The sequence below is a fragment of the Pseudomonas sp. MIACH genome (genome assembly GCF_001269925.1).
GTDB lineage: Bacteria > Pseudomonadota > Gammaproteobacteria > Pseudomonadales > Pseudomonadaceae > Aquipseudomonas.
Genome location: NZ_LHVO01000013.1, coordinates 56,804 through 103,591, shown reverse-complemented (window position 1 = coordinate 103,591; position 46,788 = coordinate 56,804). Strand labels below are relative to the sequence as shown.

General features: G+C 60.1%; 45 protein-coding genes and 2 pseudogenes (1 of these 47 running past the window's edge). 32 read left to right on the top strand and 15 right to left on the bottom strand.

Features of this window, described 5'->3' with window-relative positions; translation table 11 throughout:
- The first annotated feature begins 739 nt into the window (after positions 1 to 739).
- On the top strand, positions 740 to 1,627 hold the full coding sequence (rhtA, locus tag AD670_RS04740) for a threonine/homoserine exporter RhtA (protein ID WP_053128745.1): 888 nt from the start codon (positions 740 to 742) through the stop codon (positions 1,625 to 1,627).
- Positions 1,628 to 1,792: 165 nt separating this feature from the next.
- On the top strand, positions 1,793 to 2,074 hold the full coding sequence (locus tag AD670_RS04735; RefSeq protein ID WP_053128743.1) for a hypothetical protein: 282 nt from the start codon (positions 1,793 to 1,795) through the stop codon (positions 2,072 to 2,074).
- Positions 2,075 to 2,184: 110 nt separating this feature from the next.
- Here the strand turns inward: AD670_RS04735 and AD670_RS04730 are convergent, their stop codons facing one another.
- The 3 genes from AD670_RS04730 to AD670_RS04720 all read right to left on the bottom strand — a co-directional run bounded on the left by AD670_RS04730 (position 2,185) and on the right by AD670_RS04720 (position 5,697).
- Positions 2,185 to 3,993 (bottom strand): aminopeptidase P family protein, encoded by a 1,809-nt coding sequence (locus AD670_RS04730; RefSeq protein WP_053128741.1) that lies wholly within the window; start codon positions 3,991 to 3,993, stop codon positions 2,185 to 2,187.
- A 39-nt stretch (positions 3,994 to 4,032) separates the two neighbouring features.
- Positions 4,033 to 5,193: a cysteine desulfurase family protein gene (locus AD670_RS04725; protein WP_053128739.1), complete on the bottom strand. Its 1,161-nt coding sequence runs from the start codon at positions 5,191 to 5,193 to the stop codon at positions 4,033 to 4,035.
- A gap of 234 nt (positions 5,194 to 5,427) precedes the next feature.
- Positions 5,428 to 5,697 (bottom strand): hypothetical protein, encoded by a 270-nt coding sequence (locus tag AD670_RS04720; RefSeq protein ID WP_053128737.1) that lies wholly within the window; start codon positions 5,695 to 5,697, stop codon positions 5,428 to 5,430.
- Positions 5,698 to 6,096: 399 nt separating this feature from the next.
- Here AD670_RS04720 and msuE point away from each other — a divergent pair, with 399 nt between their 5' ends.
- From msuE to AD670_RS04700, 4 genes are read left to right on the top strand one after another with little or no spacing between them, the layout of a single operon-like run.
- Positions 6,097 to 6,660: an FMN reductase gene (gene msuE, locus AD670_RS04715; RefSeq protein WP_053128735.1), complete on the top strand. Its 564-nt coding sequence runs from the start codon at positions 6,097 to 6,099 to the stop codon at positions 6,658 to 6,660.
- A 9-nt stretch (positions 6,661 to 6,669) separates the two neighbouring features.
- Complete coding sequence (gene ssuD, locus AD670_RS04710; RefSeq protein WP_053128733.1) at positions 6,670 to 7,809, top strand: FMNH2-dependent alkanesulfonate monooxygenase; 1,140 nt, start codon at positions 6,670 to 6,672, stop codon at positions 7,807 to 7,809.
- Between the two features lie 55 nt (positions 7,810 to 7,864).
- The gene (locus AD670_RS04705; RefSeq protein ID WP_053128732.1) at positions 7,865 to 9,052 is read left to right on the top strand and encodes an acyl-CoA dehydrogenase family protein; all 1,188 of its coding nucleotides are present in this window, start codon (positions 7,865 to 7,867) and stop codon (positions 9,050 to 9,052) included.
- Between the two features lie 12 nt (positions 9,053 to 9,064).
- Positions 9,065 to 10,168, top strand: a complete 1,104-nt coding sequence (locus AD670_RS04700; protein ID WP_053128731.1) for a sigma-54-dependent Fis family transcriptional regulator — start codon at positions 9,065 to 9,067, stop codon at positions 10,166 to 10,168.
- Here the strand turns inward: AD670_RS04700 and AD670_RS04695 are convergent.
- Positions 10,157 to 10,522 (bottom strand): antibiotic biosynthesis monooxygenase, encoded by a 366-nt coding sequence (locus AD670_RS04695; protein ID WP_053128729.1) that lies wholly within the window; start codon positions 10,520 to 10,522, stop codon positions 10,157 to 10,159. The genes AD670_RS04700 and AD670_RS04695 overlap by 12 nt on opposite strands.
- 99 nt (positions 10,523 to 10,621) lie before the next feature.
- On the opposite strand from AD670_RS04695, the gene soxR reads away from it, so the two are divergent.
- The 10 genes from soxR (at position 10,622) to AD670_RS04645 (ending at position 17,947) form a co-directional block, all read left to right on the top strand.
- The gene (gene soxR / locus AD670_RS04690; protein WP_053128727.1) at positions 10,622 to 11,062 is read left to right on the top strand and encodes a redox-sensitive transcriptional activator SoxR; all 441 of its coding nucleotides are present in this window, start codon (positions 10,622 to 10,624) and stop codon (positions 11,060 to 11,062) included.
- An 87-nt stretch (positions 11,063 to 11,149) separates the two neighbouring features.
- The gene (locus AD670_RS04685; protein ID WP_053128725.1) at positions 11,150 to 11,608 is read left to right on the top strand and encodes a VOC family protein; all 459 of its coding nucleotides are present in this window, start codon (positions 11,150 to 11,152) and stop codon (positions 11,606 to 11,608) included.
- Positions 11,609 to 11,829: 221 nt separating this feature from the next.
- Complete coding sequence (locus tag AD670_RS04680; protein ID WP_053128723.1) at positions 11,830 to 13,032, top strand: PepSY domain-containing protein; 1,203 nt, start codon at positions 11,830 to 11,832, stop codon at positions 13,030 to 13,032.
- Complete coding sequence (locus tag AD670_RS04675; protein WP_053128722.1) at positions 13,029 to 13,568, top strand: hypothetical protein; 540 nt, start codon at positions 13,029 to 13,031, stop codon at positions 13,566 to 13,568. The genes AD670_RS04680 and AD670_RS04675 overlap by 4 nt, the downstream gene beginning before the upstream one ends.
- Complete coding sequence (locus AD670_RS04670; protein ID WP_053128721.1) at positions 13,565 to 13,888, top strand: hypothetical protein; 324 nt, start codon at positions 13,565 to 13,567, stop codon at positions 13,886 to 13,888. The genes AD670_RS04675 and AD670_RS04670 overlap by 4 nt, the downstream gene beginning before the upstream one ends.
- Positions 13,885 to 14,445, top strand: coding sequence for a DUF6162 family protein (locus tag AD670_RS04665; RefSeq protein WP_053128720.1), 561 nt, complete (start codon positions 13,885 to 13,887; stop codon positions 14,443 to 14,445). The genes AD670_RS04670 and AD670_RS04665 overlap by 4 nt, the downstream gene beginning before the upstream one ends.
- A gap of 19 nt (positions 14,446 to 14,464) precedes the next feature.
- Positions 14,465 to 15,385: a metal ABC transporter substrate-binding protein gene (locus tag AD670_RS04660; protein WP_053128719.1), complete on the top strand. Its 921-nt coding sequence runs from the start codon at positions 14,465 to 14,467 to the stop codon at positions 15,383 to 15,385.
- Complete coding sequence (locus AD670_RS04655; protein ID WP_053128718.1) at positions 15,382 to 16,128, top strand: metal ABC transporter ATP-binding protein; 747 nt, start codon at positions 15,382 to 15,384, stop codon at positions 16,126 to 16,128. Before AD670_RS04660 ends, AD670_RS04655 begins: the two co-directional genes overlap by 4 nt.
- The gene (locus AD670_RS04650) at positions 16,125 to 17,024 is read left to right on the top strand and encodes a metal ABC transporter permease (protein ID WP_053128716.1); all 900 of its coding nucleotides are present in this window, start codon (positions 16,125 to 16,127) and stop codon (positions 17,022 to 17,024) included. Before AD670_RS04655 ends, AD670_RS04650 begins: the two co-directional genes overlap by 4 nt.
- Positions 17,024 to 17,947 (top strand): metal ABC transporter solute-binding protein, Zn/Mn family, encoded by a 924-nt coding sequence (locus tag AD670_RS04645; RefSeq protein ID WP_053128714.1) that lies wholly within the window; start codon positions 17,024 to 17,026, stop codon positions 17,945 to 17,947. The genes AD670_RS04650 and AD670_RS04645 overlap by 1 nt, the downstream gene beginning before the upstream one ends.
- On the opposite strand, the pseudogene AD670_RS31865 reads toward AD670_RS04645, so the two are convergent.
- Together AD670_RS31865 and AD670_RS04640 are read right to left on the bottom strand one after the other, a co-directional pair.
- Positions 17,940 to 18,059 (bottom strand): annotated as a pseudogene (locus tag AD670_RS31865) (outer membrane lipoprotein carrier protein LolA); the annotation flags it as partial. The gene AD670_RS04645 and the pseudogene AD670_RS31865 sit on opposite strands and share 8 nt — an antisense overlap.
- Complete coding sequence (locus AD670_RS04640) at positions 18,056 to 18,769, bottom strand: UTRA domain-containing protein (protein WP_053128712.1); 714 nt, start codon at positions 18,767 to 18,769, stop codon at positions 18,056 to 18,058. The gene AD670_RS04640 and the pseudogene AD670_RS31865, both read right to left, overlap by 4 nt.
- A 347-nt stretch (positions 18,770 to 19,116) precedes the next feature.
- On the opposite strand from AD670_RS04640, the gene AD670_RS04635 reads away from it, so the two are divergent.
- The 6 genes from AD670_RS04635 (at position 19,117) to AD670_RS04610 (ending at position 24,488) form a co-directional block, all read left to right on the top strand.
- Positions 19,117 to 20,193, top strand: coding sequence for an ABC transporter substrate-binding protein (locus tag AD670_RS04635; protein WP_053128710.1), 1,077 nt, complete (start codon positions 19,117 to 19,119; stop codon positions 20,191 to 20,193).
- A 189-nt stretch (positions 20,194 to 20,382) separates the two neighbouring features.
- Complete coding sequence (locus AD670_RS04630) at positions 20,383 to 21,189, top strand: alkaline phosphatase family protein (protein ID WP_053128708.1); 807 nt, start codon at positions 20,383 to 20,385, stop codon at positions 21,187 to 21,189.
- A gap of 5 nt (positions 21,190 to 21,194) precedes the next feature.
- The gene (locus AD670_RS04625; RefSeq protein WP_172681444.1) at positions 21,195 to 22,031 is read left to right on the top strand and encodes an ABC transporter permease subunit; all 837 of its coding nucleotides are present in this window, start codon (positions 21,195 to 21,197) and stop codon (positions 22,029 to 22,031) included.
- Positions 22,018 to 22,818, top strand: coding sequence for an ABC transporter permease (locus AD670_RS04620; RefSeq protein ID WP_053128704.1), 801 nt, complete (start codon positions 22,018 to 22,020; stop codon positions 22,816 to 22,818). The genes AD670_RS04625 and AD670_RS04620 overlap by 14 nt, the downstream gene beginning before the upstream one ends.
- Positions 22,815 to 23,804, top strand: a complete 990-nt coding sequence (locus tag AD670_RS04615; protein WP_053128702.1) for an ABC transporter ATP-binding protein — start codon at positions 22,815 to 22,817, stop codon at positions 23,802 to 23,804. The genes AD670_RS04620 and AD670_RS04615 overlap by 4 nt, the downstream gene beginning before the upstream one ends.
- Positions 23,805 to 23,834: 30 nt before the next feature.
- Complete coding sequence (locus tag AD670_RS04610) at positions 23,835 to 24,488, top strand: HAD family phosphatase (protein WP_053128700.1); 654 nt, start codon at positions 23,835 to 23,837, stop codon at positions 24,486 to 24,488.
- An 81-nt stretch (positions 24,489 to 24,569) separates the two neighbouring features.
- On the opposite strand, the gene AD670_RS04605 is transcribed toward AD670_RS04610, so the two are convergent.
- The gene (locus tag AD670_RS04605) at positions 24,570 to 25,532 is read right to left on the bottom strand and encodes a zinc-binding dehydrogenase (RefSeq protein ID WP_053128698.1); all 963 of its coding nucleotides are present in this window, start codon (positions 25,530 to 25,532) and stop codon (positions 24,570 to 24,572) included.
- A gap of 138 nt (positions 25,533 to 25,670) precedes the next feature.
- Here AD670_RS04605 and AD670_RS04600 point away from each other — a divergent pair, with 138 nt between their 5' ends.
- Positions 25,671 to 27,752 (top strand): carboxy terminal-processing peptidase, encoded by a 2,082-nt coding sequence (locus tag AD670_RS04600; RefSeq protein WP_172681443.1) that lies wholly within the window; start codon positions 25,671 to 25,673, stop codon positions 27,750 to 27,752.
- Positions 27,753 to 27,870: 118 nt separating this feature from the next.
- Positions 27,871 to 29,640: a bifunctional diguanylate cyclase/phosphodiesterase gene (locus tag AD670_RS04595; protein ID WP_053128750.1), complete on the top strand. Its 1,770-nt coding sequence runs from the start codon at positions 27,871 to 27,873 to the stop codon at positions 29,638 to 29,640.
- Here AD670_RS04595 and AD670_RS04590 read toward each other — a convergent pair.
- The 4 genes from AD670_RS04590 to AD670_RS04575 form a co-directional block, all read right to left on the bottom strand.
- A complete protein-coding gene (locus AD670_RS04590) occupies positions 29,637 to 30,008 on the bottom strand; it encodes a hypothetical protein (protein WP_005786715.1) in 372 nt (123 codons plus the stop codon). The genes AD670_RS04595 and AD670_RS04590 overlap by 4 nt on opposite strands.
- Positions 30,005 to 30,343, bottom strand: coding sequence for a helix-turn-helix transcriptional regulator (locus tag AD670_RS04585; protein ID WP_053128694.1), 339 nt, complete (start codon positions 30,341 to 30,343; stop codon positions 30,005 to 30,007). The genes AD670_RS04590 and AD670_RS04585 overlap by 4 nt, the downstream gene beginning before the upstream one ends.
- Before the next feature lie 96 nt (positions 30,344 to 30,439).
- The gene (locus tag AD670_RS04580) at positions 30,440 to 30,895 is read right to left on the bottom strand and encodes a YkvA family protein (RefSeq protein WP_053128692.1); all 456 of its coding nucleotides are present in this window, start codon (positions 30,893 to 30,895) and stop codon (positions 30,440 to 30,442) included.
- Positions 30,896 to 31,237: 342 nt separating this feature from the next.
- Positions 31,238 to 31,969, bottom strand: a complete 732-nt coding sequence (locus AD670_RS04575) for an FKBP-type peptidyl-prolyl cis-trans isomerase (protein ID WP_053128690.1) — start codon at positions 31,967 to 31,969, stop codon at positions 31,238 to 31,240.
- A gap of 258 nt (positions 31,970 to 32,227) precedes the next feature.
- Here AD670_RS04575 and AD670_RS04570 point away from each other — a divergent pair, with 258 nt between their 5' ends.
- Together AD670_RS04570 and AD670_RS04565 are read left to right on the top strand one after the other, a co-directional pair.
- Positions 32,228 to 34,036 carry a di-heme-cytochrome C peroxidase gene (locus AD670_RS04570; protein ID WP_053128689.1) on the top strand — a complete coding sequence of 603 codons (1,809 nt, stop codon included), beginning with the start codon at positions 32,228 to 32,230 and terminating at the stop codon, positions 34,034 to 34,036.
- On the top strand, positions 34,033 to 35,199 hold the full coding sequence (locus AD670_RS04565) for a catalase family protein (RefSeq protein WP_053128687.1): 1,167 nt from the start codon (positions 34,033 to 34,035) through the stop codon (positions 35,197 to 35,199). The genes AD670_RS04570 and AD670_RS04565 overlap by 4 nt, the downstream gene beginning before the upstream one ends.
- A gap of 266 nt (positions 35,200 to 35,465) precedes the next feature.
- On the opposite strand, the gene AD670_RS04560 is transcribed toward AD670_RS04565, so the two are convergent.
- The 3 genes from AD670_RS04560 to AD670_RS04550 all read right to left on the bottom strand — a co-directional run bounded on the left by AD670_RS04560 (position 35,466) and on the right by AD670_RS04550 (position 39,264).
- The gene (locus AD670_RS04560; protein WP_053128686.1) at positions 35,466 to 36,833 is read right to left on the bottom strand and encodes a glutamine synthetase family protein; all 1,368 of its coding nucleotides are present in this window, start codon (positions 36,831 to 36,833) and stop codon (positions 35,466 to 35,468) included.
- A gap of 69 nt (positions 36,834 to 36,902) precedes the next feature.
- Complete coding sequence (locus tag AD670_RS04555; RefSeq protein WP_053128685.1) at positions 36,903 to 38,303, bottom strand: aspartate aminotransferase family protein; 1,401 nt, start codon at positions 38,301 to 38,303, stop codon at positions 36,903 to 36,905.
- A 169-nt stretch (positions 38,304 to 38,472) separates the two neighbouring features.
- Complete coding sequence (locus tag AD670_RS04550; RefSeq protein ID WP_053128683.1) at positions 38,473 to 39,264, bottom strand: SDR family NAD(P)-dependent oxidoreductase; 792 nt, start codon at positions 39,262 to 39,264, stop codon at positions 38,473 to 38,475.
- Positions 39,265 to 39,361: 97 nt separating this feature from the next.
- Between AD670_RS04550 and AD670_RS04545 the strand changes: the two genes are divergently transcribed.
- Positions 39,362 to 40,267, top strand: a complete 906-nt coding sequence (locus tag AD670_RS04545; RefSeq protein WP_053128681.1) for a LysR family transcriptional regulator — start codon at positions 39,362 to 39,364, stop codon at positions 40,265 to 40,267.
- Positions 40,268 to 40,289: 22 nt separating this feature from the next.
- Here the strand turns inward: AD670_RS04545 and AD670_RS04540 are convergent, their stop codons facing one another.
- Positions 40,290 to 41,180, bottom strand: coding sequence for a LysR family transcriptional regulator (locus AD670_RS04540; protein WP_027605835.1), 891 nt, complete (start codon positions 41,178 to 41,180; stop codon positions 40,290 to 40,292).
- Between the two features lie 165 nt (positions 41,181 to 41,345).
- Between AD670_RS04540 and AD670_RS04535 the strand changes: the two genes are divergently transcribed.
- The 5 genes and pseudogenes from AD670_RS04535 to AD670_RS32210 form a co-directional block, all read left to right on the top strand.
- Positions 41,346 to 42,428: a 4-oxalomesaconate tautomerase gene (locus tag AD670_RS04535; RefSeq protein ID WP_053128679.1), complete on the top strand. Its 1,083-nt coding sequence runs from the start codon at positions 41,346 to 41,348 to the stop codon at positions 42,426 to 42,428.
- Between the two features lie 43 nt (positions 42,429 to 42,471).
- The gene (locus tag AD670_RS04530; RefSeq protein ID WP_053128678.1) at positions 42,472 to 43,785 is read left to right on the top strand and encodes a dicarboxylate/amino acid:cation symporter; all 1,314 of its coding nucleotides are present in this window, start codon (positions 42,472 to 42,474) and stop codon (positions 43,783 to 43,785) included.
- 136 nt (positions 43,786 to 43,921) lie between these two features.
- Positions 43,922 to 45,226 (top strand): CitMHS family transporter, encoded by a 1,305-nt coding sequence (locus tag AD670_RS04525; protein ID WP_032885984.1) that lies wholly within the window; start codon positions 43,922 to 43,924, stop codon positions 45,224 to 45,226.
- Positions 45,227 to 45,317: 91 nt separating this feature from the next.
- Entirely contained in the window at positions 45,318 to 46,571 is a 1,254-nt protein-coding gene (locus AD670_RS04520) for an OprD family porin (RefSeq protein WP_053128677.1), read from the top strand.
- Between the two features lie 59 nt (positions 46,572 to 46,630).
- Positions 46,631 to 46,788 (top strand): annotated as a pseudogene (locus tag AD670_RS32210) (cache domain-containing protein); its annotated part runs 655 nt beyond the window's last position; the annotation flags it as partial.

The following is a 46,788-nucleotide window of genomic DNA, read 5'->3' as shown; positions in this document are numbered from 1 at the left end:
CCGCCAGCGTTCAATCTGAGCCATGATCAAACTCTTCAGTTCAAACATCTTTGGGTTTTTAAGAAACCCTAAACTTGGCTCAGCAATCGTTGGTTATTCTTTGATTTCTCGCGGAGTAACTTGTGATGCTGATAATCTTGTTGACTATCAGTCTRACTCCACAAGCACCCACACGAATTGCTTGATTCAGTTGTTAAAGAGCGGTTGGTTAAGATCTTTCGTCTCAACCGAGGCGCGCATTCTACAGCAGCCTCATTTGCTGTCAAGTGATTATTTTCAGAAGCTTTCGAAGATTTCTTCAACAACTTCAACCACTTGCGCTTCCGATCTCTCGTTAGCGGGAGGCGAATTCTACAGCGTTACACGCTGCTGTCAACACCTCTTTTTCTCCGCTTTCGACCGAGAAGATCGAATCGTTAATAGTGCCAAATAACACGACGCTATCAACTCCTTCTGGGCTTCGATGAACTGAAGCAAACCGCTGTCTAATCCCGCATAACTCTTTGTTTACCAAGGAGTTTTACGTTTCGACTGCGCCGGAAGTGGGGCGAATTATAGGCTCTCAGAATCTGCCGTCAACTAATAATTTGGTTTTTCTATCAAACCGCCTATCAACCTTCAACTTCCTCTATATATAGTCAGCCCCCAGACAAAGTTGAGCAATATATTGCTCAACCCGAATCAGTTAAGCATCATAGCGGCCCCTGCTTCTCAAATATGACCTCGGACGAACACCCCAATGACCACCTCCTCCCGCAGTTTGGCCTCGGCATTGTTTCCGGTCGGCCTACTGTTGATCGCTATGGCCTCCATCCAGTCCGGAGCCTCACTGGCCAAGAGCATGTTCCCGATTGTCGGAGCACAAGGCACCACAACCCTGCGCCTGATCTTTGCCAGCGTGATCATGCTGCTTATATTGCGACCATGGCGTGCCAGGCTGACCGCAAAATCCCTGCGCACAGTGGTGGTCTACGGGATGGCTCTGGGCGGCATGAACTTCCTCTTCTATATGTCCTTGCGCAGCGTCCCCCTGGGCATAGCCGTAGCGCTCGAATTCACCGGACCGCTCGCCGTAGCAATCTACGCCTCTCGCCGAGCGGTAGACTTCTTGTGGATAGCCCTCGCGATCGTCGGCCTGCTCCTGTTGATTCCCATGGGTGAGGCCAGCAGTGGAATCGACCTCGTCGGCGCGGCCTATGCGTTAGGCGCGGGGGTCTGCTGGGCACTCTACATTCTGTTCGGACAGAAAGCAGGTAACGACAACGGCGTCCAGACCGCCGCGCTCGGCGTAATGATCGCGGCCCTGTTTGTCGCGCCCATCGGTATCGTACATGCCGGCACCGCCTTACTGACCCCAGCGTTGATTCCCATCGCCATTGGCGTCGCCATTCTGTCCACCGCCCTGCCCTACACGCTGGAGATGGTTGCACTGACACGCCTCCCCGCACGCACCTTCGGCACGCTTATGAGCATCGAGCCTGCATTCGGTGCGCTGTCGGGACTTTTCTTCTTGCAGGAACACCTTTCCCTACCGCAATGGCTGGCCATAAGTTGCATTATCCTAGCCTCGGTAGGCGCGACGCTGACCATGCGCAATGACGCAAAGCCGCTGGTTCCAGCGGATTGAATCATCTTTGAAGGTTGCTCTGGTATTTGCCGCGTATTTAGGCCATGTTTAAAACTGCAAACGAATGTCATCCATGGAGTTTTTCGACAAGGACAGCGCGAACGCTACACTCGAGAGCGAGTAGAGCCGACTTCAAGCATTGCGAAGTGGCTATTAAGGATGGGAATGAAGCGAATCTTGATACTGTTAATGGTCGTGGCCATTGCTGGCTGTGCCGCGACTACCAAGACAGAGGTAAAACGGGGCAAAAAAGGGCTGCATATCAACTGTTCCGGCCTGTCGTCTTCCTGGGACCAGTGCTACACCAGTGCGACCAACTCTTGCGGGGCCAAGGGCTACCGGGTTATCGCCAAGTCCGGTGACAACTCCGAGGAGCCTGGGGACTACCCCTTCGGCATCAACCCTGCCGGCTACACCAGCCGCAGCATGATCGTCATCTGTAAGTAATATCCCCCGAGCAGTCACCAGCGACTGCTCATATACACAACCCCATCCCTTGGCGGTGCTGCAACTCAACTATTGCAGCTCCCAACCCGGTCCACGACGACTGCAACCGATCAGATAGCCGCCGTACGCACCTGCAACCATTCCAGCGCGGCACCGCTGAGCAACGGGCTCAAGCGTTCACGCACCTGGGCGTGATAGGCATTGAACCACTCACGCTCATACGCAGTGAGCAGCGACGGCTCCAGGCAACGGGTGTCGATCGGGCATAAGGTCAAGGTTTCAAACGCGAGGAACTCACCAAACTCGGTCTTGCCTGCTTCGCGGTTCAATACCAGGTTCTCGATACGCACGCCCCAGCGTCCCGGACGATAGGTACCCGGCTCAATGGAGGTGATCATCCCCGGCTGCATCGCGGTTTGTGGCGCAGTGGCAGCCTGGTAGGCGATCACCTGCGGGCCTTCATGCACATTGAGGAAATAACCCACGCCGTGCCCGGTACCGTGGCCGTAGTCCACGCCTTCGGCCCAGATCGGCGCGCGGGCAATGGCGTCCAGCAGCGGCGATAGAATGCCTTTGGGGAAATGAGCGCGGGACAGTGCAATAACGCCCTTCAGTACACGGGTGCAGTCACGTTTCTGTTCATCGCTCGGCGTACCGATAGGTACCATCCGGGTGATATCCGTGGTACCGCCCAGGTACTGCCCACCCGAATCGATCAGCAGCAAGCCATCGCCTTCGATCACCGCATGCTCTTCTTCGGTGGCGTGGTAATGCGGCATCGCCCCATTGGCATTGAATGCTGCGATGGTATTGAAACTCAGCGACACATAATCAGGACGACGGCTGCGCGCAGCAGTCAGGTGTTCATCGATAGTCAGCTCCGTGATGCGCTCACGACCCAGCGCACTGTCCAGCCAGGCAAAGAACTCGCACAAGGCCGCGCCGTCCTGCTCCATGGCCCGGCGGATATGTTCCGCGTCCGCCAGGCTCTTGCGGGATTTGGCCAATGTGGTCGGGTTCAGGCCTTCGATCAGCTTGACGCCGGCATCCAGGTTTTCCAGCAAGCCGGCGGTAACGCGGGCGGGGTCAACTTGCAAGCTGGCCCCCGATGGAACTGCCCGCAGGGCGTCCGCCACGTCGCTGTAGTCGCGCAACGTCACCCCCTCCTGTGCAAGCACCGCGCGCAACTCTGCATCAACTTTACTCAGCGCCACAAACAACGTGGCCTGTTGTTGATTGATCAACGCAAACGAAACAAACACCGGATTAAACGAAACATCGCCGCCGCGCAGGTTGAACAGCCAGGCGATGTCATCCAGGGTCGCAATGAAGTGCCAATCAGCGCCCTTCTCTTTCAGACTGGCGCGCAGTGCGGCGAGCTTATCGCCACGGCTGACGGTCGCTTGCGGTGGCAGATGCTGATAAATCGGCTGGTTCGGCAGGCTCGGACGGTCTTTCCAAACCGCATCGAGTACGTCGATATCGGTACGCAGGCGCGCACCGCGCTCTGCCAGCTTGGCGCCCAGGGTACGCGCCGAAGCGACCGCCATCACCGCGCCGTCCACCGCTACCACGCCGCCTTCCGGCGTCTGCTCGGCCAGCCACTCCAGCGGCCCGGGCTGACCCGGTTGCAGCTTGACCAACTCAATGCCACTGCCCTTGAGCTCCTTGGTCGCCTGTTCCCAGTAACGGCTATCGGCCCAGACACCGGCGAAATCCGCAGTGACAATCAGCGTGCCTACCGAACCATGGAACCCCGACAACCATTGGCGCCCCTGCCAGTAACCCGGCAAGTATTCGGACAAATGCGGGTCAGCCGACGGCACCAGCAGGGCGTGAATACCCTCGCGGCTCATCAGTTCGCGGGTGTGCGCCAGGCGCTGGGGCACCGTTCCATGGGTCAAGGGCTGCGTACTCATTGTGTCTCCTGCTAACCACTAATAATTGTTATGAAAAAATCAGACGGCCCAGAACGCCGGGGCGCTGGCCAGTGCAGCCTTAATCAATTGCACGGCCTGGTCGATGTCCTGCTCGGTGGTAAACCGGCCCAGGCTCAAACGTATGGTGCGACCAGCAGAACGTGCGTCATGGCCCAACGCAAGCAACACGTGGGAAGGCGCATTGCTGGCGGAGTTGCACGCCGAGGTCGCCGAAAAAGCGATGCCCGCACTCAACGCCGCAGCGTCAAACTCACCTTCGTTGAACGTAAGGCTGAGGGTGTGAGGAATACGCTGTTCAGCGCTGCCATTGAGGCGCACGCCACCGACCGCATCCAACTGGTCCAGCAGGCGCTGGCGCAAGGCCACGATCACAGCCTTCTCCTGCGCAAAAGACGCCGCCGCTAGGGCGAAAGCCGCACCCATGCCCGCAATCTGATGGGTGGCCAGCGTCCCGGAGCGCAATCCACCCTCGTGACCGCCGCCATGAATTTGTGCCAACACTTTCTGTTGCGCTCGGGGGCCGACATACAGCGCACCAATGCCCTTGGGGCCATACAGCTTGTGCGCGGAAAACGACATCAAATCCACCGGCCACTGTGCCAGGTCGATCGCCACCTTGCCCGCCCCTTGCGCCGCGTCGACATGCAACAACGCGCCATGCTCACGTACCCGCGCGCCGATGGCCGGGATGTCATTCAGGGTGCCCAATTCGTTATTCACCAACATCAGCGAGACCAGAAAGGTGTCTTCGCGCAACGCCTCACTGACCGCGTCGGCGCTGATCAACCCGTCGGCATCCGGCACCAGGTAGGTCACGGCCACACCGGCTTCCTGCAACTGCCGCGCGGTGTCCAGCGTGGCCTTGTGTTCGATCTGGCTGGTGATGATATGCCCGCCCGCCACGCCCCGCGCTTGGGCAACGCCCTTGATGGCGAGGTTGTTGGATTCAGTGGCGCCGGAGGTCCAGACGATCTGTCCAGGCTGTGCGCCAACCAACTCGGCCACCTGGCCACGCGCCCGTTCAACCGTTTGCCGGGCCGCCTGGCCGAACGCGTGGGAACTGGACGCGGGATTACCGAAATTGGCGTTGAAGCCCAGACACTCGACCATCACCTGGATGACGCGCTCGTCCACCGGAGTGGTGGCAGCGTAGTCGAAATACAGCGGACGTTTATTCATGACAGTTAAGACTCGCAGAGCAGGTTCCCGAGAGCAGCGTCTCAGGGGCATCGGCCGGAACAGAGGTCGTCAGGTTTACCGGATCGAATGCCATTAAAGAAGAACAACTTTAAGTAAATGTGCGTAGGAACGCTCCTGAAATTCAGCTTAACAGGCTGAAGTCATGCCATGGAAAACAAAAAGCCCGAGGTTCCTTTGAGGGAAGCCTCGGGCTTTTTGCTGCGCAGTGCCGACTCAACTGGGACGACCATGCAAAACCACGTTGCGCTCGGCGTTCATTTCGCCCTGGCGATCAAACCCGAAGGACTTGTGTGGCTGACCCGTCAGGGCCGCGCGCTGCTGTTGATATTCATCAAACGACAAGCCGCGACGGCTCAGCGCTTCCAGGGCCAATTGCTTGCTCTCTTCGGCCGTGTAGGGACGCAGTTCTGGCGAAGGACTGCCCGCACAGCCGGCGAGTACGGAGCTGACAATCAATAAGCAAACAGCGAGAAATCGGTTCATGGCGGTGGCCCTGGGAAGATGGTTTCGAGTCAATGAACACAGGCTACTCCCGGCCTTGAGCAGTGAAAAATCATCGTCCGTGATAGTCGCTATCAACCGCCAAGGCACCCTCGATAGCGAGGCACGCATATTTCTTTATGATCTATAAATATGGAAATACGTTCATTTACGGAATAACCATAACCCTCTATAACTGGCTTACACCGAACCCGCACTGTTCGCCACGCAACTGTTTGCCAGGCAACAGCCATTCAACAAATCACCAGTCAGACAACAGCAGCATTTTTCAGCAGTGAACCTGCAACCCACGCCAATCAAGGCCTGCACCCGTTGGTACAGCTCTTGCTCAACACGTTGCACTCCACTTGCTATGAACCACTGTTGATAAAGGAACTGTTCATGACCCGTCCCCTGAATGTCGTTGCCCTCTCCGGCGGAACCTGGCGCCCGTCCCGTACCCTCGTGCTGACTCAAGCCGTACTGGCTGAATTGGCGACATTGCTGCCGATCCAGACCACCCTGATCGAGCTGGGCGACATTGCGCGGCCCCTGGGCGGCGCCCTGTCCCGCGATGAATTGCCCGCCGAGGTCGAAGCCCAACTGGTGGCCATCGAACAGGCCGACCTGCTGATCGTCGCCGCACCGGTCTATCGCGGTTCCTACCCAGGCCTGCTCAAGCACCTGTTCGACCTGGTCCGCCTCAACGCCCTGATCGATACACCGGTGCTGCTCGCAGCCACCGGTGGCAGCGAACGCCACGCACTGGTCCTCGATCACCAGCTACGACCGCTGTTCAGCTTCTTCCAAGCCCTGACCCTACCGATCGGCGTGTACGCCACCGAGGCCGACTTCACCGACTACCAAATAACCAGTGAGCCCCTGAAGGGCCGGATACGCCTTGCGGCAGAACGCGCAGCGCCGTTGTTTGCAGCGCACTCCCCCTCTCTGCTGAAAATCGCTTAAGGATTGGTCATGGATGTTTTCTGGTTTCTGCCAACACATGGTGACGGTCATTACCTGGGTACCACCCAAGGTGCGCGGCCGGTCACCCTCAATTATCTGAAGCAAGTCGCGCAGGCGGCTGACAGCCTGGGTTACCACGGCGTGCTGATTCCCACCGGCCGCTCGTGCGAAGACTCCTGGGTCATCGCCTCGGCACTGGTTCCGCTGACAGAACGCCTGCGCTACTTGGTGGCGATTCGTCCAGGCATCATCTCGCCCACCGTCTCCGCCCGCATGGCAGCCACCCTGGATCGCCTGTCCAACGGCCGCTTGCTGATCAACGTGGTCACCGGCGGTGACCCCGACGAAAACCGCGGCGACGGCAGCTTCCTCGACCACAGCGAACGCTACGAAGTCACCGACGAATTCCTACAAATCTGGCGCCGCGTGTTGCAGGGCGAATCAGTCGATTTCGAAGGCAAACACCTGCGCGTACAGAACGCCAAGGCCCTTTACCCACCGGTACAAAAGCCTTATCCACCGCTGTATTTCGGCGGTTCCTCGGATGCCGCCCACGACCTCGCCGCCGAACAGGTGGATGTGTACCTGACCTGGGGCGAACCACCCGCCGCTGTCGCCGAAAAACTCGCAGATGTGCGTGAACGCGCTGCCCGCCACGGGCGCACGGTGAAGTTCGGCATTCGTCTGCACGTGATCGTGCGCGAGACCGAAGAAGACGCGTGGAAAGCCGCCGACAAGCTGATCGAGCACATCAGCGACGAAACCATCGCCGCCGCGCAAAAATCCTTCTCGCGCTTTGATTCCGAAGGCCAGCGCCGCATGGCGGCCTTGCACGACGGGCGCCGCGACAACCTGGAAATCGCCCCCAACCTGTGGGCCGGTGTCGGCCTGGTACGCGGCGGTGCCGGTACCGCGCTGGTGGGCAACCCGCAGCAAGTGGCCGAACGCATCAAGGAGTACGCCGACCTGGGCATCGAGAGCTTCATCTTTTCCGGCTACCCACACCTGGAAGAAGCCTATCGCTTTGCCGAGTTGGTGTTCCCGCTGCTGCCGGAGCCCTATGCCAGCCTGGCCGGACGCGGCATCACCAACCTCACTGGCCCGTTCGGCGAAATGATTGCCAACGATGTTCTGCCAGCCAAGGCCTGATCGGCGCAGCGGCGGGAGCGGCGTTGGTCGCTCCCGCTTATAAAGAGGAAAACCCGTGACAGCCAAACCCCACAGCGTCCTGCCATCACCGTTGCAGACCGCCAGACTGCTGGCCGCCGAATTCGCCCTCACTGCCGTCGAGCGCGACGAGCGCGGTGGCACCCCCAAGACCGAACGTGACGCCCTGCGCCAAAGCGGCCTGCTGGCCCTGAGCATTCCCACTCAATACGGCGGCCTCGGCGCCCCCTGGAGTGACACCCTGGCCATCGTGCGCGAGTTCGCCAAGGTCGACAGCTCCATTGCGCACGTCTTCGGCTTCCATCACCTGATGCTCGCCACCGTGCGCCTGTTTTCTCGACCAGACCAATGGCAACCGTGGTTCGAACAGACCGCGCGCAAAAACTGGTTCTGGGGCAACGCCCTCAACCCATTGGACACACGCACGGTAGTCAAGGACTTCGGCGGCTGGCGCGAGTTCTCCGGCAAAAAGAGCTTCTGCTCCGGCGCCAGCGACTCGGAAATGCTGATCGCCTCCGCAGTGGATGAAAGCGCCGGCGGCAAGCTGCTGATCGCCGCTATCCCCAGCGGGCGCAGTGGCATCACCCTGCACAACGACTGGAACAATATCGGCCAACGCCAGACCGACAGCGGCAGCGCCAGCTTCGAACGGGTGCGCGTCGAGGAGTCGGAATTGCTGCTCGACCCGGGCCCGCTGAGCACGCCTTTTGCCTGCCTGCGCCCGCTGATCGCCCAGTTGACCTTCACCCATATGTTCCTCGGCATCGCCGAAGGTGCCTTCGAAGAAGCGCGCAACTACACGCTCACCGAAACCCGCTCCTGGCACAAATCCTCGGCCGTAGACGTGCGCCAGGACCCTTACGTGCTGCATCACTACGGCGAATTCTGGGTAGCCCTGGAGGGTGTGCGCCTGTTGGTGGAACGCGCTGCCGAGCTGCTCGACCAGGCCTGGGCAAAAGGCCCCAACCTCAGCGAACACGAACGCGGCCAACTGGCGATTGCCATCGCCACCGCCAAGGTCGCCGCCACCCGCCAAGGCCTGGACCTGTGCAGCCGCCTGTTTGAAGTCACCGGCGCGCGCTCCACCCACGCCTCCCTGCGCCTGGATCGACACTGGCGCAACCTGCGCACACAAACCCTGCACGACCCGGTGGATTACAAGCTCCACGAACTGGGGGACTGGGCGTTGAACCAATCCCTGCCGATTCCGACGTTCTACTCATAAAAAGAGGTGCCCATGCAGCTTCTAACCTTACCGCCCTCGCCCGCCCTTGCGACGTCGATCCGCGCCACGGCCCAGGTCTTCGAAGACCCGAAATCCAAGGCGCTGCTCGACCACATCCAGCAAGTGGCGCCCAGCGAAGCCAGCGTTCTGATCATCGGCGAGACCGGAACCGGTAAAGAGCTGGTGGCGCGCCACATCCACAACCTCAGTGCGCGGCGCAACCGGCCGTTCGTGGCGGTGAACTGCGGGGCGTTCTCCGAATCCCTGGTGGAAGCCGAGCTGTTCGGGCATGAAAAAGGCGCGTTTACCGGCGCCCTCAGCGCCAAGGCTGGCTGGTTCGAAGAGGCCGATGGAGGCACCTTGTTCCTCGATGAAATCGGCGATTTGCCGATGCCCATCCAGGTCAAACTGCTGCGCGTCCTACAGGAGCGCGAAGTGGTGCGCCTGGGTTCGCGTAAGAGCATTCCGATCGATGTGCGCGTACTGGCCGCCACCAACGTGCAACTGGAAAAGGCTATCAACGCCGGGCATTTCCGCGAAGACCTCTACTACCGCCTCGACGTGGTCAGCCTGGAACTCAGCCCGCTGCGCGAGCGCCCCGGCGATATCCTGCCGCTGACCCGACACTTTATCGAAGCCTACAGCCAGCGCCTCGGCTACGGCCCGATCACCATCAGCCGCGAGGCCGAGCAGAAACTCAAAAGCTACAGTTGGCCGGGCAATATCCGCGAGCTGGAAAACGTGATTCACCACACCCTGCTGATCTGCCGTAACGGCGTGATCGAACGCGACGACCTGCGCCTCTCGAACATGCGCATCGAGCGCCAGGACGACAGCCAGCACGGCACCGACAACAGTGCCGAGGCCTTGCTGGAGCGCGCGTTTCAAAAGCTGTTCGAAGAACAGGCCGGCGCCCTGCACGAAAAGGTCGAAGACGCGCTATTGCGCGCCGCTTACCGCTTCAGCCATTACAACCAGGTGCACACCGCCAACCTGCTGGGCCTGAGCCGCAACGTCACGCGCACACGCCTGATCAAGATCGGCGAGTTGGCGGTGAACAAGCGCCGCCCTGGGGAAAATGTGCAGGGGGAACGGATGCTGCACCTATCCATTTAGCCGGCAGTGCAACGCATTGTCATGGCTGCGCTCGAAACTGCGCAGCACCTGGAACGAACCAAAGGTCACGGCCGTGGCCTGGTGCGCGCGGATCAGCGTCCAGAAATCTTCCTCGCCGTGCTCAAAGCACTGGAACGCCGCCTCGCCGTCCTCGCGGGAGCGCCATTGCAGGTAATTGAGTACCCGCCGCCCATCCTCGCTGACTTGCACACTCGCATTGATAAAGCCGCCATGGCCCTGGGCCAGGCGCTCGCTTTGGGTGGACAAGGCCGCCACCAGCGCCACTTGCTGCTGGGGTTCGATGTGAAATTCGATCAGTTGCGTGAAGCTGAGATTCTTCTCTGATACCTGCATGAACACTCCCTCTTATCTGTAGGCAGAATCTTGCGACTAGATGCCACGCAGGGTAAAACCTCTAGTTAAGTCAAGGTCAAGCACTTAATCGGAGTTTTCATGGTTACCAAGGAACTCACCGTCGGCCAACTGGCTGCCCGCAGCGGCGTGGCCGTCACGGCCCTGCACTTCTACGAAACCAAGGGGTTGATCAAGAGTCATCGCAATGCCGGCAATCAGCGGCGCTATCCACGGGATGTGCTGCGGCGGGTGGTGGTGATCAAGATCGCCCAGCGCCTGGGGATTCCGTTGGCGACGATTGGCGAGGCATTGCAGACACTGCCGAATGGACGCACGCCCAACGCTCAAGACTGGGAGCGCTTGTCCGCGCTGTGGCGCGAAGACCTGGATGAGCGCATCAATAAACTGATGCTGCTGCGCGACAAGCTCAATGGCTGCATTGGTTGCGGGTGCCTGTCGATGGACGCGTGCCCGCTGCGCAACCAGGATGACCAACTCGGTGAACGCGGGCCGGGCGCTCAGTTGCTGGAGCCCAGTTGAACATCCCCTCGTCGGTCCCGACAGGCCCCTTGATAGGCGTGACCTATAGTGAAAAGGCCGCGCCTCCCCCCAATCAAGGAGAACGATATGAGCGTTAAACCCATTCCCGAGGGATATCACAGCGTCACGCCTTATCTGGGCATCGACAAAGCCTCTGAGGCTATCGAGTTTTACCAAAAAGCCTTCGGCGCCACCCAGATCATGCGCCTGGACATGCCTGATGGCAGGGTCGGCCATGCCGAACTGCGTATTGGTGACTCAGCGATCATGCTGGCCACGCCCTGCGATGAAATGTCCCTGAGCAATCCGGCTGAAAGCACGAGTGTCGCCTTGCATCTGTATGTCAACGACGTAGACGCGCAGTTCAAACAAGCCGTTGCAGCCGGCGCCAGCGTGGTATCCGAACCCGAGGACCGCTTCTATGGCGACCGCTCAGGGAGTGTGAAAGATCCTTACGGTCATCTCTGGTACCTCGCCACCCGCAAGGAAGACCTCAGCGAAGAACAGATCCGCCAACGCGCCATGGCAATGTTCCAGCAAGGCTGAGCATCGGGGCCGGTTCGCCGGCTCCTACCCGATTCAATGAATCCCCCCACGCCGTAAAAACACGCTGAATTTGAACCTGAAACATTTTCTTTCATATTCGCCTTGGGGATTTCTCATTCTCATCCGTCTTAATTCAGATACAGCCCGTCGCGTAAGCAAAAGCTACGACTGGCCTTTTTCCGGGCCTCCCTCGCCCCACTCTGATCAAGACCCTCATTCACATGTCGAAGAAGTCACGCTCCAAACTCTGGTTTCTCGTACATAGCTGGCTGGCCTTGCCCATCTGGTTCTTTGTACTGATCGTCTGCGTCACCGGCACCCTGGCGGTGGTCAGCCAGGAAATCGTCTGGCTGGCCAACCCGGATATACGCGCAAGCAAACCGTCGGACGATGCCGAGCTGCTGAGCTACGACCAGGTGATCAGCGCGATCAAGCGCGCCGAGCCCCAGGTGATCGTGCAATCGCTGAACCGCCCGGATGAATCGCACTTCGCCCTGAGTGTCGACCTCAGCTACCCCGACGGCCGCTCGGTCGAGGTCTACGTCAACCCCTACACCGGCGCGATCCAGGGCATCAGCCCGTCGTTCGACTTCCGCCAGTTCACCCGCGCCCTCCACGGCTGGTGGCTGGTGCCGTTCACCAATGGCTTCAGCTGGGGCTGGTACCTGGTGTCACTGCTCGGCCTACCGTTACTGGCTTCGCTGGTCACCGGGCTGGTGGTGTACAAGAAATTCTGGAAGGGCTTTCTCAGGCCGACCCTGCGTGTCCGCCATGGCGCGCGAATCTTCTGGGGCGACTTCCACCGCCTGAGCGGCATCTGGTCGATCTGGTTTATCGCGGTGATCTCCATTACGGGCACCTGGTTCCTGATCCAGGCGATCCTGTTTGACAACCAGATTTCAATTTCCAGCGAGCCCATCGTGCCGGTGATCGCCCGCGAAAAAGTCCCGACGTCGGCGCCCGGCGTACCGGCGCCGATGATTCCCGTGGACGAAGCGATCGCAATCGCGACCCAGCGTATTCCGGGGCTCGAGGCAAGTTTCGTGAGCCTGCCCCTCAACGCCTACAGCCACCTGCAGATCGGCGGCCGAGGCTGGTATCCGTTGATGTACCAGACCGCACAAATCAACCCGTATGACGGTGAAGTCGCCTCGGCTCACCTGCTGTCCGACCGCACCAAGCTGGAATTTGTCACCGAATCCATGCGCCCTCTGCACACCGGCGACTTCGGTGGCATATGGATCAAGCTCATCTGGGCATTCTTTGGCCTGGTGCTGAGCATGATGGTCCTGAGCGGCCTGCTGATCTGGACCAAGCGCACCGCCCTCGCCACCCTTAACGCCCTCAAGCGCGAAGCCAAGGTGCAACGTGCGCCGGCGTCCATCCCAGCCATGCAGGCTGAAACCTCGGAGGCCAACCGATGAGCAAGGTCACTGCCGCTGCACCGCCTTCGCCGCTGCGGGCCTTCTGGCTGAAATGGCGCTTCCATATCAACGTACTGCTGTTGCTGGTGCCCCTGGGCTTCATGCCCAAGTACTTTTCCGAGGCCGCCCTGTTTCGCGGCGACACCGGTATCGGTGAGCGCGTGGCGGGTGATGTGCAGGTAGGGCCCTGGAGCCTCAAGCTGGCCGAGTTCCGCAACGAAGGCCCACGCCCGAACCCGGCCGGCCCGATGAAGTTCTTCAATGCCGCGCTGTGCGAAACCTGTACCGAGCAGGTCAAGGCCACTTACCTGCGCATCGGCAAACCACGCAGCCTGCGCGCCGCCGGGGTGATTTTCTTCGGCACCCCGTACCGCATGGGCGCCGGTCTGCCGATACCGGAACGCACGCCTGTCGACGCCGAACTGTGGGTCACCATGGAAGGCTGGGACGGCACCGTGCACCAGGGTTCCATCCCGCTGAGCCAGGCCTCGCCTGCCACCATTGCCTGGTTGAACAAGCAAGGAGTTAAACCATGACCTTCAAGCGCCTGTCCCGCGCCGCACTGTTGTTGTGCGCCGGTTTCTGTACCACCGCCTTTGCCCACAACCCGATGTGTGAATGCAAGGAAATCCCCGGCGAGCAGATCCAGTGCAAAGGCGGTTTCTCCGATGGCAGCGGCGCCCCCGGCGTGACCCTGGATGTGATCGGCTACGACGAAACCATCCTGGTGCCCGGCAAGCTCGGCCAGGACTCGACCCTGACCTTCAAGAAGCCCGCGTCCGAGTTCTACGTGCTGTTTGATGCAGGGCCCGGTCACGTCGTGGAAATCGACCAAGCGGATATCCAGCCTCAATGAGTACCACACAGGTTGTACGCCCCGCCGGTGCCGGCCACGAAACCCTCTACGTCCTGCTGCTGTGCCTGATCATCCTGGCGGTGGCGGGAACCGTGGTGGCGCTGCACGGTGAAACCCAGGAAGTCGAGGCGGTGCCCAGTCATCAACTGGACGCCCGCCGTGACCTGAGCGCCGCCGAACAAGGCATCTACGCCGACCTGCGGGTCACGCTGGATGAAATCCACCTGCTGCAACAAGAGCAAAGCGCCCTGCCTGGCCCCGAGCAACTGGCCGAAGAAGGCTTCGCGCCGTTTGCCCAGGACGCCAGTTCGGTCAGCCGTGGCAACCATCGCTGGCAGTTGCTGGCGAATTCGGCCTACCTGGGACTGAGCCAGACGCCGGCCACCAGCGGTTCACTGCTGATGCGCGTACAGGGCAGCGAGCCGGATATCTGGCTCAACCGCAGCAAAGACCTGGCCGCCCCCTCCGACCTCACTGACCAGGCGCTGATCGCAGCCGGCTGGCAGCAGGTGGTCGCGCAATTCGATGCCGGCGTTACCCGCCAGCACCGTCACTGAACGAGAAGACCGATTGCCCATGTCTATTTCATCCCCCCTGTTGCGCGTGTTTCTGGTTGGCCTGTTCAGCCTGATACTCGCTCCCCTCGCCCATGCCGAAGCGGCCAAACGCCTGCGTATCGGCATCACCCTGCACCCGTATTACAGCTACGTGGCCAATATCGTCGGCGACAAGGCCGAAGTGGTGCCACTGATCCCGGCCGGCTTCAACCCCCACGCCTACGAGCCACGCGCCGAAGACATCAAGCGCATCGGCACCCTGGATGTGATCGTGCTCAATGGCGTCGGCCATGACGACTTCGCCGACCGCATGATCGCCACCAGCGAGCGCCCGGACATCCCGGTGATCGAAGCCAACGCCAACGTGCCGCTGCTGGCGGCCACCGGCAATGCCGCGCGCGGTGCCGGCAAGGTGGTCAACCCGCATACGTTCCTGTCGATCAGTGCGTCGATTGCCCAGGTCAACAACATCGCCCGCGAACTGGGCAAGCTCGACCCGGACAACGCCAAGACCTACACCCAGAACGCACGCGCCTACGGCAAACGCCTGCGGCAGATGCGCGCCGATGCCCTGGCCAAGTTGACCGGCGCGCCCAACCCGGACCTGCGCGTCGCCACCGTGCACGCGGCCTACGATTACCTGCTGCGCGAGTTCGGCCTGGAAGTCACCGCCGTGGTCGAGCCGGCCCACGGGATCGAGCCGAGCCCGAGCCAGTTGAAGAAGACCATCGACGAACTGCGCGCCCTGGACGTGAAGGTGATCTTCTCGGAGATGGATTTCCCGTCGACTTATGTCGACACCATCCAGCGCGAATCCGGGGTCAAGCTGTACCCGCTGTCGCATATTTCCTACGGCGAATACAGCGCTGAAAAATACGAAGTGGAAATGACCGGCAACCTCAACACCGTGGTGCGGGCGATTCAGGAGTCAGGGGCATGACGGCGGCGGAACACTTGAAGGTCGCCAGCGTCGGCCCGACCCTCGATTTCGACAAGGTGTCCCTGACCCTGGGCCGCACCGTGATCCTCGACGGCGTAAGTTTCCAGGTGCAGCCGGGCAGCATCCATGCGCTGGTGGGCCCGAATGGCGGCGGCAAAAGTTCGCTGATCAAGACCCTGCTGGGGCAAACGCCGCACCAGGGCCGGTTAAGCCTGGAGTGGCCGAGCACACCTGGCACCATCGGCTATGTGCCCCAGGCGCTGGAGTTCGACCGTGGCTTGCCGATGACCGTGGATGATTTCATGGCTGCCATGTGCCAGCGGCGCCCGGCGTTTCTGGGCTTGTCCAAACATTACGCCGCCGCGATTGGCGAGGCGCTGGAACGGGTCGGCATGCAGGACAAACGCACGCGGCGCATGGGCGCGCTGTCCGGCGGTGAGCGCCAGCGGGTGTTGTTGGCCCAAGGACTGATCCCGGCGCCGCAGTTGCTGGTGCTGGATGAACCGATGTCGGCCCTCGATGAGGCCGGTATCCAGGTGTTCGAACGCCTGCTCAATGACTGGCGCCTCGCCGGGATCACCGTGCTGTGGATCGAGCACGACCTGGAAGCCGTGGGCCGCCTGGCCGACCGCGTCACCGGCCTGAACCGCCGCCTGCTGTTCGACGCCACGCCGAAAGAGGCGCTGACCCCGGACCGCCTGCTGACCCTGTTCTCTACCCACCCTCGGAGCCCGGCGCCATGAGTTATGAAGCGTTTCGCCTGATGGTCCAAGGTTGGGCTTCTTCCGGTTATCTGCCGGAAGCGCTGGCCTATGGTTTTGTGGTCAACGCCCTGCTTGCCGGCCTGCTGATCGGCCCGGTACTGGGCGGGCTGGGCACGCTGGTGGTGGTCAAGCGCTTTGCGTTTTTCTCCGAAGCGGTCGGCCATGCCGCGCTGACCGGCGTGGCCGTGGGCATTCTGCTGGGTGAGCCCTACACCGGGCCCTATGGCAGCCTGTTTGGCTACTGCCTGTTGTTCGGCATCCTGCTCAACTACCTGCGCAACCGCACCGGCCTGGCGCCAGACACCTTGATCGGCGTGTTCCTGTCGGTATCCCTGGCATTGGGTGCGAGCCTGCTGCTGATCCTGGCGGGCAAGATCAACGTGCATATCCTCGAAAACGTGTTGTTCGGCTCCGTGCTGACGGTCAACGGCAACGACCTGCTGGTACTGGCGATTGTCGGCGCTCTGGTGATGGCCCTGGCGCTGCCGCTGTACAACCGCATCATGCTCGCCAGCTTCAACCCGCAATTGGCGGCGGTGCGTGGCGTAGCGGTGAAGACCCTGGACTACCTGTTCGTGATCCTGGTGACGCTGATCACCGTGGCCGCAGTCAAGGTCATCGGCGCCATCCTGGTGGGTGCGCTGCTGGTGATTCCGGCGGCGGCGGCACGCTTGCTGAGCCAATCGCTCAAAGGCTTCTTCTGGATCTCGGTGGTGATCGCCACCGTCAGCACCCTGTGCGGGATCCTGTTGCCGATCATCTTCGACCTGCCCATCCCCTCCGGTGCCGCGATCATCCTGATGGCCGGTATCGCCTTCGCCCTTGCCGCCATCGCGCGCGGCACCGTGCCCAGCCTTAAAGGGAACCTTGGATAATGCGCTCCGTTCTTCAGCCTCTGGCCCTGGCCATCGCTTGCTTGATCACCACGCCGCTGATGGCGGCCGACGTGGGCAAACCGGCTGCTCACGCGGCCAAACCGGTCAAAGTCCTGGCCTCCCTGCCGATCACCTACGGCTTGGCCGAGGTGTTACTCAAGGGCTCCGATGTGCAGCTTGAGCGCGCGGCCCCCGCCAACCTACCGGGCTCGCGACAGGTGTCGTACTTCACCGGCCGTGGCGCGCCGGCACTGAACACACTGGCCCAGGACGCCGACGCCGCCATCGGCCTGCGCTCGCTGTGGGCCGATGACCCGCTCTACCCCGTGGCCCGGCGCAGCAATATCCGCATTGTCGAAATCGACGCAGCACGCCCGGTGGATGGCGGCTTGCCGGGGATTGCCGTGCAACCTGGCGTGGCTGACGGTTTGAACAGTCAGCCGTGGCAATCGAGCAACAACCTGGGGCGCATGGCCGATGTCCTGGCCGCCGACCTGAGCCGGCTGGCACCGGGCGCCAAGGCGAAGATCGACGCCAACCTGGCTGCCCTCAAGCAACGCCTGCTCAAGCTCAGCGCCGACAGCGAGGCGCGACTGGCCAAGGCGGACAACCTGAGCGTGGTCAGTTTGAGCGATCACTTTGCGTATCTGATCAGCAGTTTGAATCTGGAACTGCTCAGCACCGATGCCCGGCCCGACGCCGATTGGACGCCTGAGGCATTACAGAAACTCAGTGCCGAGCTGAAGGACAACGATGTTGCCGTGGTGCTGCATCATCGCCAGCCGAGTGACGCGGTGAAGGCCGCTATCACGGCGGGCGGTTCAACGTTGCTGGTGCTGAACGTAGACGGCGCGGACCCGGTATCGGAGTTGGAAACCAATGTGGACCAGGTGATCAAGGCACTCACGGTGCACTCACTGTAGGAGCGAGCTTGCTCGCGAAAAACTTGAGGGCGTTGCGGGGAGCCCGGTCTCCCGCGTCATCGTTGACATCTTTCGCGAGCAAGCTCGCTCCTACAGGAAGCCCCCTGATCACACCACATCGACGCCGACATGAATCGCATCATGCCGCCAGAACTCCAGGTCGCAGTCGATCAAGCGCTGGTGCTGGTCATAATTGACCCGGGCGATCCGCAAGCCCGGGCTGCCCACCGACACGCGCAATGCCGCCGCCGCTTCCACCGGCAATGAGGTCGGCACGATCTCGAAGCGCACCCGCCCGTAGTGCAAGTCGTACTTGCGCGCATACAACTCGGTCATCGACTGATTCAGGTCGCACTCAAGAATCCCCGGGAAATACTGCGGGTTCAGGTAGTGCTCCACATACAACACCAGCCGCCCGTCAATCCGCCGACCCCGGCAGATCTGGATCACGCTGGACAACGCCGGCAACTGCAACCACGCACACACTGCGGCCGAGGCCGGCTGCAGCCGCGCACTGATTACTTCGGTGGATGCCACCCGCCCCTGGTCGTTGACCATGGCGTGAAAGTGGCTGCGCTGCATCAGGTTGTAGGCCAGCCGAGGCGGCGAGACAAACCAGCCACGACGCTCCTCACGATAAATCTGCCCTTGGGCCTCCAGTTGTAACAAGGCTTCCCGCACCGTAATTCGAGTGGTACCAAACAACTCGCTGAGCTTGCGCTCGGCGGGCAGCTTGCTTGCAGGCGGCAACAGGCCGTGGTCGATCTGCTCTTGCAGCGCCAGGCCGATGGATGTCACCGCCTTGATTGCCTCATCACGCATCAACGTTACCTATCTGGACTAGACCAGCACTGTTCAGGTGCACAAACCGCTGTGTAAATAGGCTTGCGCGACTGCTTGCCAGCCTAGGCACTCCTGATGACCGACAGATGACAGCCCGTGTCGAGTCCCTGCACCACTCCCTGCAATACACCGGCCAAGTCCAGTCTCTACGGGCACTTGGGCATGGTCTACGCTAAGTCTGCGCTGAGCGACATCGAGGCGTTAAAAACGACATCGACATGAAACTGTCATCCATCGCGTCTAGATTGGCTCAGGTATTGCTCTGACCTAGACCAACAACACCGCAGAAAAAACCGCCGCGTTGAAAACGCCCAAAGGAGCTTCGGATGAAACAGCTTTTCCTGGCATCACTGTTAGGCTCGACCATTGCCATGTGCACCGCCGCCATGGCCGCTGATACCGATTTGAAAACTCTGGAAGCCGCCGCGAAAGCGGAAGGCGCCGTCAACAGCGTCGGCATGCCCGATGACTGGGCCAACTGGAAAGGCACCTGGGAAGACCTGGCCAAGACCTACGGCCTCAAGCACATGGACACCGACATGAGCTCGGCCCAGGAAATCGCCAAGTTCAAAGCCGAAAAAGACAACGCCAGCGCAGACATCGGCGACGTCGGGGCCGCCTTCGGCCCGATCGCGGTGAAGCAGGAAGTCACCCAGCCGTATAAACCGTCGACCTGGGCTTCGGTGCCGGATTGGGCAAAAGACAAGGACGGTCACTGGGCCCTGGCCTACACCGGCACCATCGCGTTTATCGTCAACAAGAAGCTGCTGCACGGTTCCGAAGTCCCTACCAGTTGGGCTGACCTGCAAACCGGCAAATACAAAGTTTCGGTGGGTGACGTGAGCACTGCGGCCCAGGCCTCCAACGCCGTACTCGCCGCTGCCATCGCCAATAAAGGCGATGAAAAGAACATCGCCCCCGGCCTGCAATTCTTCACCAAGATCGCCCAGCAAGGTCGTCTCGGCCTGTCCAACCCGACCATCGCCACCATGGAAAAAGGCGAAGTCGAAGTGGGGATCGTCTGGGACTTCAACGGCCTGAGCTACAAAGCCAAGATGGCCAACCCGGATGACTACGTGGTGCTGATCCCATCGGATGGCTCGGTGAAATCCGGCTACACCACCATCATCAACAAATACGCCAAGCACCCGAACGCCGCCAAGCTGACCCGCGAATACATCTTCAGCGACGCCGGCCAACTCAACCTGGCGCGTGGCAATGCACGTCCGATCCGCGCTGAAACCGACCTGAAACTGCCGGCTGATATCGCCAAGAACCTGATCCCGGGCGAGCAATACACCAAGGCCAACCCGCAGCCGATCAAGGATGCCGATGCCTGGGAAGCGACTTCCAAGAAGCTGCCACAGTTGTGGAACGAGCAGGTCATCGTAGAGATGAAGTAAGGGTTTATCCCACATTGGAGCTCCAGTGGAGATCCAATGTGGGAGGGGGCTTGCCCCCGATGACGGTGGATCAGCTAACAAATCCGTTGAATGACACACCGCTATCGGGGGCAAGCCCCCTCCCACATTTTTGACCCCGTTCCTCCAGAGGAATTGAGCCAAGTCAATCATTGCGGAGCGTCGCCCCCCATGAAGCACCCAGTCATCCTTGTCGTGCTCGACGGCCTGAACTTCGAGGTTGCCCGACACGCCATGGGGCACTTGCAGGCTTATGTTGGCGCAGGACGCGCCGCCCTCTACAAACTGGAATGTGAACTGCCCGCCCTGTCCCGCCCGCTGTATGAATGCATCCTCACCGGTGTGCCACCGATCCACAGCGGTATCGTGCACAACCAGGTCTCACGTCTGTCCAACCAGCGCAGCATTTTCCATTACGCCACCGACGCAGGTCTTACCACGGCGGCGGCGGCTTACCATTGGGTCAGCGAGTTGTATAACCGCACGCCCTTTCTCGCCGCCCGGGATCGTCATACCGACGAAAAGGCGCTGGCGATCCAGCACGGGCATTTCTACTGGAATGACCACTACCCGGATTCCCACCTGTTCGCCGACGCCGAAAGCCTGCGGCTCAAGCACGCGCCGGACTTTATGGTGGTGCACCCGATGAACATCGACGACGCCGGCCACAAGCACGGCCTCGACACGCCGCAGTACCGCAACAGTGCACGCTCGGCCGACATCATCCTGGCCGACTACCTGCAAACCTGGCTCGATGCCGGTTACCAGGTGCTGGTAACCGCCGACCACGGCATGAACAACGACCGCTCCCACAACGGCCTGCTGCCGGAAGAACGCGAAGTGCCGCTGTTCGTCCTCGGCGATGCCTTCAGCCTGGACGCCAAAGCCGCACCGAAACAAACCGAGCTGTGCGGCACGGTCTGCGAACTGCTGGGCGTGCCCCACGACAAACCTGTATGCCGGGAGCTGTTGAAGTGAATGCCATGACTCGCGGCAAATGGCTGGCCTTGCTATGCCTGGTGCCCTTCGCGCTGTTCTTTATCGTATTCGAGATCGCCCCGCTGGTCTGGGTGCTGATCAATAGCCTGCAAACCGAAGACAGCGGCTGGGGGCTGGACAACTTCACGCGTATCTTCAGTTCGAAGTTCTACCTGCAAGCCATCCAGTTCAGCCTGGAGATCAGTTTCTACTCCAGCATCTTCGGCATCATCATCGCTACGCTGGGCAGCTACTCGCTGCGCCGGGTGGATTCGCCGCTGCGCAACTTCGTCACCGCCTTCGCCAACATGACCAGCAACTTTGCCGGCGTGCCCCTGGCCTTCGCGTTCATCATCCTGCTGGGGTTCAACGGCAGCATCACCATCATGCTCAAGCAGGCCGGGATCATTCAGGACTTCAACCTGTATTCCAAGACCGGCTTGATCATCCTCTATACCTACTTCCAGATTCCCCTCGGCGTGCTGCTGCTCTACCCAGCCTTCGACGCACTGCGTGAAGACTGGCGTGAGTCAGCCGCCCTGCTCGGCGCCAATGGCTGGCAGTTCTGGCGGCATATCGGCCTGCCGGTACTCACGCCGGCGCTGCTCGGCACGTTCGTGATTCTGCTGGCCAACGCCCTGGGTGCCTACGCGACGGTCTACGCCTTGACCACCGGTAACTTCAACGTGCTGCCAATCCGCATCGCCGGCCTGGTCTCGGGGGATGTATCCCTCGACCCGAACATGGCCAGCGCCCTGGCCGTGGTGCTGGTGGCGCTGATGACCCTGGTCACCGTGGTCCATCAACTGCTGCTCAAGAGGAGCTACCATGTCTCGCGCTGAAGCCGGCCCGGCCTCCCTCTACCACCGCGTGGTGGTGTACCTGTTGTTCGCGATCCTGGTGCTGCCGCTGATCGGCACCTTTGTCTACTCCATTGCCAGCAGTTGGTCGGCGACCATCCTGCCCGCCGGTTTCACCGTGAAGTGGTACGTGCAGCTGTGGAGCGACCCACGCTTCCTGATGGCCTTCGGGCAGTCATTGCTGGTGTGCGTGGGCGCGTTGATCCTGTCGGTGGTGTTGATCCTGCCGCTGCTGTTCGTGGTGCATTACCACTTTCCCAAGCTCGACGCCTTGATGAACATCCTGATCCTGCTGCCCTTCGCGGTGCCGCCGGTGGTGTCGTCGGTGGGCCTGCTGCAACTGTACGGCTCCGGGCCGTTTGCGATGGTGGGCACGCCGTGGATCCTGATCGGCTGCTACTTCACCGTGGCGCTGCCGTTCATGTACCGCGCGATCACCAACAACCTGCAAGCCATCAACCTGCGCGACCTGATGGACGCCTCGCAACTGCTCGGCGCCAGCACCTGGCAAGCCGCGATCTTCGTGGTGCTGCCCAACCTGCGCAAAGGTTTGATGGTGGCGCTGCTGCTGTCGTTCTCGTTCCTGTTCGGTGAATTCGTGTTCGCCAATATCCTCGTGGGTACCCGCTACGAGACCCTGCAGGTGTACCTGAACAACATGCGCAACAGCAGCGGCCACTTCACCAGTGCCGTCGTGATTTCCTATTTCTTCTTTGTGCTGGTGCTGACCTGGGCCGCCAATATCTTGAACAAGGACAAAAGCCAATGAGCTTCGTCAGCGTCCAACACCTGCAAAAAGGCTACGCCGGCACACCGGTGTTCAGTGATATCAACTGCGAAGTCGCCAAGGGCGAGTTCGTCACCCTGCTCGGCCCCTCCGGTTGCGGCAAGTCCACCCTGCTGCGCTGCATCGCCGGCCTGACCTCGGTGGACAGCGGAAAAATCCTGCTGGACGGCCAGGACATCGTTCCGCTGAGCCCACAGAAACGCAACATCGGCATGGTGTTCCAGAGCTACGCGCTGTTCCCCAACATGACCGTGGAACAGAACGTCGCCTTCGGCCTGCGCATGCAAAAGGTCAACGCCGATGACAGCCACAAGCGCGTGCAGGAAGTGCTGCAACTGGTGGAACTCAAGGACCTGGCCAGCCGCTACCCGCACCAGATGTCCGGCGGCCAGTGCCAGCGTGTGGCCCTGGCCCGCTCACTGGTCACCCGCCCACGCCTGTTGCTGCTGGATGAGCCGCTGTCGGCGCTGGATGCACGGATTCGCAAGCACCTGCGCGAACAGATCCGCCAGATCCAGCGCGAACTGGGCCTGACCACGATCTTCGTGACCCACGACCAGGAAGAGGCCCTGACCATGTCGGACCGCATCTTCCTGATGAACCAGGGCAAGATCGTGCAAAGCGGCGATGCCGAGACCCTCTACACCGCACCGGTGGATGTATTCGCTGCCGGTTTCATCGGCAACTACAACCTGCTGGATGCCGACAAGGCCAGCCAACTGCTGCAACGCCCGATCAGCGGGCGCATCGCGATTCGCCCGGAGGCCATCGAACTGAGCCGCAGTGGCGAACTCGACGCGCTGGTGCGCAGCCACAGCCTGCTGGGCAACGTGATCCGCTACCGCATCGAAGCCCGTGGCGTGGAATTGGTGGTGGACGTGCTCAACCGCTCGGCGGACGATCTGCACCCGGACGGCCAGCGCCTGGCACTTTCCATCGACCCCAGTGCGCTGTGTGAAGTAGCCTGAGCAGCAGTAAATTTTGAGAGAGCGTGACGGATGGCATTGGTAATTTTTGATTTGGACGACACCCTGATCCATGGCGACTGCGCCACCCTCTGGAGTGAACAGATGGGTCGCCTGGGCTGGGTCGACCCGGAGTCGTTCATGCGCAGGAACAACGAGCTGATGGACGCCTACAGCCGGGGCGAGCTGGCCATGGAGGACTTCATGGACTTCAGCCTGGAACCGATGATCGGCCGCACCCCGGAGGAAATCGATCACCTGGTGGAACCGTGGGTCGAGGACGTGATTGAGCCACTGATCTACAGCGACGCCACCAAGACCATCGCCCGCCATCGGGCGAATGGCGACCGGATCCTGGTGATTTCCGCCTCGGGTACTCACCTGGTGAAACCGATTGCGGCGCGTATCGGCATTGATGAGGTGCTGGGGATTGAACTGGAAGTGAGTCATGGCGTGTACAGCGGCCATACCGTGGGTGTACTGACCTATCGCGAAGGCAAGATCACACGCTTGCTGGAATGGTTGGAGCAGGAAGGCGAAACGCTGGACGGTGCGTACTTCTATTCGGATTCGCGCAATGACTTGCCGTTGCTGTTGAAGGTCGATCACCCACAGGTGGTGAATCCGGATCCGGTATTGCGCGAGCATGCCGAGAAGGCCGGCTGGCCGATCCACCACTGGGTCTGACACCGCCTATCCCGACTTGAAATCCAATCAACTGTGGGAGGGGCGGTGCGACTCCCACATTGACCCAATTCCAATCCGGGATCAGGTCAGGCTTTCGTCAATGACCAATACCAGCTTCCCGGCGATCTGATTGGTCGCCAGTTCCGCAAACGCCGCCTCGGCATCCTTGATCGGAAACGTCTTGGCCAATTGCGGGCTCAGACGCCCTTCGGCGAACAACGGCCATACATGCTGGCTCAGGTCGCTGAACAGGTCTGCCTTGAACTGATCGTTACGGCTGCGCAGGGTCGAGCCCAACAACTGAATACGCTTGCCCAGCACCTGGGCCAGGTCCAGTTGCGCCTCGCGGCCGCCCATCAAGCCAATCAGCACCCAGCGACCGTCCAGCGCCAGCAGCTTGAGGTCCAGCGCAGCATAATCGCCGCCGACCGGGTCGAGGATCACATCGAATGGCCCGAAATCCCGCAGGCCTTCGATACCGTCGGTACGTACTACGCCGCCCTGGGCACCCAGGTCTTCACAGTAGGCCAGGCGCTGCGCCGAGCCGACGCTGACCCAGCAAGGGCTGCCAAATGCCTTGCACAGCTGGATTGCCGCCGAGCCAACGCCACTGGCGCCGGCGTGCAGCAAGACTTTTTCACCCGGCTTGAGGCCCGCCAACTGGAACAGGTTGAGCCACGCCGTGCTGTACACCTCCGGCAACGCCGCCGCTTCGAGCAGCGACACACCTTCCGGTACCGGCAACACATGCCGTGCATCCACCACCACTTCTTCGGCCATGCCGCCGCCAGCCAGCAGCGCACAGACGCGATCGCCCACTTGCCAGGACGCGCCTGGGCCCACTTCGCTGATCACCCCGGAACACTCCAGGCCGAGCACAGCACTGGCGCCAGGCGGTGGAGGATAGAGCCCGGCACGCTGTAATAAATCGGCGCGATTTAGGCCCGCAGCCGCCACGCGAATGCGAACTTGGCCTACATCACATGTAGGACTTGGTTCGTCCAACCACTCCACATGACCTTCAACGCCTTGCAATGCTTTCACAGTGCCTCCATAGTGAGTCTGGACTGAGCCCGTAGCAGTAGCGCCGGGCTTTTTGCATTATGCGACCGGCCCCTATGGAACCGGCAACTTCAAAGACGGCCTAATATGCGTTATCAATTGCCCCCGCGTCGAATCAGCATGAAGCATCTGTTCCCCAGCACCGCCCTCGCTCTTTTCATTGGTATCGGCTTCGCGTCGATGTCGACCAATACGCTCGCAGCCAACAGCTGGGACAACCTTCAGCCGGACCGCGATGAGGTGATTGCCAGCCTTAACGTCGTCGAGTTGCTCAAGCGTCATCACTACAGCAAGCCGCCGCTGGACGACGCGCGCTCGGTGATCATCTACGACAGCTATCTCAAGCTGCTGGATCCGTCGCGCAGCTACTTCCTGGCCAGCGATATCGCTGAGTTCGACAAGTGGAAGACGCAGTTCGACGACTTCCTCAAGAGCGGCGACCTGCAGCCCGGCTTCACCATTTACAAGCGTTACCTGGACCGCGTCAAAGCGCGTCTGGACTTCGCCTTGGGTGAATTGGACAAAGGCGTCGACAAGCTCGACTTCACCCAGAAGGAAACCCTTCTGGTGGACCGCAAGGACGCGCCTTGGCTGACCAGCACCGCGGCCCTCGACGACCTGTGGCGCAAACGCGTCAAGGACGAAGTGCTGCGCTTGAAGATCGCCGGCAAAGAGCCCAAGGCTATCCAGGAGCTGTTGACCAAGCGCTACAAGAATCAGTTGGCACGTCTGGACCAGACCCGTGCCGAAGATATCTTCCAGGCCTACATCAACACCTTCGCGATGTCCTACGATCCGCACACCAATTATCTGTCGCCAGATAACGCGGAAAACTTCGATATCAACATGAGTCTGTCGTTGGAAGGCATCGGTGCCGTCCTGCAAAGCGACAATGACCAAGTGAAGATCGTGCGTCTGGTGCCGGCCGGTCCGGCAGACAAGACCAAACAGGTTGCGCCTGCCGACAAGATCATCGGTGTGGCCCAGGCCGACAAAGAGATGGTCGATGTAGTCGGCTGGCGCTTGGACGAAGTGGTCAAGCTGATCCGTGGGCCGAAAGGCAGCGTGGTGCGCCTGGAAGTGATTCCGCACACCAATGCACCGAACGACCAGACCAGCAAGATCGTGTCCATCACCCGTGAAGCGGTGAAGCTCGAAGACCAGGCTGTGCAGAAGAAAGTCCTCAACCTCAAGCAGGATGGCAAGGACTACAAGCTGGGCGTGATTGAAATCCCGGCCTTCTACCTGGACTTCAAGGCCTTCCGTGCCGGCGACCCGGACTACAAGTCCACCACCCGTGACGTGAAGAAAATCCTTACCGAGCTGCAGAAGGAAAAAGTTGACGGCGTGGTCATCGACCTGCGCAACAACGGCGGCGGTTCCCTGCAGGAAGCCACCGAGCTGACCAGCCTGTTTATCGACAAGGGTCCGACCGTGCTGGTACGCAATGCTGACGGCCGTGTCGACGTGCTCGAGGACGAGAACCCAGGTGCCTTCTACAAAGGCCCGATGGCGTTGCTGGTCAACCGCCTCTCAGCCTCGGCTTCGGAGATTTTCGCCGGCGCCATGCAGGACTACCACCGCGCGCTGATTATCGGCGGCCAGACCTTCGGCAAAGGCACCGTGCAGACCATCCAGCCACTGAACCATGGCGAGCTCAAGCTGACGCTGGCGAAGTTCTACCGGGTTTCCGGGCAGAGCACCCAGCACCAGGGCGTACTGCCGGACATCGATTTCCCGTCGGTTATCGACACCAAGGAAATCGGCGAAAGCGCCCTGCCGGAAGCCATGCCGTGGGACACCATCCGTCCTGCGATCAAGCCGGCCTCGGACCCGTTCAAGCCGTTCCTGGCGCAGTTGAAGGCTGACCACGATACCCGTTCCGCCAAGGATGCCGAGTTCGTATTCATCCGCGACAAGCTGGCCCTGGCCAAGAAGTTGATGGAAGAAAAAACCGTCAGCCTCAATGAAGTGGACCGTCGTGCGCAGCACAGCGACATCGAAAACAAGCAACTCGTACTGGAAAACATCCGCCGCAAGGCCAAGGGTGAAGATCCACTCAAGGAGCTGAAGAAAGAAGACGAAGATGCGCTGCCGACCGAGGCGGATAAAACCAAGCCGGAAGACGACGCTTACCTGGCCGAGACAGGCAGGATCCTGCTGGACTACCTGAAAATCACCAAACAGGTGGCCAAGCAGTAAATGATGGCGATTTAATGTGATCGCTCCTCGGAGTGTCATCATATAGACATCATTCTGTCGTGAAATGAAGGACCGTTGGCGTAACGCCTGCGGTCCTTTTTTTTCGATCGAGATCGCCATGACTATGACCGAACAGCTGAACGCATTGGGCTCTATCCTGGCTCAAGGCAGTTTGCACAGTCTGTTCCAACCGATCATCTGTCTGTCAGAACGGCGCATCCTCGGCTACGAAGCCCTCAGCCGCGGCCCCTCCAACAGCCCGCTGCACTCCCCCATCGCCCTGTTTTCCGTGGCCCGCCATGCCGGGCGCCTCAGCGAACTGGAAATGGCCTGTCGCGAAAGCGCCTGCCGACGCTTCAGCGAGCAAAAGCTGCCGGGAAAGCTGTTCCTGAATGTCTCGCCGGAATCCTTGATGGAGACCGCGCATCAACCGGGCCGCACCCTGCAATTGCTGCGCGACTTCGGGATCCCGCCGAGCCAGGTGGTGATCGAACTCACCGAGCAGACCCCCACCGACGATTTCGACCTGCTGCAAACCGCCCTGCACCATTACCGCAACATGGGCTTTTCGATTGCCCTGGATGACTTGGGCGCCGGCTATTCCAGCCTGCGCCTGTGGTCGGAACTGCGCCCGGATTACGTGAAGATCGACCGGCACTTTATCGACGGTATTCATCAGGACGCACTCAAGCGCGAGTTTGTCGGTTCTATCCTGCAAATCGCCAGGGCCTCACGGGCCCAGGTGATTGCCGAGGGCATCGAATTGCCGGAAGAGCTGGCGGTATTGACCGAAATGGGCGTCGACCTGGTCCAGGGTTACCTGCTCTGCCGTCCGCAGGAACAGCCACCACGGGAAGCGCGCCAAATGCTGCCCAAGCCCGACCAGGCCAATGTGGCCCTCAGCGAAGAAGCCGGCGACCTCAGCGCCTTGCTCAACGAGCAACCGGCGGTCGATCAGGACACCGCCACCGCCCAAGTGCTGGAGGCGTTCCGTCGCCAGGCCAACCTCAACTCCCTGGCGGTGCTGGACGGGCGCGGCCACCCGGTGGGTATCGTGCACCGGCATTCTCTGTCGGATGCGCTGCTCAAACCGTTTGCCACCGACCTGTTTGCACGCAAGCCCATCAGCCGGCTGATGAGTACGGATTTTCTGGCGGTGGAGTTGAGCCAGTCGCTGCAACAGGTCAGCCGCCTGCTGACCAGCCGCGCGCGGCAACGCATCGAAGAAGACTTCATCATCACCCTCAATGGCGACTACTTGGGCCTGGGCCGGGTGATCGATGTGCTCAAGTTGATCACCGAACTGAAAATCCAGCAGGCGCGCTATGCCAACCCGCTGACCCTGCTGCCCGGCAACGTGCCGATCCAGCAGTGCCTGACGCGGCTGCTGCAGCAACAGCGGGAGTCAGTGATCTGCTACGTGGATATCGACAGCTTCAAGCCGTTCAACGATATCTACGGCTACGGACGTGGGGATGAGGTGTTGCTGTGCCTGGCGCAGTGCCTGAACGACCGGGTCGACCCCAGTCGCGACTTCGTCGGGCATATCGGTGGCGATGACTTTTTGCTGGTGTTGGGGCCACAGGATTGGCGCAAGCGGCTCAACCAGTTGCTGGACGATTTCCACACTCAGTGCCGGCGCTTCTACCGCGCCGAGCACCTCGACGCTGGCTGCTTTGTGGCACTGAACCGCCAGGGCGTACGCCAGGAGTTTGCGTTGCTGTCATTGTCGATTGGGGTGGTGCATTTGTATCCACAGGCCTGTGGACAACTCGATGCCAGCCAACTGGCGGAATTGGCCTCGCAGGCCAAGCACCATGCCAAGGACATGGCGGGCTACAGCATCCATGTGATCGACAGCATGGACATGTTGCCCCAGACGCTTTAAGCCTCGGCAGACTCCGGATACTCGTATTCGAACACCCGCACCACTTCCGAGGCATGCCAGGAGGCGGCGGCCACACCATCGGACGGCCCGCTGAAACGCCCCAGGCGCTCCACGCATTCAAAAAACCCGGTACGCGGCAGGCGACTGGCGCCCTGGCTGATCACCAGGGAGCTGCGCAACGGTTGTTCGGCCTTGGCGTCCAGCGCCGCCAGGTGCTCCAGGGCAGCGGCCAGGGTTTGCATCGCCGGCGTCGGAAATTGCAGGCGCTCCAGCAGCGCTCGGTAAGTCAGCAGATGGCGCTGGCGGCGCGCCTGGTCCAGTTCATTAAGTAACCCATCCCAGTGTTGACGACTGATACGTAGGCTCAAGATTCATCCCTCCAACCTGCAACGCCCAATTCCCAGGCCAGGCTGCGGCGGATCGCGGCATCCGGCTGGCGTTCACCACTTTCGATCAATCCTAGATACGAGGGGCTGATGCCCACGGTGCGGGCCAACGCCTCAATCGCCAGGCCCTTGGCTTCACGCAAGCCGCGCAGGTCTGCGAGCGGGCGCAAATCCTGGTCAGGCGCGGCTTGGGCAGTAGGAGAAGGCGTCGGTGAAGGCTGTTGCTGACCGGCGGCTTTTAGCAGCGCCTGGTACTGATCCCATGGCAACACCGCGTACTCGGGCTCGCCATTGCGTGAAATTATCTGAATATCCATGACCGCCCCGTAGGATAACTGCACTTACTTAGTAAGCTCTTTCCTTAGGAGTGTAATCCTAACAGCCACAAAGGTCGCAGGGGGATAGCCGCGTCATCAGTTTTTTTGCGGGTTTTCCTTGGACAGCAAGGCCGGGGTCGCAGGCAAACGCTCAACCACCGCGAGTTTTTCCGGGCGCTGCGCGTCACGCCAGGCGCGAAAGGCGCTCAGTTCGCCCTCCAGGGTCTTCATGACCCACGCCAGTACGGCGATGTCGTCCAGCATGCCGAACATCGGGATAAAGTCCGGGATCGCGTCAATCGGGCTAAGGAAGTACATCAGTCCCGCCACGACAGAGATCAGCGCCTTGGGGCTGATCGCCCGGTACTCGCCACGCCAGTAGGCCAGGCACAGGGATTGAAGCAACTTGAGATCATCCTTGAGCTTGCCCAGGCGGTTGCCCTGGCTGGAGCCCTTGGCAGCGACAGCGAACAGCAAGGTCGGCAACCGTCCACGGCCCAGCAAGCGTGCAGCCATGGGCAGGAAACGGGTGAAATTGAACGGTGGTTTCATCTGTCACTCCAGTTCCATCAAACAGAAAGGTTATCCACACAAATTGTGGATAACCTTGTGAACAGAGCCTGTTTTACCGGCTGAAAGCCACGGTTTACAAGGCTTTCAGTCAGATCGGGCGTTTTTTGCGCACATCAAAAAAACCCAAGATTTCATTGACTTGGCGCTTGCGTAAGGCTACCCGTCAGCGGGTCTTATATCAGACTGTGACAAGCTGCCGACGTTCGCTTGGATGTACACAGGCGCGACGGTGGGACCTGCCGCCACCCACCGTTGGATCCGCGCAAGTCGCAGAAACAACAACGCCCCGTCTAGACGGGGCGTTGTGTGCTCAAGCGCCGATTACTTCTTGGCGGCAGGTGCGTCAGGGGCTTCAGCCTTGGCTGGGTCCTTGATGGCCAGCAGTTCCAGGTCGAATACCAGCACGGAGTTGGCTGGGATTGCCGGGCTCGGGCTCTGTGCGCCGTAGGCCAGGTCGGACGGGATGTAAAGCTCGACCTTCTCGCCAACGTGCATCAGTTGCAGGCCTTCGACCCAACCTGGAATCACGCCGCTGACCGGCAGGTCAATCGGGCTGCCGCGATCCACGGAGCTGTCAAAGGTGGTGCCATTGGTGAGCTTGCCGGTGTAGTGAACAGTCACCACGTCAGTCGGCTTAGGCTGTGGGCCGTCGGCTTTCTTGGTGATCTTGTACTGCAGACCGGAAGCGGTGGTGACTACGCCGTCTTTCTTGGCGTTGTCTTCGAGGAATTTCTTGCCGGCGGCTGCCGACTCTTCGCTCATTTTGGTCATGCGTTCTTCAGCACGTTTTTGCAGTGCGGCAAACGCTTCAACCAGTTCGTCGTCTTTGAGCTTCTGCTCTTTCTTGCCGACGGCATCTTCGATGCCCTGGGCTACCGCTTTGGAGTCCAGGTCATCCATGCCTTCCTGAGCAAGGCTTTTGCCCATGTTCAGGCCGATGCCGTAGGAAGCTTTCTGCGCCGGGGTTTTCAGCTCTACGCTGGTCTGCGAATCACAACCCGCAAGTACCAGGCTAACCAGGGCCACCGCCGCCGCCAACCGATGCTGTTTCATGCTATTTCCTTGTTCATGCGCCAAAAGGGCATTCGAATAAAGTCGCGAGCTTATCAGGCGGCCACGACCAATGGCTACCGGCATCTGAGCAGGAAACTTCTGATAAGTTCACGTGTTTAAAAGCATTTTCATTCATTATGGGAGCCCGCGACGGATCGCGGGACCGCCTCTCATCAGGCTCATGGCCACTTGCCGCACCCGTGGCGTAGTGGCATAACAGCGTGACCCCTCGACAAGGCCGAGACAAGGATAGCCATCTTGCGCATTTTTTCCCGTGTTTTACTGCTGATACTCATCGCGCTGGGCCTGATCCTGGCCGTGGTGCTGTACTACACCGTCAACCCCAAGCTGCCCGACTACGTGCCCGTGGAGCAGGTGCACTACCAGGACCAATGGAGTGCCGCCGACCGCCAGACCTATTACTTCACGCCCCAGGGCACCCAAGTAAAAGGCCTGCACTACAACTGGTTCACCGCCCTGGAACTGCCGTTCTCCGAACAGCGCTTTGCGACCCCTGAGTACCTGGCGCGCTTCGGGTTCCTGGTCGATCCCAAACAGATGCCCACCGCACAAAACCCCGGCAACCTGCCCGTGGGCTTCGCCCGACATAAAAACGCCGGCAGCAACGTCGAGTACCTGGATATCACCTGCGCCGCCTGCCATACCGGCGAGTTGCACTTCAAGGGCCAGGCCCTGCGCATCGATGGCGGTTCGGCCCAGCACGTGCTGCCTTCCAGCGTACCGACCCTACGCGGTGGCAGCTTCGGCCAGGCCCTGGTCGCCAGCCTTGCCGCGACCTATTACAACCCGTGGAAATTCGAGCGGTTCGCCCGCCAGGTGCTGGGCGACCGTTACGACGCCGAGCACAGCCAGTTGCGCGAGGACTTCAAACAGTCGCTGAACCAGTTCCTCAAGGTCGCCTGGAACGACACCCACCGCGGCCTCTACCCCACCGAAGAAGGCCCGGGCCGCACCGACGCCTTTGGCCGAATCGCCAATGCCAGCTTTGGCGATGCTATTTCGCCGGACAACTACCGCGTCGCCAATGCGCCGGTGGACTACCCGCAGTTGTGGGACATCTGGACCTTCGACTGGGTGCAATGGAACGGCTCGGCCCAGCAACCCATGGCGCGCAATATTGGTGAAGCCCTCGGTGTAGGCGCAACGCTGAGCTTTTTCGACGCCGCCGGCCAACCGCTTCAGGGCGATGCGCGCTACCCGTCGAGCGTCAGGGTGCGTGACCTCAACCTGATCGAAGAAACCCTGCAACGCCTCAAACCGCCGACCTGGCCCGAGGACTTGTTCGGCACCATCGACAAGCCCCTCGCCGCCCAAGGCCGTGCGCTGTTTGCCGAGAACTGCGCTGGCTGCCATGTGCCCACCGTCATCCAGGAAAATGGCCGCCCTGTGCAGCAGTTGAAAATGCTGCCGGTGGAATACATCGGCACCGATCCCGGCACCGCCAGCAATATTGCCGACCAGCGTTATGACCTCAGCGCCCTGCAGTGGGACCCGGCGGAGCTGGCCAAGCTCAATGTCGAACTGCACCCCACCCCCACCGAGCCGCTGGACCTGAAAAAAATGTCCGTCGCCAAGGGCCTGGCCTACGTCACTGCTTTCGTCGAAGACCACGCCTACCGCGCCGCCGGCGTCACCCCGGCCGAGCGCCCGCGTCTGGATGGCTACGGCCTGCCCATTGGCGTGCGCGAGTTGCGCGCCTACAAGGCCCGCCCGCTGGCCGGCGTGTGGGCCACCCCGCCGTTCCTGCACAACGGCTCGGTGCCGACGATCTACCAGTTGCTGTCGCCCCAGGACGAGCGCAGCACCACTTTCTATAAAGGCACCTTCAACTACGATCCGCGTCACCTGGGCTTTGAGACCGCAGCGTTCAAGAATGCCTTCCTGTTCGATACCAAACTCACCGGCAACCACAACAGCGGCCACGAATTCCGTGCCGGCAAACTGGGCAATGGCGTCATCGGCCGTAGCTTGCAGCCGCAGGAACGCTGGGCACTGCTGGAATACCTCAAAGTGCTGGGCGGCCCGCTGGAGCAACAACTGCCATGATGATCCGATCTCGATACGACCAACCTTCCCTGCTCGCCCGCCTGTGGCTGCGCATCGGCGCGTTTCTCGGCAAGACCCTGCTGTGGCTGGTGGGCCTGGGCCTGCTTGGCTGGCTGGCGAGCACCGCGTGGTTTGCCTGGCAGCACAGCGGCGCGGTGTCGCCGAATGAGCAGATCCCCGCAGGTGAAGCGGCCATGACCCAAGGCATCATCCAGACAGCAGTACGCATCGTTGACCAACATCGCGAAGGCACGCGCTACCTGCGCGATGCCCATGCCAAGGCCCATGGCTGCGTGAAGGCCGAAGTCAGCGTACTGGCGGATCTCGACCCGGCATTGCGCCAGGGTGTGTTCGCCGAACCGGGCAAGACCTGGCAAGCCATGATGCGGTTGTCCAACGGCAACGCCTATCCGCAGTTCGACAGCATTCGCGATGCCCGGGGCATGGCGCTCAAGCTGTTGGACGTGCCGGGCAAACAACTGCTGGCCGACCAGCAGACCCGCACGGAACAGGACTTCGTGATGTTCAGCCACCCGAATTTCTTTGTCAGCGATGTGGCGGAGTACGCGCAGAACATCGGCGCCCAAGCGGATGGCAAGAAAGTCCTGGCGTTCTTTCCCAAGGCCGACCCGCGCAGCTGGCAGGTGCGCCATCTATTTATCGCCCTGGCAACCCTGGCACCAGCCCCGGCGAGCCCGACGCAAACGACGTATTTCTCGGTATCGCCCTACAAGTTCGGCGCGGCGAATGCCAAGTTCCGCGTGGCGCCAGACCCGCAGAGCTGCCCGGAATACGTCCTGCCCAAACAGAACCAGGACCTGCCGAACTTCCTGCGCAGCGCCTTGAGCCAGCAGTTGTCCACCGACCGCGTACCGGCGTGTTTCGTGTTGCAGATCCAGCGGCAGAACCCGCAGAAATTCATGCCGATCGAAGACACCAGCATCGAGTGGAAAGAAAGCGATGCGCCCTACGAGAGCGTGGCCAAGGTGCGAATCCCGGCTCAGGACTTCGATACACCCGAACAGAACCTGGCGTGTGACAACCAGTCGTTCAACCCGTGGTTCGGCGTCGCCGAGCATCGCCCCATCGGCGGCATCAATCGCTTGCGCAAAGCGGTGTACGAAGCGGTCAGCGATTACCGTCACAGCCGCAACGCCCCGTAAAGAGTGCGTAACAATGGGCCCGGCGTCGTAAGGATTGCGTCGGGTCTATTGAGGCGTTTTCGCCGTCACTCTACCGTGGACGCCTACTCCATCACGTAGGACGCCCATCGTGGAAAGCTCAACCCTAGGCATGATCGTACTGACCCTAATCGCCGTGTTCGGCACCGCCTCTTTTTGCTTCGAGCACTTGGCCACGCGCCAGCCACGCAAGAAAAAGGTCAGGTAGCCTCAGCGGTCCGTTTCAAGGCGTCCTGACGGGTCGACATTCATGCGTGAGTGAGGTACCAGCGCCAGTCCTGCTCTCCGACTTCAGCATTGAATTGACGGAACTCGCGCCACTTGATCGCCAGGAACACCTTCAGGAATTCAGCGCCCAGCGCCTCACGTGCCCAGGTTGAGCGTTGCAGTGCGTGCAACGCTGTCAGCCAGTCGGTGGGTAGAAAATCGGTCGCCTGCTCATAGCCATTCCCCACAATCGCCGCGCCGGGATCGCTTTGATGAGTGATGCCGTGGTGAATACCCGCCAGTAACGCGGCAGCGGCGAGATAGGGGTTGGCATCGGCACCGCAAATGCGGTGTTCGATGTGCCGACTGATGGCAGGGCCGCCGGGCACGCGGAACGACACCGTACGGTTGTTGACGCCCCAACTTTTAGCCAGCGGCGCGTAACTACCGGTCTGGAAGCGTCGATATGAATTGGCATGGGGGCAAAATATCGCCAGCGAGTCAAACAAGGTCTCCATCATCCCGCCGATGGAGTGCCGCAACAGTGGCGTACCCTGTGGGTCTTCGCTCGCATACAGGTTATTCCCGTGCTCGTCGGCCAGGCTGACGTGCAGGTGCATACCGCTGCCGGCCTGATCGCTGAAAGGCTTGGCCATGAAGCACGCTTGCAGCCCATGTTTGTTGGCCACCCCCTTGACCAGGCGTTTGTAACGTACGCCTTCATCAATGGCCTGGAGTGCGTCGAAACGATGCTCCAGCGTCAACTCGACCTGGCCTGGCGCGTACTCGGATATCGCCGTACGTACCGGCAACCCCTGCAGCGCGCACGCCGCGTAGAGGTCATCAAGAAACGGTTGCAGCTGCTCCAGCTCGTATACGCCATAGACCTGTGGAGCAACAGGCCGTACGCCATTGGTCTGCAACGCCGGCTGCGGCCGACCGTTGACGTCGCGTTGTCGGTCCAGCAGGTAGAACTCCAACTCAACGGCCATGACCGGATGGAATCCATCGGCTTTCAGCCGCTCGATGGTGTTCACCAGTACGTGGCGCGGGTCCGCCGGTGCGGCGGGAATCCCTTGGGTCGGGTGCATGCTCACCTGCACTTGACCGGTGGGGTTGGTGCGCCAGGGTTGCAAGGTCAGGCTTCCCGCCAAGGGGTATGTCCAACAATCGGCGTCAGCCACATCCCAGACCAAGCCTGTGTCTTCTACGTCTTCACCCTGCACGGTCAAGGCGAGAATGGAACTTGGCAGTGGCCGACCATTTTCGTAGATCGCCAGCAGTTCGTCGCGATGCAACAGTTTGCCCCGTGGAACGCCATTCGCGTCGATAAGGAACAACTCGATGCTCAGCACATCAGGGTGGGCGGCCAGATAATCTACGGCCTCTTTTTTATCCGCAAATTGCATGTCAAACCTCTTAGCGCTTATTCAAGCGACTGGCAGTATTTAAGAACAATGGCGTTTTCAGACGTGCAGTTATGAAGCGATAACCCGCGCGCCAGGTAGGGCAAGCAGGGTGGTCAGCGCGTTATCCAACTCTGCGATCAGCCTGTCGATATCCGCATCACTTGTTTGCGGACAGCACAGGGTCATGTTGTGAAAAGGCGTGATCAGGATTCCGCGGTTGATGAGATAAAGATGCAGCGCCATTTGAAGGCTGTCATGAAAAGCCGCCTCGGCTTGCGCGCCTGTTCTTGGCGAGGTAGCACAGAATTGAAACTCACAACGCGCGCCCAACTCTGTGACAGACCAGTTCAGTTGGTGCCGCTTGAACAACCCTCGAAATCCCTGGGCCAGCCTTGAGGCCAGGGGCAGCATGTGCTCGTATGCAGACGCTGTCATGACCTCTTCGAGACTGACGCGCATGCAACGCATCGCCAGGGCATTGGCGGACAGCGTCGTGCCCATGCCACTGTGGCCATGCCCGCCGCTCTCCTCGCTGATGGTCTTCTGGACGTCGCGCATGGCCGAGGCGACTGACTCGCTAACGCCAAACACCGCGCAAGGCACGCCACCTGCGATGGGTTTACCCACCACGAAAAAGTCGGGTTTCAAATCCCACTGGCGAGTGCATCCACCGAGGCCGGTGGAAATAGTGTGGGTCTCATCAATGACCAACAGGCTGCCATATTTAAGGGTCAGCTCTCGGCACTTTTGCATGAACCCCGGATCCGGCAGGACCATGCCAATGTTCGTCATCGCCGGCTCGCACATCAGCGCGCACACATCGCCCTGGGCTAACGCCGCCTCCAGTGCGGCGACATCGTTGAAGGGGATGGATCGACTGTATTGGCTCAAGTCGTAGGCTTGGCCCACAAGACCTGAACGGTGCACTGTTTTGCCGTCGCGGTAGCGCACCATCACGTCATCCACAGTGCCGTGATAGCAGCCATCGAACACCAGCAAAACGTTGCGCGTAGTGATAGCGCGCGCCCAGCGCAGCACATACCGGTTGGCGTCAGTCGCATTGGCGGTCACTTGCCAGTAAGGCAGCTCGAATCGCTGAGCCAGCAACTCGCCGCAGACCACCGCGTCTTCGCCCGGCAGCATCGTGGTCAAGCCATTATTCGCCTGCTCGGTGATGGCGCGGACAATAGGATCAGGTGAATGGCCAAACATCGTGCCGGTGTCGCCAAGGCAAAAGTCTATGTATTCATGCCCGTCAACGTCGGTGAAGCGCGCCCCTTTTGCACGCTGGACGAAGAGCGGCGAAGGCATCGACCAGTCGCTCATCCAGTGCATGGGCACACCATTGAACAGATTCGCCTTGGCGCGCTCGGCCAGCGCCAGTGAAGTTGGGTTGTTTTCTATAAACCGGGCACGCTCGGAGGCGGTAAAAGCAGCAATCGCTGATTCACTAATTCCACTTTTCGACATGATCAATACCCTATGTTAATTATCAAATTAATTAAAAGTCCGTTGCTGAATGACAGCCGGATACGGCTCAAAGAACTCAACTGTTCTTTGATACATCGCGCTTTTATAAATCTCGGTTATAGCCCCCCGCCCAATATCGTGGATTGAGCGCGCTGGAGCGTATTCAAACTTAACACTCGCCGTGAGGAGCTTTGTTCTCGACCAGACAGTTCCCGCCATCCACCACGAGGACTTCCCCAGTGATGTAACTGGCGTCAGGCGATGCCAGAAATGCAACCGCCGCCGCCACTTCGCGGGGGCTGCCGGCGCGCCCAATCGGGGTGAAGCGCCCCGCCTCGGCTTCAACGGGCGTGGTTGAGCCCGTGGTGATCCAGCCGGGGGCCACGCTGTTGACGGTAATCCCCTGCTTGGCGACTTCCAGCGCAAGTCCCATGTTCATGCCCACCATCGCTGCCTTGGCGGCGCTATAAGCGGCTTCCCCCGGATTGCTCCCCCGGGTGCCCGTGGTGGAACTGATATTGACAATGCGCCCGTAACTTCTCGCCCTCATACCGGGCAAAACGGCCCGTGTCAGAAGAAAAGCGGTCGTTAAGTTTCTGGCCAGTGAAAGATTCCACTCATGCAGTTCCATCGTTGCCAATTCCGAGAAAACTTCCGGGCTTCCTTGCATGGCCATACCGGCATTGTTCACCAGAATATCGACCCGCCCCCAGACTGACGCGGCCCATAGGCCGAGTTCACGCACCTGACTTTCATCGGTGAGGTCAGTTGCCCGGCCTTCAACTTCAAACCCTTCTGCGAGTAGCTCTTTAACTCGATCCTCGATGCGGTTGCTGCTAGCGGTGATGATCAATCTCGCGCCCGCTGCACCCAGCCTGCGTGCGATCGCCATACCAATACCCGCTTCACTTCCGGCACCACTGATAAGTGCCACTTGCCCCCTCAAATCAGTATTTAACATGGTGTTCCCCACGTACTTAATTTGTAATAGAAGTGGAAATTAGGCTAATAAATCTGATAAATAAAGACGATCATCATCAGAAAATCTGACAACCACCATGGCGTTTACCAGTGAGTCACTGAAAGTTTTCCTTGCGGTTGTCGACAGCGGCTCCTTTTCTGCCGCCGCACGCAAATTGGGCCGGGTACCCTCGGCCATCAACATGGCGGTGTCGCAGCTTGAAGCAGAGCTGGATTTATTGCTTTTTGACCGATCAACCCGCAAAGCCATTCCTACGGCCGCCGCCAAAGCACTTGAGCCCCAGGCACGACAGGTCGCCAGCCAGTTAAACCTGCTGGACGCCCATGCGCTCCAGCTTCATCAAGGGTTGGAGGAGCGCCTGGTCCTGGCGATGGCGCCGGAGTTGCAAACAGGTGTATGGAATCGTCCGCTGTCCATTATCGCCAGCGAGTTCCCCACGCTTGAAATCGAGATTCGCTCCGCGTCCCATCCGGAGGCGATGCGCATGCTCCATGAGGGACGTGTGCAATTGGCACTTGGATTTGAACGACCAGGGCTCGACGAGCGGGAGACGTTTCTTGAGGCGGGAAGCCAGTTGCTGGTGGCCGTTGCCTCTCCTGATCATCCTGCGGCCGCCGGCAAGAAAAGCCCCTTAAGTGAAGAGCAACTGGTCAACGTTCGGCAGATCATCGTGGCTACTGGAGGACCTAGCGACTCTGATCCACGTGTTGTGCTGTCACGGCGCATTTGGCACAGCGACAATTACCTGGCAACGCTGGACCTGGTGCAGCAAGGATTGGGCTGGGCTTATCTTCCACAACCGCTGGTACAACCCTTGATCACTGCGGGTGCATTGACGGAGGTGGTGTTTGACTACATGCCAAGTCAGATGCGGTTATGGGTCGATATCATCTGGGTAAAGAACCGCCCCCTGGGGCTGGCAGCGAGTCGCTACCTGAGCCTGATGCGCAAGATTGCCGAGGGCGAGCCGCGTCGTGTTTGAGAAAAAATACTCGCCGTATGGATCATTGCGGCCATTGTTCAAGCAGTATCGAGACGAATTTTTCCGCCGCCGGCGAGAGCGATGCCCCGCGGCGGTAGACCAGCCCCAATGAGCGGTTCACCACGGGCTCGATCAACGGCACGCTGACCAAGGTGGGATGATCTTCCGCCGGCATGGCCAGGCTCGGCATCGCCGAAACCCCCAGTCCGGCCTCCACCAGCCCCAACGAAGTAGAGAGGTGCTGGACTTCGTAGAACCATTGCGGCCGCCAACTCAAGCCAGACAACGCGTGATCGAGCAGCATCCGGTTCCCGCTCAGGCGCCCTACCCCGATAAGACGGTAATCGCTCAATTCAGACCAGGTGACCGAACTGCGTCCGGCCAATTCATGATCACGCCGGCACGCCAATACAAAAGGTTCGCTGACCAATGGGACGAACTCAATGTCCGGATGCTGCCCACTCATCATATTGATACCGAAGTCGGCTTCCCCGCGCAGTACCGCTTCAAGCCCCTCATTGGCACTTAAATCCAGCAGGCGGATGCGGATTTTGGGGTAGCGCTCGTTATACAGGCGAATGACTGACGGCAAGAAATAGAAAGCTGCAGTAGGAATACACGCCAGGGTCACCCGACCAATCTGGCGTTCGGCCAATTCGCGGATATTGAGAATCGACTCATCGAAGTCGTCCAGCAACCGACGTGCTTTTGGAAGAAAGTCACGGCCGACGCTCGTGAGGCTGACCTTGCGCGTGGTGCGATCAAGCAATGAGGTGCCCAACCCCTCTTCCAGTTTTTTTATCCGGCGACTGAGTGCAGGTTGAGACAGGTGCAAGGCATCAGCTGCTTCGTGAAAGCTCCCAAGTTCGGCGATTTTCACGAATGATCGAATGTCGTTCAGCTCATATTCCATGTCTTATCTCATCAGCAGGGGGCGTCAAAAGGAAATTCAGCGTAAATTTATCATTCGTAAAACGCAACAATCTCGTCAATTTTTGCATTTGAAACATTTTTTAAAGCTTGAGACTCTTGCTCCAAGAACATCAATTACATCAATTGATCAACAAGAGTCAGTATCATGCAAAGAATTCCCTGTGTGCTGATGCGCGGCGGCACCTCCAAAGGTCCGGTTTTTCTCGACTGGGACTTGCCCGCAGCCGTTGAGGCCCGTGACGAACTGCTACTCAACCTGATGGGCTCCGGTCATGAACTGGAGATCGACGGCATCGGCGGTGGCAGCCCGCAAACCAGCAAGGTTGCGATTGTCAGCCCTTCGCTGCACCCGGATGCGGACGTTGATTACTTGTTCGTTCAAGTGATGGTTTCACAACGCAGGGTCGACAGCGCCCCCAACTGCGGCAACATGCTGTGCGCGGTTGGCCCGTTCGCCATTGAACAAGGTCTGGTCAAAGCCACCCAAGAGCGCACCCGCGTACGTATTCGCAACGTAAACACCGGCACGTTCATCCATTCCGAGGTGTACACACCGGACGGCAAAGTCAGCTATGAGGGCGATACCGCCATTGATGGCGTGCCCGGTACCGCGGCGCCGGTGCAATTGACCTTCCTGGATGCAGCCGGTAGCAAGACTGGCAAACTCTTTCCCACCGGCAACACGCAAGACGTCATCGATGGCATTGCGGTGACCTGTATCGACATGGCGATGCCCATGGTGCTCGTCGAAGCCAGCCAGCTGGGCAAGCGTGGCGATGAGAGCCCGGCGGAACTGGACGCCGATAAAGAATTCCTGCGACGCCTTGAGACTCTGCGGCTTCAGGCCGGCCTGGCCATGGGCTTAGGCGATGTCAGCAACAAGGTGATTCCCAAACCGGTCCTGGTATCGCCTGCAAAGGCCGGCGGTACGATTCAGGTTCGCTATTTCATGCCGCACAGCTGCCACCGCGCGCTGGCCATCACGGGCTCGATTGGTTTAGCTACCGCGTGCGTGATAGAAGGCAGCATCGTCGCGCAGATGCTCGGCGGGATCAGTACGCCGCGCCTTGAAGCAGTGCGTATCGAACACCCGAGCGGCGGAATTGATGTCGTATTGTCCTACACCGGCGTCAACGGTGAGACAATTCAAGCGTCCGTCGTACGCACCGCGCGCAGGCTTTTTTCCGGTTACGTCTACGCCACTGACTCTCAGCGCCTCGCCGGATAATTCCGGCGGTCGTTGGCATTTTTGCATCCGCACAATTCTAAAAATGGGTGATGCCATGAAAGTTGTTAAATCGCTCTACTTCCAGATTCTCTGCGCCGTGGTGCTGGGCATCGTGGTCGGGCATTTCTGGGCCCAGCAGGCCATTGCACTCAAACCGCTGGGTGACGCGTTCATCAAACTTATCAAGATGATGATTGCGCCCGTGGTGTTCTGCACCATCGTCACCGGCATCGCCGGGATGAGCGACAAGCGCTCGCTCGGACGCCTGCTCGGCAAAACCATGCTGCTGTTCTTCGTCCTGACGGTGATCAGCCTGGTGATTGGCCTGGTCGCGGTGTACGTATTCCAGCCGGGCGCCGGCATGAACATTGATCCCAACCAACTGAGCACCAAAGGATTGGCCCAGTACACGGAGTCGGCCGCAAAGCTTGGGGTTGTGGAGTTTTTCATGCACATCATTCCCGAGACGTTTATCGGCGCCTTCAGTAAAGGTGAAGTGTTGCCGGTGCTGTTTATCGCGGTGTTGTCCGGCTTTGCCTTGTCGTCGCTGGGCGAGCGTGGCAAACCGGTACTCGACGTGCTCGAATCCGCCTCGCAAATGGTCTTCAAGATCTTTTCTTACCTGATGCGTTTCGCACCGGTCGGCGCTTTTGGGGCTTTGGCGTTCACTGTCGGCCAGTACGGCATCACCTCGCTGGGTTCGCTGGCGAAGTTGATCATGACCTTGTATATCGCCTGCGGCTTTTTCGTGTTCGTGGTACTGGGCAGCATTTGCCGCGCCAACGGCTTCAGCCTGTGGAAACTGCTGCGCTACTTTCGGGAAGAGTTCCTGGTGGTACTTGGCACCTCTTCCACGGAACCTGTGATGCCGCGCATGCTGGAGAAACTCGAAGCACTGGGCTGCAAAAAAGGCGTCGTCGGCCTGGTACTGCCCACCGGCTACTCGTTCAACCTGGACGGCACGGCCATCTACCTGTCGTTGGCGGCGATTTTCATTGCCCAGGCCTGCAACATCGACCTGAGCTTTACGCAAATCATCACCATGCTGGCGATCATGCTGCTGTCCTCCAAAGGTGCCGCCGGCGTTACTGGCAGCGGGTTCGTGGCGCTCGCCTCGACCCTGACGGTCATTCACGACATCCCATTGGCCGGCCTGGCATTGCTGATCGGTGTTGACCGCTTCATGTCTGAAGCGCGCGCCCTGACCAGCCTGGCCAGTAACGCGGTAGCGACGGTAGTGATTTCGATGTCTGAAAATGCCTGCCACCGCGAAACGCTGAACCGGATGCTCGACGCAAAATCTTCTGCGGCACCGGGAAACGCCTGGAAAGACTTGAAGGTCGCCAAACGCGTCTAGAGAAAACCGGATAACGCCTCCCCCCTGACTTGACTGAACCCCCCTCCCCGCCAGGCGCCATTGTGCCGCCCGGCGGGTCAGGGCTCGTGCGCCTCGGCGTCAGCCATTTTTACGATAACAACAAGAGAATCGTCCTATGCTCGCTTTCCTTGGCTTGGCCATGGTGGTCGTATTCACCTTCCTCATCATGACGAAGCGCTTGTCGCCCATCGTCGCGCTCACCGTGGTTCCCATCGTCTTCGCGGTGATCGGCGGCTTTGGCGGCACCACCGGCAAGATGATGCTCGACGGCCTGAAAATGGTCGCACCGTCTGCAGCACTGCTGTTGTTTGCAATCCTGTTCTTCGGCCTGATGATCGACGCGGGCCTGTTCGACCCACTGATCCGCAAAATCCTCAAGCGGGTCAACGGTGACCCGATGAAGATCGCGGTGGGCACTGCCCTGCTGTCGTTGCTGGTGGCGCTCGACGGCGACGGCACAACGACCTACATGATCACCTGCGCAGCGATGCTGCCGCTGTACAAACGCATCGGCATGAACCCGATGATCCTGGCGACCATCTCCATGCTGTCGCTGAGCATCATGAGTGGCATGACACCCTGGGGCGGCCCCGCGACACGGGCTATTGCCGCGTTGGGCCTGGATGCCGGTGAATACTTCGTGCCGTTGCTGCCGACCATGATCGGCGGTGCCCTGTGGGTGATCTTCACGGCCTTCATACTGGGTCGCGCAGAGCGCAAGCGTATCGGCAACGTGCAACTGCAAAGCGGCGGCGGCGATTGCTACATCAACGCGATTCTCGAGGACACGCCCCACAAACGTCCGAAGCTGGCCTATGTCAACCTGGTACTGGTGATAGCGGTGATGGCGGCGCTGGTGATGGGGCTGATGCATTCCGCGATCCTGTTCCTGATCGGCTTCGTGCTTGCGCTGATGATCAACTACCCGCAATTGGACATTCAGAAAGAACGCATCCTGGCGCACTCGGGCAACGCCATGACCGTGGTGTTGCTGGTATTCGCCGCCGGGATCTTTGCCGGGATCTTCTCCGGCACAAAGATGGTGGACGCCCTGGCACAGACCCTGGTCGACTGGATCCCGCCGTCCTGGGGCCACCTGTTTCCATTGGTGGTTGCGATCACCAGCATGCCGCTGACCTTCGTACTGTCCAATGACGCCTACTATTTTGGCGTGGTGCCGATCCTGGCTAATGCCGCCGCCGCTTATGGCATCGACCCGGTTGAAATCGCGCGCGCCTCGATCCTGGGGCAGCCGGTTCACCTCATGAGTCCGCTGGTGGCCTCGACCCTGTTGCTGGTGGGCATGGTCGATCGCGATATTGGCGACTTCCAGAAGGCCACCGTCAAATGGGCAGTGCTGACCTCTCTGGTCGTCACCGCGCTGGCCTTGTTGACCGGGGCCATCAGCCTGTTCACCTGATTCAACCATAACCTTTGCTGTCTTCCATCGCGCCTCACTCACGAGGCGCGTGTCGCCCTGCACCCCAAATAACAACAACGAGTCATTTGCCATGAACCATGTGTATACCCGTCGGGCTTTGTTTTGCGCGTTAGGCCTGGTACCCGTCGCAGGGGCCAACGCCGAAGGTTTTATTGATGACAGCAAACTCAAGCTGCAACTGCGCAATGTGTATTTCAACGAGAACTTCCGCGACGAGCACGGCTTGAGTGCGCGAGCCGCCAGAACGGCAAAAAGCGAACGTACCGAGTGGGCCCAGGGATTTCTGCTGGACTATCAGTCCGGATTTACTGCGGGCACCCTCGGCTTCGGCGTGGACGCCCTGGGACTCTATGGCGTAAAGCTGGATTCAGGGCGTGGTCGCAGTGGTACCGGGCTTATGCCGGTGCATGATGACGGGCGAGCGGCCGACGAGTTTGCCAGCGCCGGCGCTACCGCAAAAGCCAGGTTCGCCAAAACCACCGTCAAGTACGGCACCTTGCTGCCCAAGACACCGGTGCTGATTTACAACGATGCACGCTTGTTGCCCCAGACCTACCAGGGCACCCAGGTCAGCAGCACTGACATCGAAAACCTGACCGTCACCGGCGGGCATCTGGACCGCTTCAAATTGCGCGACTCCACCAACAGCGTGCCGATCGTGCCTGATGGCTACAGCGGGGAAAAATCCGGAGATTTCACCTACGCCGGGGCTGAGTACAAATGGGGCAAAAACCTTCGCTTGAGTTATTTCTACGGGGAACTCGAGAACTTCTACCGACAGAACTTCGCCGGCATCCAGCACGACCTGCCGCTGGCCGGTGGCGTGCTGACCAGCGACCTGCGCTACTTCAACAGCGTTGATAGCGGCTCTGCCTACGCAGGCAAAATCGACAATGACATGTTCAGCGGCCAGTTGTCCTACGTGATCTCAGGCCATACCGTCGGAGGGGGTTACCAAGCCCTTCGTGGTGATGCCGGTTTACCCTACATCAGCGGCGCAACCGTCTACTCGTTCAGTAATGCCGGCATCGGCAAATTCATTGAGGAGGACGAGAAGACCTGGATGCTCAACTACGGCTACAACTTCGCCGCCGTCGGCGTGCCCGGCTTGACCTTTTCAACGCGCTACCTGAGCGGCAATGACGGTAAGTCCACGACCACGGTCAAGGAATGGGAGCGTGATACCGAGCTGGCTTACGTTGTGCAAGCCGGCACGTTCAAGGGGCTGGGCGTGCGCATGCGCAACTATGTCTACCGCTCTGAGTTCTCCCGCGGCCGCGACAGCAATCGCCTCTACCTCACCTATGACATCGCCCTTTGGTAAGTCGACGATCGCAGCCCTTGCGGCCGCTTTCATACAGATTCAGGTGAGGAACCCCAAGCATGCTGTTTAAAAATAAAGTACTGATGCTGGTGCTGGCCCCGGTGGTGCTGTTGTCCACGGTGCTGGCGCTGACAACGAGCACCACCTTGCTGTCGAGCGCCGAGCAGGAAGTCACGGTGACTCGGGAACGCCTGCTTGATGAAAGCCGGGAACGCTT

Coding starts and splice junctions, on each gene's coding strand:
- rhtA (WP_053128745.1), top strand. CDS start 740: ATGACCACCTCCTCCCGCAGTTTGGCCTCGGCATTGTTTCCGGTCGGC.
- AD670_RS04735 (WP_053128743.1), top strand. CDS start 1,793: ATGAAGCGAATCTTGATACTGTTAATGGTCGTGGCCATTGCTGGCTGT.
- AD670_RS04730 (WP_053128741.1), bottom strand. CDS start 3,993: ATGAGTACGCAGCCCTTGACCCATGGAACGGTGCCCCAGCGCCTGGCG.
- AD670_RS04725 (WP_053128739.1), bottom strand. CDS start 5,193: ATGAATAAACGTCCGCTGTATTTCGACTACGCTGCCACCACTCCGGTG.
- AD670_RS04720 (WP_053128737.1), bottom strand. CDS start 5,697: ATGAACCGATTTCTCGCTGTTTGCTTATTGATTGTCAGCTCCGTACTC.
- msuE (WP_053128735.1), top strand. CDS start 6,097: ATGACCCGTCCCCTGAATGTCGTTGCCCTCTCCGGCGGAACCTGGCGC.
- ssuD (WP_053128733.1), top strand. CDS start 6,670: ATGGATGTTTTCTGGTTTCTGCCAACACATGGTGACGGTCATTACCTG.
- AD670_RS04700 (WP_053128731.1), top strand. CDS start 9,065: ATGCAGCTTCTAACCTTACCGCCCTCGCCCGCCCTTGCGACGTCGATC.
- AD670_RS04695 (WP_053128729.1), bottom strand. CDS start 10,522: ATGCAGGTATCAGAGAAGAATCTCAGCTTCACGCAACTGATCGAATTT.
- soxR (WP_053128727.1), top strand. CDS start 10,622: ATGGTTACCAAGGAACTCACCGTCGGCCAACTGGCTGCCCGCAGCGGC.
- AD670_RS04685 (WP_053128725.1), top strand. CDS start 11,150: ATGAGCGTTAAACCCATTCCCGAGGGATATCACAGCGTCACGCCTTAT.
- AD670_RS04680 (WP_053128723.1), top strand. CDS start 11,830: ATGTCGAAGAAGTCACGCTCCAAACTCTGGTTTCTCGTACATAGCTGG.
- AD670_RS04675 (WP_053128722.1), top strand. CDS start 13,029: ATGAGCAAGGTCACTGCCGCTGCACCGCCTTCGCCGCTGCGGGCCTTC.
- AD670_RS04670 (WP_053128721.1), top strand. CDS start 13,565: ATGACCTTCAAGCGCCTGTCCCGCGCCGCACTGTTGTTGTGCGCCGGT.
- AD670_RS04665 (WP_053128720.1), top strand. CDS start 13,885: ATGAGTACCACACAGGTTGTACGCCCCGCCGGTGCCGGCCACGAAACC.
- AD670_RS04660 (WP_053128719.1), top strand. CDS start 14,465: ATGTCTATTTCATCCCCCCTGTTGCGCGTGTTTCTGGTTGGCCTGTTC.
- AD670_RS04655 (WP_053128718.1), top strand. CDS start 15,382: ATGACGGCGGCGGAACACTTGAAGGTCGCCAGCGTCGGCCCGACCCTC.
- AD670_RS04650 (WP_053128716.1), top strand. CDS start 16,125: ATGAGTTATGAAGCGTTTCGCCTGATGGTCCAAGGTTGGGCTTCTTCC.
- AD670_RS04645 (WP_053128714.1), top strand. CDS start 17,024: ATGCGCTCCGTTCTTCAGCCTCTGGCCCTGGCCATCGCTTGCTTGATC.
- AD670_RS04640 (WP_053128712.1), bottom strand. CDS start 18,769: ATGCGTGATGAGGCAATCAAGGCGGTGACATCCATCGGCCTGGCGCTG.
- AD670_RS04635 (WP_053128710.1), top strand. CDS start 19,117: ATGAAACAGCTTTTCCTGGCATCACTGTTAGGCTCGACCATTGCCATG.
- AD670_RS04630 (WP_053128708.1), top strand. CDS start 20,383: ATGAAGCACCCAGTCATCCTTGTCGTGCTCGACGGCCTGAACTTCGAG.
- AD670_RS04625 (WP_172681444.1), top strand. CDS start 21,195: ATGACTCGCGGCAAATGGCTGGCCTTGCTATGCCTGGTGCCCTTCGCG.
- AD670_RS04620 (WP_053128704.1), top strand. CDS start 22,018: ATGTCTCGCGCTGAAGCCGGCCCGGCCTCCCTCTACCACCGCGTGGTG.
- AD670_RS04615 (WP_053128702.1), top strand. CDS start 22,815: ATGAGCTTCGTCAGCGTCCAACACCTGCAAAAAGGCTACGCCGGCACA.
- AD670_RS04610 (WP_053128700.1), top strand. CDS start 23,835: ATGGCATTGGTAATTTTTGATTTGGACGACACCCTGATCCATGGCGAC.
- AD670_RS04600 (WP_172681443.1), top strand. CDS start 25,671: ATGAAGCATCTGTTCCCCAGCACCGCCCTCGCTCTTTTCATTGGTATC.
- AD670_RS04595 (WP_053128750.1), top strand. CDS start 27,871: ATGACTATGACCGAACAGCTGAACGCATTGGGCTCTATCCTGGCTCAA.
- AD670_RS04585 (WP_053128694.1), bottom strand. CDS start 30,343: ATGGATATTCAGATAATTTCACGCAATGGCGAGCCCGAGTACGCGGTG.
- AD670_RS04580 (WP_053128692.1), bottom strand. CDS start 30,895: ATGAAACCACCGTTCAATTTCACCCGTTTCCTGCCCATGGCTGCACGC.
- AD670_RS04575 (WP_053128690.1), bottom strand. CDS start 31,969: ATGAAACAGCATCGGTTGGCGGCGGCGGTGGCCCTGGTTAGCCTGGTA.
- AD670_RS04565 (WP_053128687.1), top strand. CDS start 34,033: ATGATGATCCGATCTCGATACGACCAACCTTCCCTGCTCGCCCGCCTG.
- AD670_RS04560 (WP_053128686.1), bottom strand. CDS start 36,833: ATGCAATTTGCGGATAAAAAAGAGGCCGTAGATTATCTGGCCGCCCAC.
- AD670_RS04555 (WP_053128685.1), bottom strand. CDS start 38,303: ATGTCGAAAAGTGGAATTAGTGAATCAGCGATTGCTGCTTTTACCGCC.
- AD670_RS04550 (WP_053128683.1), bottom strand. CDS start 39,264: ATGTTAAATACTGATTTGAGGGGGCAAGTGGCACTTATCAGTGGTGCC.
- AD670_RS04545 (WP_053128681.1), top strand. CDS start 39,362: ATGGCGTTTACCAGTGAGTCACTGAAAGTTTTCCTTGCGGTTGTCGAC.
- AD670_RS04540 (WP_027605835.1), bottom strand. CDS start 41,180: ATGGAATATGAGCTGAACGACATTCGATCATTCGTGAAAATCGCCGAA.
- AD670_RS04535 (WP_053128679.1), top strand. CDS start 41,346: ATGCAAAGAATTCCCTGTGTGCTGATGCGCGGCGGCACCTCCAAAGGT.
- AD670_RS04530 (WP_053128678.1), top strand. CDS start 42,472: ATGGGTGATGCCATGAAAGTTGTTAAATCGCTCTACTTCCAGATTCTC.
- AD670_RS04525 (WP_032885984.1), top strand. CDS start 43,922: ATGCTCGCTTTCCTTGGCTTGGCCATGGTGGTCGTATTCACCTTCCTC.
- AD670_RS04520 (WP_053128677.1), top strand. CDS start 45,318: ATGAACCATGTGTATACCCGTCGGGCTTTGTTTTGCGCGTTAGGCCTG.